A 57,671-nucleotide genomic window follows, 5' to 3' on the forward strand; every position below is an offset into this window, starting at 1 on the left:
GAATAATTTGGATGTATAGATGTCAGCAAGAATTATAGATGGGAAATCGATTGCGCAGACCATCAGAAGCGAAGTTGCAGAAAAAGTAAAACAACGTATTAATGCCGGAAAACGAGCGCCTGGTTTAGCGGTTATTTTAGTGGGAGATAACCCTGCATCACAGATTTATGTTGGAAGTAAACGTCGCGCTTGTGAAGAAGTCGGATTTATTTCTCGCTCTTATGATTTACCAGATACTACCAGTGAAGCTGATTTATTAAATCTGATCGACCAACTTAATAAAGACAGTACCATTGATGGTATCCTCGTCCAACTCCCTTTACCTGCTGGAATTGATAATGTTAAGGTTTTAGAACGCATCCATCCTGATAAAGATGTCGATGGCTTTCACCCTTACAATATCGGCCGCTTATGCCAACGAGCACCTAAATTACGCCCTTGTACACCTCGTGGTATTGTCACACTGCTAGAGCGTTGTAATATTCCAATGAATGGCTTAAATGCCGTTATTATTGGCGCATCAAATATTGTTGGTCGCCCAATGAGTTTAGAACTATTACTTGCAGGTTGTACAACTACAGTTACCCACCGTTTTACTAAAGACCTACGTTTCCATGTTGAGCACGCGGATTTAGTCGTTGTGGCGGTAGGTAAACCTAACTTTATTCCTGGTGAGTGGATTAAACCAGGTGCAATCGTGATTGATGTCGGTATCAACCGTCTTGAAAGTGGTAAAGTTGTTGGGGATGTTGATTTTGAAGCCGCCTCTCAACGTGCGAGCTGGATCTCTCCCGTCCCTGGTGGTGTAGGTCCAATGACAGTCGCCACACTTATTCAAAATACTTTGCAAGCATGCGAAGAATACCACGACCCTGAAACAGGAAATAATTAATCGATGGAAACATTTCAATTAGATGGGCACGACTATGTCGAGCTTTGTGATTTATTAAAACTTCAAGGTTGGACTGAAAGCGGAGCTTCTGCTAAAAGTGTTATTGCTGAAGGTTTAGTGAGTGTTGACGGTGAAGTTGAAACTCGTAAACGCTGTAAAATTATTGCGGGAAAAGTTGTCACCTTTGGTGAGTTTTCCGTTAGCGTCAGCAAATAATCAGCAAATCAATTAATATTGAAAAAGCGTCGCTATCTTAGCCTCGCTTTTTTTCTTTTTAATCCTTTTTTACCTTGAATAGACTTTTTCTTCCTCTTTTTTCTTATTTAATCATGTGAAAAAAAAGAAAATAACATAACCAATTGAATTAAAATAAAATAATAAAATTTAATTTAATATATTTAAATTTAGATCATCATTTTCAAGCTTGTCTATAGTTATAATCTTCTTTCGGTGTTCAGCAAATTGTACATTTTATAAAAAAATAGATAAAAAGAAATGCTATAAGTTATTATTTTATATATAGATAACACTTTTTAACCATTACTGTAAAACTTCAGCAACAAACCTTTTTGTTGATACTTTTATCCGTTTATTCATGTTTAAATGCATTAAAATGTGATTTAGATCTAATTTATTTCTACTTTCATTAGGCAAAAGAACATTGTTTGTACTAAATTATAGATTATAATTTGAAACGATTCAGCTTAATGATACTATTTTAGTTGTTATTTTATAATATTTACATCTTTTTGCCCTTTATCTAACAGGAGATTTTATGCTCGGCTTACCCACTCAAGGTATCTCTGTTTTTGCTAAATTACAGCAAAAATTGATGCCTGTTCTTTTATTTAAGGTAAGGAACTAGCATGAAACGCAGAGTAGCAACCATCACACTTAACCCTGCATATGATCTTGTAGGTTTAAGTGCTCCTATTGAACTTGGTGAAGTTAATCGAGTTAAAACAGCAGGCTTCCATGCTGCGGGTAAAGGCATCAATGTGGCTAAGGTTTTAAAAAGCCTTGGCGTTGATGTTACTGTTGGAGGCTTTTTAGGCAAAGAAAACCAAGATGGATTCCAAAAAGAGTTTAGTGACTCGGGTATCGCTAACCGTTTTCAAATGGTTGAAGGTCGTACTCGTATTAACGTCAAACTCACAGAACCCAATGGTAAAGTGACTGACTTCAATTTTTCTGGTTTTGAAATCACTAAACAAGACTGGACTCGCTTTGTCAACGATACGCTAAGTTGGGCGGGTCAATTTGATATGATTTGTGTCAGTGGTAGTGTTCCTCCTAGCATTGATCTCAATGATTTCACTACATGGATGACTCGCTTACGTAGTGAATGTATGTGTTTGATCTTTGACAGTAGTCGAGATGCCTTTGTCGCTGGGTTAAAAGCTGCCCCTTGGCTTGTTAAACCTAATCATCATGAATTAGAAATTTGGGCGGGTAGATCCTTACCTAAGCTTTCTGATATTGTGCAAGCGGCTGAAGCATTGCGTCAGCAAGGTATTGCCCATGTTGTCATTTCATTAGGCGAGCAAGGTGCGATGTGGGTTAATGCGTCTGGAGCATGGATGGCGAAACCACCTAAATGTGATGTCGTAAGTACCGTCGGAGCTGGAGACTCTATGGTTGGTGGTTTAATTTATGGTTTAATGATGCGACAAACTAGTGAACATACTTTACGTCTTGCGACTGCCGTTTCTGCGCTTGCTGTGAGCCAAACCAATGTTGGTATTCATGATCGCGAACAATTAGCAAAAATGATGACAGAAGTAGAATTAACTCCGCTAAAATTATAAGTAATCATACTCAGTGGTAATTTGAATAATATTAAGTAGAATTACCAACTCTTCTATTAAATAGATTAACGCTCTACTATAAAACATCAAAAATAGAATATCTTTAATTGATTAATTATCTTTTATTATTAAATCAAAGTTTATTTTTTCTATTTATTCGATAAACTTCACTTTAATAAAATTTAATAAAGATATTCTAAAATCAATAAAAACTTATTTCTGTTTTTAGGAGAAGTTATGGAAAGGCCCATAATACTTTTATGGATCCAAGTTATTTCAGTATTATTTTTAGGTATTAGTTTATTTATATTAGTTGCAGGGGCACCGATTTATTTATTAGCAATGGCAATGGGTGGAGGCCAAACAATGCTAGCGGGACTGTTCATCATGCTGTGTCTAATTATAACGATGATCATGCAAGTAACGGCATGGATAAAACTCGCTAAAAATAGTAGAAATGCTTACTCTTTTTTAAAAATATCATGGATATGCTTATCTATTTCGCTCTTTTTTATACTTAGTATTTCGATGTCATTAACGAATATCTCAGAAATTAGCTTTGTTGTTTTTTCTATTATCGTGCTCTTAACACATCGACTCTTTTTCTCTGAAAATGTAATTGCTTATTTTGAATATAAACAAAAAGATAGCAAAAGAAAAACCAGTATTATGAGTCAATGAATTAATCATCAGACAAAAAAATATCGGATATTTAATATCCGATATTTTTATATTAAACGCGAAACTCAATTATCGTATTAATTATTACGACGCCAAACAGTTCCTTGAGGACCATCTTCTAAAACAATCCCCATCGCTGTTAATGCGTCACGAGCAACATCAGCCGCTGCCCAATCTTTATTTTTACGAGCATCGTTACGCTGTTGAATTAATAATTCAATTTTTTCAACTTCACTGGCATCATCTGCTTTAGCACCACTTTGTAAGAAATGCTCAGGCTCTTGCTCTAATAAACCTAATACTTTAGCAAGTTTACGTAATACTGCGGCTAAACCATTCGCTGCATTCATATCAACCGCTTTTAGACGATTGACCTCACGCGCTAAATCAAACAAAACGGAATAAGCTTCAGGTGTATTGAAATCATCGTTCATTGCGTCAATAAATTGTGCTTCAAACGCTTCGCCCCCCACCGGTTGTGCATTTTCATCTGTGCCACGTAATGAAGTATATAGGCGTTCTAATGCAGTACGAGCCTGTTTTAAGTTTTCTTCAGTGTAATTAAGTTGACTACGATAATGGCCTGATAATAAGAAATAACGCACTGTTTCAGCATCGTAATAAGCCAATACATCACGAATAGTAAAAAAGTTATTCAGTGACTTAGACATTTTTTCTTTGTCTACCATCACCATACCAGAGTGCATCCAGTAATTAACGTAAGGGCCATCATGGGCACAAGTTGATTGCGCTATTTCATTTTCATGATGAGGGAACATTAAGTCTGAACCACCGCCATGAATATCAAAATGATGTCCTAACTCTTTACTATTCATCGCAGAACATTCGATATGCCAACCAGGGCGACCTTTTCCCCATGGCGACTCCCAGCTTGGCTCACCCGGTTTAGACATTTTCCATAAGACGAAATCCATTGGATTGCGTTTAACGTTAGCCACCTCAACTCGAGCCCCCGCTTGTAGTTGCTCTAAATCTTGACGAGAAAGTAAGCCATAATCAGGATCGGTATCAATCGCAAACATCACATCACCATTATCGGCAACGTAAGCATGTCCACGTTTAATTAGCGCTTCTGTTAATTCAATAATTTCAGCAATATGGTGTGTTGCTCGTGGCTCTGAATCAGGACGAGCAATATTTAATGCATCAAAATCTTTGTGCATTTCAGCTAACATACGCGTAGTTAATTGCTCACATGTTTCATTATTTTCAATCGCACGTTTGATGATTTTATCATCTACATCCGTTACGTTACGAACATAGTTAACATCATATCCTAAGTAACGTAGATAACGGGTTATGGCATCAAAAGCCACAAATGTACGTCCATGGCCAATATGGCATAAGTCATAAATAGTGATGCCACACACGTACATACCTATTTTTCCTGCATGGATAGGTTTAAATTCTTCTTTTTGGCGAGTGAGAGTATTAAAAATCTTTAGCATCAGTGGACGTTCCCGTTTTCAACTGTACGTGTTTATTACGTTTTTATATAAAAGAAAATAACAACTACTATAGCATGATATTAATTAGGATATTGGATCTTGAAGGCAAAGCAAACTCAAGATTAGGGTTTTTATCTTACTCTGCTTAGCGCTTATTTTCACTGCTCAATCGCCGCTAGTGAATAATCAATCTTCTATTATTTGACTAAATTTTAGCGAAACGTGTTTTTTCCTTTTATTACTGATTTATTTAGCAAGAAAAAACAGCGTAAGAAAAAGATGCATACTGACTAAATTAGGCAACTGTGATATAAAAACGGGACTGTTGTTTATGCCCAAATCTGGGTAAAGCTAAAATTATATTAGGATCTGAATATGGTTACTTTTCATACCAATTACGGCGATATCGTGATTAATACATTTGCAGACAAAGCACCTGCAACCGTAGAAAATTTTTTAGACTACTGTAAAGAAGGATTCTACGATAACACTATTTTCCACCGTGTCATCAATGGTTTTATGATCCAAGGTGGTGGTTTTGAACCAGGTATGAACCAAAAAGCAACCAAAGCACCTGTAAGAAACGAAGCAAATAATGGCCTAGCAAACAACCGCGGCACATTAGCAATGGCTCGTACGAACGATCCACACTCTGCTACTGCTCAATTTTTTATCAACGTTGCAGACAACGATTTCTTAAACTTCCGTGCTGAAAACGCAAATGGTTGGGGATATTGTGTCTTTGCTGAAGTTGTTGAAGGCATGGACGTTGTTGATAAAATTAAAGCAGTTTCCACAGGTCGTAGCGGTTTCCACCAAGATGTTCCTCGTGAAGATATCGTCATTAAAAGTGTAACGGTTAGCGAATAAGCCTCACTCTTTATGTGTACGCTTTTTATTGCAGACCTGCACTTAAGTGAACATGAACCGGCAATCACTGCCGGTTTTCTTCGCTTTTTAAAAGAACAAGCCATTCATGCAAAAGCACTTTATATCTTAGGTGATTTTTTTGATTTTTGGATAGGTGACGATGATCCTAATCCTTTACATCAACAAATTGCTCAAGCTCTGATGACGTTAAAAAATGCAGGAGTGCCTTGCTATTTTATTCATGGAAATCGTGATTTTTTAATTGGCTCTCGTTTTGCCAAAGAAAGCGGTATCACCTTACTTCCACAAGAAAAAGTGCTCGAAATTGAGAAAAATCGCATCTTAATTTTGCATGGTGATACACTTTGTACAGATGATGAAGCGTATCAACGTTACCGTAAAAAAGTACATAATAAATTTATTCAGCGCTTATTCTTACTATTGCCTCTATTTATTCGACTACGTATCGCTGACAAAATGCGCTCGCGTAGCCAACACGAAAATCAGTACAAATCAGATGCCATTATGGATGTTAACCCTCAGGCAGTGATTGATACTTTTAAACATTTCAATACAGAATGGATGATCCACGGTCATACACATCGTCCAGCAATTCATACTGTCAACATTGATGATAAAATACATTATCGTGGTGTATTAGGTGCTTGGCATACTGAAGGCTCTATGTTTAAAGTGACTGCGGATAAAATAGAACTTATTCATTTTCCCTTCTAAATTGCTTTGCTTATTTTCTGCATAAAAAGGCTATTTTTTCTTTACGCAAACGTTTTCCTTGATGTGTTAGCATGATACTATCATCCTCAGTTTATTAGGCTATATCCGTTTATGCTTACAGGAGCAGTTAAGTAATGTCTTCTCAAGTTGGTCTAAATACCTCTTCCGCTCGTATCGCCATTGTAATGGGCTCTAAAAGTGACTGGACAACCATGTCTCATGCCGCTGATGTACTAGACGCACTACAGCTTCCTTATCATGTTGAGATTGTTTCTGCGCATCGAACCCCTGATAAGCTATTTAGCTTTGCAGAACAGGCAAAAAATAATGGCTTTGACGTCATTATTGCAGGTGCTGGCGGCGCAGCCCATTTACCCGGTATGCTCGCAGCAAAAACACTTGTTCCTGTATTAGGTGTTCCAGTTCAAAGTGCAGCATTAAGTGGTGTTGATAGCCTTTACTCTATTGTACAAATGCCGAAAGGTATTCCCGTGGGAACATTAGCGATTGGTAAAGCAGGTGCTGCCAATGCGGCTTTATTAGCAGCTCAAATTTTAGCATTACACTCTCCTACTATTTTTGAAGCACTAACAGCATGGCGCACAGCACAAACTGACGATGTATTAAATAACCCTGATCCAAGGGAGACACTATGAAGCCTGTTTGTGTTCTGGGAAATGGTCAATTAGGGCGAATGCTAAAACAAGCAGGAGAACCTTTAGGCATTGCGGTTTATCCAGTAGGATTAGATGCAGAGCCCGAAGCCGTTCCCTATCAAAAAAGCATAATCACAGCTGAAATTGAGCGCTGGCCTGAAACTTCACTCACTAAAGAGTTAGAACGTCATACTAACTTTGTAAACCGTGATATTTTTCCATTGCTTGCCGATAGATTACCTCAAAAACAGTTACTCGATGAACTGGGCTTAGCAACGGCTCCTTGGCAACCATTAACAGCACCAACACAATGGCCTGATATCTTCTCTCAACTGGGTGATTTTATTATTGTAAAGCGCCGTGTTGGTGGTTATGACGGCCGTGGTCAATGGCGCATTCACCCTGGTGAAGAGCAACAATTACCCGCTGAAATTTATGGTGAATGCATTGTTGAGCAAGGTATTCCCTTTTCTGGTGAAGTGTCCTTAGTTGGAGCCAGAGATAGAAACGGTCATTGTGTATTTTATCCTTTAACACATAATCTTCATCAAGATGGCATTTTGCGTATGAGTGTTGCATTACCAACACCTGCATCAGAACTGCAACAATCAGCAGAAAAAATGCTGACCGCCATCCTTAATAAGCTCAATTATATCGGTGTCATGGCGATGGAGTGCTTTATCGTTGGTAATAAATTACTTATCAACGAATTAGCGCCTCGTGTTCATAACAGTGGCCATTGGACACAAAATGGCGCCTCAATTAGCCAGTTTGAGTTACACCTACGTGCAATTTTAGATTTACCGATGCCAAAACCTGAGGTTTGCCAACCCGCAGTAATGGTTAATTTGATCGGAACTGATGTCAATCCTCAATGGCTTTCATTGCCATTAGTGCATTTACATTGGTATGAAAAAGAAGTTCGCCCTGTGCGCAAAGTGGGGCACCTCAATCTTGTTCATCGCGATAATTACCCACTGAAAGAGGCACTCAAATCATTAAGCTCAATGCTTGATGATGCCTATCAGTTCCCTATCAAATGGGCTTTAGAAAAATTAAGCTAGCAGTCCGACTCATAAAGTTAGAGAATAATAGCCTTTAAACGAACAGACCTTAGATAAAAAGGTCTGTTATTCGCTATTTTCTCCTGATTATTCAGGTTACTGCACCCGTTTGATGGAGTCAGGATGCAAGTCACGCAACAGGTTTTTGGGCCCATTTATCAATGGAGTATGCTGATATTATTGGGCTTTGTGTATTTTTTAGCTACCGCAACCACATTTACCTCTTTAGGTGTTGTTCTTCCTAGTATGATAAACGAGCTAGAGTGGAACTGGACTCAAGCAGGTCTTGGTTTTACGTTATTAGGATTAACCTGCGGTCTTGCGAGTTTTTTACCTACCTTACTGATCCGTAAATTAAGTGTTCGCCTTACACTACTAATTGGGTTGAGCATTTTTGTCAGTGGTTTCTATTTTCTTTACGAAACATACACCATTGCGCGTTATTTTCTTGGTACTGCACTATTAGGTGTTGGTTTTACACTACTGGCTACCGTACCCGGTACTTATGTTATTTCCCGCTTATTTGAAAAACAATCCTTTGCCTTTGGTGTCTATTTTACCATTGGTGGATTAGGTGGTGTTGCCGGGCCTTGGATCTACTTTTTAGCAACCCATTTATGGCATACATGGCGAATGCATTGGCTTATTTCCGCGATCACTCTCACCGTTGTGACTCTTCTCACTATTTTATTTTTACGTGAAGGGAGTAAAGAGCAAGAACATGCAAAAAAAATTAGCCAACTTCAATCCACAAAACGTATCTATCAAACTAAAGAAATTTGGACAGCTCGTCATGCTTTAAGAACATGGCAATTTTATGTTATTGCTGCGACTTACACGGCTTTTTTATGGTGTGGGATCACAGTCAATAGCTTTGCGGTTGCACATATTATTGAAAATGGTTTTGGTGAAACTATTGCTGCAACACTATTAAGTAGTATGGCATTTATCAATGCGTTCTCGCGCTTAGCGGGTGGGGCTATTGGTGAATGGTTAGAACCTAAAAAATTACTTATCGCAAGCTTAAGTATTATTATCATCGGCTTGCTCGCACTAAGTATGGCTAATTCTTGGATTTACCTGATCTTATTTACGGTTTGTGTCGGTATTGGTTATGGCATGACGTTCTTAGCATCAAGTATATTGCTTGCTAACTATTTTGGTCGTACCCCTTATCTTGAGCTATTTTCTGTAATGAATTTAATTTCAACACTAGCTTGTTTAGCACCCTTTTTTGCTGGGGCAATCAAAGATATTTCAGGTAGCTTTACACCGGCATTCTTGATTTTAACCCTACCTGTTTTACTGATTTTAATAGTCACTCTATTTATGAAACCACCGGTTTATCCTAAATTTCAGCATGCGAGTGAGCAAGAAAAGTAACCCTTAAATAAGCAAGATAACGAGTTTCATATTATAAAAACGCATTTTCTAAGGAGACGTTAAGCTGATGAATGATGCATTAATAATAAAATACTCAATAGGTGTTAGCATCGCTTTAGCCTGTTTGGTTGGCTTTATCATCGTATCTCTTTTTCATGATAAAAAGAAAAAACGCCACAGAAATATTATTGTTCATATCAGCCAAGCTATTTTTCTTTGTAGTTTAGTGATTATCTTAAGCCAATATTGTGAAATGGCTGTGGTTGATTTTAATCTCCATTTTATCTCTTTTAGGATGATTAATTTCTTTACCTATATTGGTATTGCATTAATTTTAATGAGAAAATTTTTCTTACTGATTAATCGGCTAGAAAAAGCTCAAATTAAAAAAGGCAGTGATCCTACTTCTGCTCGTATTATTTCTCGCATATTCAAAATCACTCTATTTGTTATTATCATTTTATTGTTCGGTGAGCATTTTGGCATGAGCTTATCCGGCTTAATGACATTTGGAGGGTTAGGTGGCATTGCCATTGGCATGGCAAGTAAAGATGTATTAAGTAATCTTTTCTCTGGTGTCATGCTCTATTTCGATCGTCCTTTTAATATTGGTGATTGGGTACGCTCACCTGATCGTAATATTGAAGGCACTGTAGTCGAAATTGGTTGGCGTATTACCAAAATCATTACTTTTGATCATCGACCGCTTTATATTCCCAACTCTATTTTTTCATCTATTAGTGTAGAAAATCCGGGGCGAATGACTAATCGACGTATTGAAACTGAACTCGGTTTACGTTACGAAGACTCTGATAAAATTGGTGTAATTGTTGAAGATATCCGCACCATGCTAATGCAAAATGACAAAATTGATACGCAACAAACCTTGTTAGTCTATTTTAATCAATTCGCAGACTCTTCACTCAATATCATGGTGTATTGTTTTACCAAAACAACCGTATGGGCACAGTGGCTTGAAGCTCAACAAGAAGTCTATTTAAAGATGATTGAGATTGTGCATAAACATGGTGCTGACTTTGCCTTTCCGTCTCAAACAATTTATATCGAAAAATCGTCTTCTATCCCACAATAATAGAAATGGATAAGTTTAGCCTCTGATAAACTTATCCATTTAACAATCACCAATAACGGTAAAATATGCATTTATTATGCATAAAATAATCAACCTTATTGCTTTAATTTATTTCAATCATATTCACAACCAAGTATATTGATCGCCAATTCTTCTATTGATACAAATGCGAGTATAATGAAAAAAATGAAGTTGGCGTGTCACCCTACTCTTTCACACTATTTTTATTCTGAACGTCCGATTGTTGATATTGTTGATGCAAATTTAACGCAAATATCAGTAGTAGTGTTGTCATTGTCAGATATTGAGTCTGGCCAATTAGATCGCATTCATCAAACAGGGTTTCAACTTCCCGTATTTATTGCAGTTAATATTAATGATGCAATCAATGCTGAATTGTTTAATCAAGTTTCAGGAATTGTGATTACGGATAAAAGTGCACATCAAAAAAATAGTATGTTAATTAATAAAGCGGCACAGCAATATGAAGAGAGTCTAACGACACCATTTTTTTCACGCTTAGTGAATTATGTTGCCGAAAAGAATGTCGCTTTTGATTGCCCCGGTCACCAAGGCGGAGAGTTTTTCCGTCGTCATCCTACTGGTGAACAGTTTTATCAATATTTTGGTGAGAATCTATTTCGATCTGATCTCTGTAATGCTGATGTAGAAATGGGCGATTTACTTATTCATGAAGGTGCACCTTACGATGCACAAGCCTATGCAGCACAAGTGTTTAATGCAGATAAAACCTATTTTGTTTTAAATGGCACATCCTCCTCTAATAAAGTTGCCTTAAATGCTTTATTGGCACCAAATGATTTAGTGCTATTTGATAGAAACAACCATAAATCCAATCATCATGGTGCACTAATTCAAGCAGGAGCAACACCTGTCTATTTAGAAACAGCTCGTAATCCCTTTGGCTTTATTGGTGGTATTGATGCTCATTGCTTTGAAGAACACTATTTACGCCAACAAATTGCAGAAATTGCGCCAGAACGTCAATTCGATAAACGCCCTTTCCGTTTAGCTGTTATTCAACTAGGCACTTATGACGGTACAATTTATAACGCGAGGCAAGTTGTCGATAAAATTGGTCACCTTTGTGATTATATTTTATTTGATTCTGCATGGGTGGGTTATGAACAATTCATTCCAATGATGAAACAGTGTTCACCTTTGTTACTAACGCTTAATGAAAACGATCCTGGTATTCTCGTTACTCAATCTGTTCATAAACAATTAGCGGGATTTTCACAAACCTCACAGATACATAAAAAAGATGCCCATCTTAAAGGGCAATCTCGTTATGTTAATCATAAACGTATGAATAATGCTTTTATGATGCATGCATCCACCAGCCCATTTTATCCCCTTTTTGCCGCTCTTGATGTCAATGCAAAAATGCACTCAGGCAAAAGTGGTGAAGCGATGTGGATGAGTTGCGTAAAGCAAGGCATTGAAGCCCGTAAATCATTACTAAAGCAGTGCCAGTTTATTAAGCCATTTATTCCTGAAGTGGTTGATGGAGTTGCTTGGCAAGACCACGACACAGATGAAATCGCCCACGATCAGCGTTTTTTTAATTTTATTCCTAATGATAATTGGCACTCATTTGAAGGTTACACAACCAATCAATACTTTGTTGATCCTTGCAAATTAATGCTTACAACGCCGGGTATCGATCCTCATACAGGGGAATATGGATCTTTTGGTGTACCAGCCTCTATTTTGGCAAATTATCTACGTGAGCACGGCGTTATCCCTGAAAAAAGCGATCTCAATTCAATCTTATTTTTGCTGACTCCCGCAGAACATCAAGCAAAGTTTGATCGCTTAATCTCTTTGATTGTTCAATTTGAAAAACACTTAGTTGAAGATGTGCCATTAGAACAAATCTTGCCTTCTGTGTGTCGTCGCTATCCATCTCGTTATCAGGGGTATACATTACGACAACTCTGTCAGGAAATGCATGATATTTGTGTCAGATACAATATCAAATTACTGCAAAAACAGATGTTTAGAAAGAGTCACTTTCCTAAACGAGCATTAAGTCCGCAACAAGCTAATATTGAGTTTGTTCGTGGTAATGTTGAATTTTTACCTTTAAATAAATTATCAGGACGCATTGCTGCTGAAGGTGCTTTACCTTATCCGCCAGGTGTTTTATGTGCTGTACCCGGTGAAATTTGGGGAGGTGCTGTTTTACGTTATTTTCAGGCACTTGAAGCCTCGATTAATCAGCTTCCAGGCTTTTCAACTGAACTTCAAGGGGTCTATATTTATGATGAAGAAGATGGCAGTAAGCAAATTTATGCTTATGTTATAAAAGAATAATAGTCTTATCTTTCCCCATAAAAAATGCTGATGTTTAATTGAACTGACATCAGCATTTTTATTTAACTTTGTTTATAAGCCTTATTTTATTTCAACTATTCGCCTTGTATCCGTCGATATTGACCTTTATCTTGCAACAACCTAACGCCTAAGATACTGCCACATAATGAAAGTAATAATGCCGCAACAATAGGTACAGTGATCCACATTCCCCATTGTGGTTGCCACGGGAACTTAAACACGGATATTTGTAATAAGCTTAATGCGACTTCTGCACCAATCGCTGCGGCGAAACCCGCCATTAAACCTAATAATGCAAATTCAGCCCAAAGTGTGCGTCGTAATAATGATTTACCCGCTCCCAGAGTGCGATAAACCACCAGCTCAATGCGTCGTTGTGTCATTCCTACCTGAATTTGAGCAACTAACAATAACGCACCACAGATCATGACCAATCCAACCATAATTTCTAATGCTCGGCTGACTTGCTGTAAAATTTGTTGAACTTGCTGAATTAATGCACCTGTATCTAACACGCTTACCGTTGGAAATTGCCGATTAAGTGCCGTAATTAACCCGCCCTCACCATTGTAGTAAAAGCTACTCATCCATTTTTCTGGCTGATTACTCAACCCTTCTTCAGAGAAAATAAAGAAGAAATTAGGGCGCATATTTTCCCAATCAACATGACGAATACTTGTAACGATGGATTTAAATTCACGAGTATCACCGACAAAGGTTAATTCATCACCCAATTTAATCTCGAGTTGTTCTGCAACACCTTGATCGAGAGAAACCCCATTCCCCTCAGGAGGCCATGTTCCCTCAACAATTACGTTATCTTTTGGCAATTCGCTATGCCACGTTAAGTTAAGCTCTCGACGAACGGTGTTATTACCTGCATCACGTTTATCTACCCACTCTTTAGCATTATGCTCATTAATTTGTGTTAAACGCGCTAACACCACAGGGAATGCATCTGTAGGCTCAACATTATGTTTTGCCAATAAAGCATTAATTTCTTGAACTTGAGGCGCAGACATATTGATGAGAAAATAATTAGGGCTATCTTCTGGTAATTGTTTTTGCCATTTATCGAGTAAATCCCCTTGAATAAGGACTAACAGCGTTAACAACATAAATGAAAGCGCGAAAGCCGCAAGCTGAGTCATCGTTTGAAAAGGTTGTCGTAATAAACGAGTAACTGCTAAGCGCGCACTAAGTTGACGGAATTTAAACTGCTTTAATATCCATAGTCCTAGCCAACCAATTATTCCAAGTAAAAAGGCAATAACAACAACACCAAATAGAATTGACCAGAGTAAAACGCCTGTTCCGGCAAAAAGCGTTAAGGCACCGACAACAATTAAGCCTACTATCGGTAAATAATAACGAAGAGGCCATATAGGTGCCGTAGTATCACTTCTTAATACACGGGAAGGTTGTGTTGCCATCAATTGATAGTAAGGCCTTATCCCCGTTAATAATGCAATTAGCAGTAAAGAGCCTACAGACCATCCCCACGGTAAAAAACTTGCGTCGGGTAAACTTTTCGGTAACACAGGCGCTAAAATTTGTAGCAATATCGTTTCGAAAATAAGTCCTACGAATGAACCAACAATAATAGCGCCAATCAAAATCACGCCCCATTGCCCAATGATCCATTTTCTTAATGCACGCTTATCTGCCCCTAATGTTTTTAATACCGCAATTAAAGTATGACGACTACGACAATAATGAGCCATGGAAACCGCAACGGCCGATATAGCAAGCAATAACGTTAATAGAGCTGAAAGCAAAAGAAAGTTTTTCGCACGCTCCATTGATTGTGAAAGCGCACCACTGTCTTGTTTTAAACTATTCCAACGCTGATCGGGTTTTAATAACGGGTCGAAACGTTGCTGATAGCTATCAATCACGGACTCATTACCAGCAAACATATAGCGATAAGTTAGGCGGCTCCCGGGTTGTACTGCTCCTGTTGCTTCAACATCATCAAGATTAATTAAAATACGGGGGGCTATTTGAAAAGGATTAAACCCACTGTCTGGCTCTTGAATTAATACACCACTAATCGTAAAGGATGCATCACCTACATCAATTTTATCGCCGACTTTTATATCAAGTAATTCTAGTAATCTAGCATCAACAAGCGCAGTTCCTTTTTCCGGTTTTAACCCTGCCGGCTCCGTTTCTAGCTCACCATACAGTGGATATAATTTGTCTGCGGCTTTCACCAACGCAAGTTGTGGTGTATCGCCTTCAGGCGCATAAGACATCGTGGTAAATTGCATTTGGCGACTGAGCGTTAACCCGTCTTTTTTCGCCTCTGTAAGCCAGTTTTCATCAACAGGATAAGACGCACGTAAGACTAAATCGCCCGCAATTAAATCACGACTTTGAGCGTAAATGCTTTTATCTATTCGATCACCTATACGCCCTAAAGCAAGCACACAAGCAACCGCAAGCGCTAAAGAAAGCCAAACAATTAATAGTGCAGGAGAACGCCATTCACGCCAAAACCAACGCCAAATCATGACTCCTCCTTAAGTTGTCCATCTACTAATCGTAATCGTCTTTGGCAACGAGCAGCTAGCTCATTGTCATGAGTCACTAAAATCAATGTTGTTGCATAATCTCGGTTAAGAGAGAACAACAAGTCAGCAATTTTATCGCCGGTTTTGCGGTCAAGATTTCCTGTTGGCTCATCCGCAAAAAGAATAGCAGGCTGAGTACAAAATGCTCTTGCTAATGCAACGCGTTGTTGCTCACCGCCAGAAAGTTGCGCTGGCATATGGTATAAACGTTCGCCTAATCCTAACTGCTTTAGTAAATCAACTGCACGCGCATAACTATGCTTTTCTGACTCGCCTTTTAATAATGCGGGCAACTGCACATTTTCGAGCGCATTCAATGTCGGAATTAACATAAATGATTGAAAAACAAACCCAACATGTTGAGCTCGCAACTTAGCACGTTCTTCTTCATTCATTTTTGTGAGATCTTCTCCCATTAATTTCACACTGCCAGTGCTACCATCATCTAATCCAGCAATGATCCCTAGCAGAGTCGATTTGCCCGATCCTGATTCACCAATTAAAGCAATTGTCTGTGCGGACTCGACAACTAACTCAACACCCTGCAATATAGAGATCTGACTATCACCTTCTCCTACTTGTTTGGTTAACTGATGAACTTCAAGAACCTTTTCCGTCGACATACATTTTTCCTTATCGTTATGATGATGTTTAGCTTTAAGGCAGTTGCTGCTGATACCTTTTTAATCTTTGGTGACAGCTTGAGTGCAGGATATCGTCTTCCGATAGAAAGTGCATGGCCACAACGCCTTGCTGATAAATGGAAAACAACCTACCCTGAAATTAATGTTGTTAATGCAAGCATTAGTGGTGAAACTGCCTTTCAGGGACAAAATAGGCTTCCTGATTTATTAAAACAGCATCAACCACGCTGGGTTTTGATTGAATTAGGTGCAAATGATGGCTTACAGGGATACCCTGTTGCACAAACAAAAGACGCGCTACAAAACATCATTACACAAGTTAAAGCATCGGGTGCAACCCCACTTTTTATGCAAATTATGATTTCACCTAATTACGGGAAACGCTATACACAATCATTTTCAGCAATTTATCCTAAACTTGCAGAAGAGAATGCGATCCCTCTGCTTCCTTTTTATATGGAGCAAATAGCAGATAAGCCTGAGTGGATGCAAAACGACAGTATACATCCCAATGAAGATGCTCAGCCTTTTATTGCGCAATGGATGGATAAAACCTTACCCCCTTACTTAACACGTTAGACTATTCTGACAGTAGTTGACGTAGATTAAACGAGATTAATTGTAAAATTATGCAAAAAACGGTATTGATTACAGGAAGTTCCAGTGGAATAGGACTCTGCGCGGCAAAATCACTAAAGAAAAGAGGTTATCGAGTTCTTGCTGCTTGCCGTAAAGATGAAGATCTTAAACGCATGGAAACACTGGGATTAGAGCCTATTTATCTTGATCTTGATGATCCAAAAAGTGTTGAAAATGCGGCATTAGAAGTTATTCGTCTAACAAACGGTCGTTTATATGGATTATTTAATAATGGTGGATTTGGTGTCTATGGCTCATTAGATGCCATTACCCGCCAACAAATGGAAAAACAGTTTTCTACTAACTTTTTTGGTTTACATCAGCTTACTACATTACTTCTGCCAGCAATGTTGCCTCATGGTGAAGGAAGAATTATTCAAACCAGCTCTGTTATGGGGATTATCTCAACAGCTGGTCGAGGTGCTTACGCAGCCAGTAAATATGCAGTAGAAGCATGGTCTGATGCGCTAAGAATGGAAATTGCGCATACAGGTATTAAAGTAAGTTTAATAGAGCCAGGTCCAATAAGAACATGTTTCACTGAAAATGTCGCTCAAGTCGAAAAAGATAAACCTGTAAAAAATCCGGGGATTGCGAGTCGTTTCACATTAACGCCTGAAGATGTTGTGAAAAAGCTTATTCATGCTTTAGAAAGTCCAAAACCTAAGATACGTTATCCCGTAACCTTATTGACTTACGCAGTCAGAATATTAAAACGTTTTCTACCTGATGCTTTAATGGATGTTATTCTCAGTCGCCAAAGTGGCAAGGCTTGATTTTTCAGGATCTACCCTTACTTATTAATAAAATAGCGTTATAAATCGCATCTATATTTAAAACTCTCAAAAAGGGGCAAGTTAATGTTAGCAACTGCACATATTGTTGATGTAAATGAATCAAATATTCAACAAATTATAGAACAATCTATGACTAAACCAGTCATGATGTATTTCTATTCAGAACGTAGTCCTCATTGTGCAGAGCTTGGCGCAACATTAGATAAACTGGCAGCTGAATTTGCTGATCAATTTATTTTGGCAAAATTGGATTGTGATGTTGAACAAATGATTGCCTCACAATTTGGTTTACGTGCTATTCCAACTGTTTATATTTTGCAAGAAGGTCGCCCAGTTGATGGCTTTCAAGGCCCTCAACCTGAAGAAGCAATTCGCCAAGTGTTAGCCAATGTATTACCCAAACCAGAAGAATTAAAAGCGGCACAAGCCTCGCAATTACTTTCAGAAGGAAAAACCGAAGAAGCTTTACCTCTGTTAAAAGAAGCTCATCAACTCGCTCCTAAAAACAGTGAAATTACGCTCGCGCTAGCAGGCGCATTAATTTCTTTAAATAAAAATGAAGAAGCTCAAACTCTGTTAATTACTATCCCATTACAAGATCAAGATAGTTACTATCATAGTTTGTTAGCGCAAATTGAATTACAAAAACAGGCTGCTGATACGCCTGAAATTCAACAATTACAGAACGATTTTAATCAACAACCTGAAAATACCGATCTTGCTATTCAACTCGCACTGAAATTACATGAAGTTGCTCGTAATGAAGAGGCACTAGAGTTGCTATTTAGCTTTATCAAAAAAGATCTCAATGCTGGTGATGGGCAAGTTAAGAAAACCCTGATGGATATTCTATCAGCCTTAGGTACTAATGATAATTTAGCGTCTAAATATCGTCGTATGGTGTATTCTTTACTTTATTAATTTTATTTTCTTATTAAAGCAGACTTAGGACAGGTATATGGAAATAGTCATTGGTATTATCATCTTATTCGCTATTATTTTAGTTTTATGTGGTGTTAAAACCGTTCCACAAGGTTACCAGTGGACTGTCGAACGTTTTGGTCGTTACACTCGAACCCTCGCGCCAGGGCTTCAAATTCTCGTACCATTTGTTGATCGTATTGGTCGCCGTATCAATATGATGGAACAGGTTCTTGATATTCCGTCTCAGGAAGTTATTTCTCGTGATAACGCCAACGTCAGCATTGATGCGGTCTGCTTTATTCAAGTCATCGACCCTGTAAAAGCCGCGTATGAAGTTAATAATCTTGAACTTGCAATTATCAACTTAACACTGACGAATATCCGTACAGTATTAGGCTCAATGGAACTTGATGAAATTCTTTCTCAGCGTGACCAAATCAACAGTCGCCTTTTACTAATTGTGGATGATGCAACAAACCCTTGGGGTATCAAAATTACCCGTATTGAAATTCGTGATGTTCGCCCACCAAAAGAATTGATTTCTGCAATGAATGCGCAGATGAAAGCTGAACGAACTAAACGTGCCGATATTCTTGAAGCTGAAGGTATTCGTCAAGCGGCAATCTTAAAAGCAGAAGGTGAGAAACAAGGACAAATACTGAAGGCTGAAGGAGAGCGTCAATCTGCATTCTTACAAGCAGAAGCTCGAGAACGTGCAGCAGAAGCAGAAGCTAAGGCAACACAAATGGTATCTGAGGCCATTGCAAAAGGTGATATGCAAGCAATTAACTACTTTGTTGCTCAAAAATATACGGATGCATTGTCTCAAATTGGTTCAGCTAATAACAGTAAAGTTATTATGATGCCATTAGAAGCAAGTAATCTTATGGGTGCGATTGGTGGTATTTCTGAATTACTCAATACCAAAAAAAGTGACTCTGGCAACAAGAGCAATTAATTATGATTGAATGGATTAGTGCTCAACCTGCACTTTTCTGGCTTTGTCTTGGTGGCTTGCTGTTAATTACAGAAATGTTAGGAACAGCGGGATACCTTTTATGGTCAGGAATGGCGGCTCTGTGTGTATCGTTGATCACATGGATATTGCCTATTAGCTGGCCTATTCAAGGTATTTTATTTGCGATATTAACGGTAATTAGTGCTGTACTTTGGCACCTTTGGCTTAAACGCAGAAAACTATCAAAAGAAGCTGAAAACTTAAATCAGAAAACGCATCAACTGATTGGTATTCATGCGGTTTTATTATCAGATACTGAAAATGGTTTTAGTCGCGTAAAATTAGCTGATGGCAGTTGGCGTGTTTATTCAAACACGCCATTACTTGCCGGCGATAAGGTAACAGTAACCGCAATTGATGGTATTACCCTACAAGTGACTGCGCTTAAACAGACTATTTCTGGTGATGACAACACCCTGACAAATGATCGATGATAGGGCAATCGGCTCCTTCATCTCCGGGACACTCGCTGGCTAACAAAAGTAATCGTTGGCGAATGTCATTGAGCTCATTAATTGTTTTCTCAATTTCAGCCACTTTTTTAAGGTGGCTTCTTTCACATCAGAACTATGGCGAGAAGGATTTCTTAATAGCATTAACAACGCGCGACACTCTTCTAAGTTAAAACCAACCTCTCTCGCTTGTCGCAATAATGTTAACTCTTCAATATGTTGAGCTTGATAATAACGATAGCCGTTTTCACCTCTTCCCGGTGGGGTTATCAAGTCTTTTTCTTCATAAAACCGAATAGCTTTAGCCGTTAATCCTGTTTTACTGGCGATTTCACTAATATTCAAAATTCCCCCTTGACCTTCCCCTTGCGGAAAGGTTTAGCCTTTATCTTGATAAGAAAAAACCTTTACAGAAAGCAAGTTACCGAATATTGAGCAATAATAGAGGTAACGCTTTTTATTTCGGAGATAAACTAACATGGCAAAAACTACGCTACTCGCATTACAAGGGCTTTCATGCTCCCACTGTGTTAACAGTGTAAAAAAAGCACTTGATGCTCGCAATGATATAGAACAGTCATATGTGACTATTCAATACGCTAAAATTGACAGTGATGCAACTGCTGAAAGTTTAATCAAAACAATTGAAGACGCAGGTTATGAAGCTAAAATTGCAACACAACCTGATATAAAATTAAGCCTAAGTGGCCTTAACTGCATGAAGTGTGTCGGTAAAACCGAAAAAGCATTATTAGCCATTGAAGGTGTTGTCGCCGTTAATGTAACAAAAGAATCAGCTGAAATTTTTGGTGACGCGGCAGCGGATGCTTTAATTGCAGCGATTACTGCTGAAGGTTTTCAAGCAAACTTGGCACCAACTGACAACATAATTCATCTAACACTATCTGGTTTAAATTGTGGTCATTGTGTCGGCTCAGTCAAAAAAGCACTTGAAGCGACAACAGGCGTTGATAGTGCTGAAGTTGAATTAACACACGCAAAAGTAACGGGTTCTGCAACCGCTGAAACCTTAATTACCGCTGTTACAGAGGCTGGTTACAAGGAATTAAACACAGTATATAAAGGAGTTTTAAATGAAGGATATTAAAAGAAATACAATTACTATTTTATTATTTTCAATAATATATTCACAAGGGTCAATTGCTAATAATTACACTACAAATTCACCTTCAGAAATAACTGGAGATAATAACTCTGAACCTAGTATTATAAAATCAAATAATAAAATAGCCATTCCACAAAAAATGCTAAGAAACAAAGACACTGATGATTTTATTAAATATATTGAGAAGGGGGTTGAACATCAAGAAGAAAATATGATCCGTAAAGTCATTTCTAATAGATATGTTTCATTTGATATTGATAAAAATAATAATCTTACACTCTATCTAACTGAAGAAATAACAAATCGTATAGACAACCATTTAAAATTGACACATCCTGGATATAATGCAGCCTTCTCTAATTTTTATTCACATATAATAGATCACCAAGATGAGGAGATAAAAAAATCTATTATAAAACACTTATCAAGCATATCTGAAAAAAATCAATTAGTATTAGATAATAAGATTACAGAAGCTATAAAAAACAACAATACAAATCAATTATATATTAAAGTAAAAAAGAATGACATGCTTTTATCTGAATCACCTCTATTAAATGAAAAAATAGATAAAATCCATTTAACTCCAGAAGAAAGAATTATTTATGATAAATATTTAAAAAATGAAATTGATAACACCAACCTTATAACCCTAGGTAGTTATATCATGAATAATAATGTCGAAATAAAAACAAATGAAATAATTGACGCCTTAGAATCAGGTAAAGAAAACATAGAAAATAACACACATAGCATTGAGGAAAATCAATCATCCATCTCCATCAACAAATCAAATATTGTAGAAAACACATTAAAAGCAGACCAAGCATTAGGTGAAAATATTATCCAAGATTTAGCAATAGAAGAAAATAAAAAATTAATAAATTCAAACAGTGACGGAATAAAAAGGAATAAAATAGACATTAGTGATAATAATGAAAAAATCAAAACTAATACAGATGAAATAGAAAAGAACAAACATCATATTAGTCATTTAGAATTTGAATATCTAGAAAATCTAAATATAAAAGAATTTGGTGAAAAAAATATTAAAGATCACTTTGGTAAATTATATATAGAAAATTCAATTGCTAGAGATGATATAAATAAACTTGATAGCAAATTTAAACACTTTAAACATGAAACTAATAATCGCTTTTATAAAGTTGAAAAACGTGCCAATCAAGGTATTGCATCTGTTGCAGCAATGAGTAATTTGCCTTTTACTGACACAGCAACATTCAGCACAGCTATTGGTATTGGTAATTATCGTAATGCCACCGCCCTTGCTTGGGGGATGCAATATCGTATCAATGAAAATATTAAAGTAAGAGCCTCTACTGCGTGGAATGACTCAAATAATTTTGTTTCAGCTGGGGGGATTGGGATCAGCTGGTAATATTAACGCAATAAAGTAAACAAAGTGAAAGCTAAGTAAATACTTAGTTTTCACTGTTTCATTACATTAAAAATCCGTTATGCTGAGCTTAGTGATCAACACTTAAAGGAGCATATCAAATGGCGGGTATTTTTCAGAAACTTAAAGAATGGATCAATATAAAACAAGCTTCTCATTATCCTTACCCTGCTGTTGATATTACACTACCTAATAATATCTCTTTACACCTTGTGGGCAGTATCCATATGGGCGTGCCCACAATGTCACCACTTTCTAATGTGCTACTCAACGAAATAAAAAATGCAAATGCTATTATTGTTGAAGCCGATATTTCCACAGACGTACAACCTTTTGATCAAGCATCTCTTTTTAGAAAGTCGCTAGAAACACGCTTAAATAACTCTCTTTTTTCTCAAGTCACATGTCACTGTGAAGATCTCGCTCTCTCACTTTATCAACTTGAGAATAAACCACTTTGGCAAATTGCATTGATTTTACAATCTACCCAAGCAATGCAACTTGGATTACAACCGCAATACGGTATTGATTACCAGGTCATTCAATATGCTAATGAGCACAAAAAAAACATTATAGAACTTGAAGGTATTGAGGATCAGGTCGCATTATTATTGAGTTTCCCTGATGATGGTCAGCAATTACTCGAAGATACACTAAAAAATTGGCACGATAATGCACGTACATTGCAAATCATGATCAATTGGTGGTTAAATTATAATGGTCAAGAGAAACAACCGCCTTTACCGAATACCTTTAGTAAAGCTGTATTTGATATTTTAATGGAAAGCCGTAACCAAAAATGGGTAAGCATATTATCAAAATTACCGGCTGGACGTTATGTGGTAACTGTAGGAGCTCTTCATTTATTTGGTGAAGAGAATCTGATTGATTTACTAACACATCAATCATAAAAACATTATGATTAGGAATAACTATGACTCCCGCTGTCAATTTACTGGAAAAACAAAAAATTAAATTTACTCTTCATCCTTATGAACATGATGCGAATGTGCATAATTTTGGTGATGAAGCCGTTGAAAAATTAGGTTTAGATAATCGCCAAGTATTTAAAACACTGTTAGTTGCTTTAAATGGTGATGCTAAAAATCTTGCTGTTGCAGTAACACCCGTTTCTGGTCAGTTAGATTTAAAACTGGTTGCTAAGTGCTTTAAAGCCAAAAAAGCTGATATGGCAGATCCACAAATTGCACAAAAGGTCACGGGTTATTTAGTGGGTGGAATAAGCCCATTAGGTCAGAAAAAACGCCTACCAACAGTGATTGATGAACAAGCACTTGAATTTGACACTATCTTCGTTTCTGGTGGTAAACGAGGCTTAGATATTGAGTTATCTGCAAAAGATTTAGGTGTTGTGTTAAGTGCACAATTTGCACTTATTCGTAAAGAGTCATAATTATGAATGATTTTTTATTTTAAGGCTTATCCTCAAAATAAGAAATTAACGTGATTAAGGCCAAAGATAAAAGGCGACATAAAATGTCGCCTTTTATCTATATAAGTATTATTGATAAAACTTATTTTTTATAAACAATTTCGCCTTTAGGTTCGAAATCTGCGGCTTTCAATGGAGAGTGCGCTTCGATATAACCTTTTAAGACTTCAGCATCAACAAACCCTGTATTAACATAGCCCGGATGAGTATCAATCTTAGGATAACCATCACCACCAATGCCGTTAAAGTTTAGTGTTGCCATACGGTAAGATTTTGTTTTATCCAATGGCTTGCCTGCAATTTTAACATCGCTAACTTTACAGTCTGTATCTACTGTTAAGCTAACATTGTAGAATTGAGCATAAGCGCCAGAGTCAACTTTCATACATGCAACTGCTGACAAATAAGGCTCGACTTCTTCACCTTTAAAATCAACATAAACCAGTTCGTTAGCAAAAGGTTGAACTTTTAATACGTCTTTATAAGTGATATCACCAGATTCAATTGAATCACGCACACCACCACCACTCATAATGGCAAAGTCTGCGTTCGCACGTTCAGCTTGAGCGGATAATAATAGACGCGCCATATTGGTCTGAACAAAGCGAACTTTACTACGATCACCTTCTAATTTACCAACAACTTCACCCACTTTAATATTCAGTTGCTCACCCCCTTTTTCTTGGTAAGGTGTCAGCAATTTCATCATTTCAGGGTTATGAGGAATTTCTTCTGTATAGTAAACAAGCTCGGTTGTACCGTCGTCTTTCTTCACTTTTTGATTTAAGTTGATTGGAATTAATTGGTAATGCTTTAACGTGAATTCACCATTACGGAATTCGAAATCTGCACGACCAACATATTTACCCCATTCATGAGCCTGAACAATCCATGTACCATTTTGATTATCAGGCGCACAAGGCGTTCCTGGTACATAATCAGCTTGTTTGTAGTTTTTGTTCTCTTGAGACATACAAACAGGATCTTGTGAGTGACCGCCCACAATCATATCAAGGTAGCCTTTTGGTAAGGCACGCGCCATTTCCACATCACCCGGTGCGTTAGAACCGTGATTACCATTATCATAGTGACCCATATGGGTTGCAGCGATAATAATGTCTGGCTTTTCTGTTGTACGCAGTTCTTCTACAACTTTTTTAGCCTCATCAGAAGGTTTGCGGAATTCTGTATCAGGGAAATTTGCTGGGTTACCAATACGCACAGTATCATCAGTCGTTAAGCCTAATACGGCAATTTTTACACCTTGCTTATCAAAAATAGTGTAAGGCTTGAATAAACGTTCACCCGTACTTTTTTGATAAATATTCGCAGATAAAAATGGGAATGTTGCCCATTTTTCTTGTTGGCGCAAAACATCTAATGGATTATCGAATTCATGATTACCCAGAGCCATTGCATCATAGCCCACAAGATTCATCCCTTTAAAATCAGGCTCGGCATCTTGTAAATCAGATTCTGGAACACCCGTATTGATATCACCACCCGATAACAACAGTACGCTACCGCCTTTTTTAGCAACTTCATCACGAATGTTATCAACAACCGTTTTTTGTGCAGCTAAACCATATTCTCCACGATCGTTATGCCAAAAATGGCCATGGTGATCATTGGTATGCAAAATGGTAATTTCGTAGGTTTTATCCTTTTCCCATGCCTGAGACAACGCCGGCGCCATAGCTAAAGAAACGGTCAAAGCGCATGCTGATAATTTAAAAGATAAGCTCATGGTATATCCCCATGTATATTATTTATTGAGAAAGTTCTGCCATGTATCTACAGTAGAAAAAGAAGACAGAAGTTAAATACTTTTGCTGTATTTTATGATGTAGGTTATATAATTTTTTTATTATTTCATTGATCCGATAGTTTTTTTGAGACATGAATCAAACTCTATTTCTCACAAAAGCACTCAACTCTAAATAGATGTAAAGTAGACTAATAAAAATAGAAATAATTTACCAAAATGTAATATAAAAAAAGAAAGTAAATCCCCATTGATTCTCTCTTACTAAGTTGCTGGCAATTGTAGTGCTATTACAAATTAGCCGTCGGTATAAAATTCAGCAAGATACTCAGAAAAAACAACCCTATGCACTAAAAAGGAAAGCAATATTTACATGTAAGACTCATTGGTGTAATTTTTGCTTCAGCATTTTCTGCTATCTTAATTTATGCTCAATAGTTAGTTTTAGGTGAGAAGAGTATGATTCCAGAGCGTTTCTTCGGAGTTGCTTTTAGGATGAATGAAATGAGTGCTGAGGCCTTAGGATATATTATGGATCAGAATAGTATTGAATATGTCTATCATATCTTAGCCTACCTCCCACTATTAGGTGTTTTTATCACTCTTCTTACTAATATTGGGTCGATAAAGCTGAATAACTTGTTATCACCTCTGTTACCAAAATGAACTGAAAACAGAGTATTTCTTACTTCAAAAGGTAAGACTAATTAAAATAACATAGAAAAGTGCATTTGCATTAAAAAACTCAATAAACTTGCTATTTTTATAAATAATCGATAATTTTTAGCGAATTTATTGCATGAATACGCTAAACTATCAGCCTGCTATATTACTCGCCCCTCGATACATGTAGTTTTATAAAAAGAAGGAGAATTGATGCCGCATTCAACACCTCTCATTACCACCATTGTTGGTGGATTAGCACTTGCTTATATTTTAGGCATGATCGCTCAACGGCTAAAAATTTCACCTTTAGTAGGATATCTTGCTGCAGGCGTACTCGCTGGCCCATTTACTCCCGGCTTTGTTGCTGATACTTCTCTCGCTCCTGAACTCGCTGAAATTGGCGTTATTCTGCTAATGTTTGGCGTAGGTTTACACTTTTCATTAAAAGATCTAATGGCAGTAAAAGCCATCGCTATTCCGGGTGCTATTGCTCAAATTGCAGTAGCAACACTATTAGGATTGGGATTATCAGCATTTTTTGGCTGGGGTTTATTTAGTGGCATTGTATTCGGTTTATGTCTATCAACAGCAAGTACCGTTGTACTTTTACGCGCACTTGAAGAAAGAGGCCTGATTGATAGCCAACGAGGTCAAATTGCTATTGGTTGGTTGATTGTTGAAGACTTAGCTATGGTGTTAGCTCTTGTACTACTCCCTGCTATTGCCAATATGCTGGAAAGTAGCGATCAAACCAATGTTTCTCAACTGATGATCAATTTAGGCATCACTATCGGTAAAGTCGTTGCCTTTATCTTAATCATGATGATTGTTGGTCGTAAACTTATTCCTTGGATTTTAGCCAAAACCGCAGCAACAGGCTCTCGTGAGTTATTTACATTGAGTGTACTCGCCCTTGCTTTAGGTATCGCTTATGGTGCTGTAACTTTATTTGATGCTTCCTTCGCATTAGGGGCATTCTTTGCCGGTATGGTGCTTAACGAGTCTGAATTAAGCCACAGAGCGGCTCAAGATACTTTACCACTGAGAGATGCTTTCGCAGTTCTGTTCTTTGTGTCTGTCGGTATGTTGTTTGACCCAATGGTATTAATTGAACACCCTCTCGGCATCTTAGCAACGCTGGCTATCATTATTATTGGTAAATCAGTAGCTGCATTACTCCTTGTACGAATGTTTGGACATTCCCGACGTACTGCCTTAACCATTTCAGTCAGCCTTGCGCAAATTGGTGAGTTTGCCTTTATTCTTGCGGGCCTCGGTGTGGCACTAAACGTTTTGGAACCAGATGCTCGTAATCTGGTGTTAGCTGGTGCTTTAGTCTCTATTATGCTAAACCCAGTGCTGTTCTCTTTATTAGACCGTTATCTGGCAAAAACAGAAACCAAAGAAGAAGTAGAACAACTACAACAAGAAGAGCTAGAAGAAGAGATGCCCGTCCCTGTTGATATTTGTGGTCACGCTATTATCGTCGGTTATGGTCGCGCGGGAAGTATGCTTGCTGAAAAATTATTAGCTCAATCTATCCCATTAGTTATTATCGAAAATAGCCGTAACAAATTCGCTGAATTAAAAGAAAAAAGTTTAAACACAGTGCTGGGTAATGCATCAACCAAAGAGTCACTTGCTTTAGCCCGTATTGATTGTGCTAAATCTTTATTACTGACGATACCTAATGGTTATGAAGCAGCTGATATCGCCGAAACAGCAAGAAGCATGAACCCTGATTTAAATATCATTGTTCGTGCTCATTTTGACGATATTATCGTGCGTGCTAACTATGATGAAGAAGCTTCTTTTATCCTTGAGAAAGGTGCAAATCACGTCGTTATCGATGAAGATCAAACGGCATCTGCCATGGCGGATATGCTAATTAAAGAAGTCGAATTTGGTTGTGCTATTGATGATACACCTGAAAATGGTCAACAAATCATTGCACCTAGCGCAGCGCAATAACTCAGCATGGTGGCTTAAAGTTCACTAAGTTTACTTGCTAATAACCCCTTAAGTCATTTATTACTTGAGGGGTTATTTTTAATAACGGGAATAAAAGAATAAAGCACATTAATAATACTTATTCTTTATAGGCTGGATAATCTGTATATCCTTTAGCATCACCCCCATAAAGAGAAGTATGATCAACATTATTTAATTGCCAATTATGCGCAATACGTTCGGGTAAATCAGGATTAGCAATAAAAGGACGGCCAAATGCAATCATATCAGCCAAACCCTCTTTAATAAGTTTTATTGCACGTTCTGCTGTATAGCGCCCAGCATAAAAAATAGCACCACTAAAAATTTGACGGATATCTTTACGAAAATCTATCGGCATTTCAGGCGCATTATCCCAATCAGCTTCTGCGATTGACAGATAAGCAACATGACTATCTTCTAAAATTTTTACCGCTTCGATGTACGTTTCACGAGGATCATCCTCAACAATTCCCAGATAAACCCGCTCCTCTTTTGTACTTGAAAACAGAGGAGAAAAACGAACACCTAAATTTTCTGAGCCAATCTCTTTCGATACGGTTTCAACAATTTCTTTTAAAAAACGCAGACGATTTTTGAGTGTTCCACCATATTCATCATCACGATTATTACTTTGTGATGAAATAAATTGGTTCACTAAATAACCATTAGCACTGTGGATTTCAACGCCATCAAAACCCGCATCCATTGCATTACGCGCAGCTTGAGCATAAAGCTGAACCACTTGTTTTACTTCGTCTGTCGTTAGCGCTCTTGGGATTGAAGGATCAACCAAAGCACCTTGGTGTGGCGCTGTTTCGATAAAAACCTTAACACCCGTAGCCGGTATATCAGAAGCACTGATAGGCGCATCACCATGAGGTTGTAACGAAGTGTGTGATACACGTCCTACATGCCAAAGCTGAGCAAAAATGACACTGCCTTTATCATGTACTGCTTGCGTTATTTTTTTCCAGCCTTCAATTTGCTCTGGACTATAAATACCTGGAGTCCAAGCATATCCTTGACCTCTTGGCTCAATTTGTGTTCCTTCTGTGACCATTAGCCCCGCACCTGCTCGTTGAGCATAATAAGTAGCCATCAGTTCATTAGGAATATTGCCAGGCTGAGAGCTTCTTGAGCGCGTTAATGGCGGTAAAACTATTCTATTTCTTAATTGGTGACACCCCAATTTTACGGGCTCAAATAAAAGACTATTTTTCATCTGTAACCACTCCTTTAAAAAGTATGTTTGAATATTAGACCCACCTTTAAATGACCTCAATGACATATATGCAATGATTTAGGACATCGTGGTAAGATGAAAAGAAGAAATTAACAAACGAGCGCCTTGAGGTGACACATGTTAAAAATAGGATTAATTGTTTATCCCCATTTCCAATCCTTTAGCCTTTCAGTGGCGAGTGTTTTTGAATATGCAAATTTACTCTCGCAACAAAAATTATATGATTTCCAAATCTATTCAGATCAAGGCGGGTTGATCCACGCATCCTACGGCATTACCGTTGATAGTGCCCCCTTACTTCCTACATCTGACTATGACACACTAATAATCTCAGGAGATTACCACGCAGGCTTTGGCTCTGATACGTTAATATCAATAATAAAAGATATTAGTGTGAATACACGCCGAATGGCTTCTGTTTGCTCTGGTGCTTTTTTATTAGCAAAAGCAGGTTTACTGAAAAATAAGCGAGTAACTACCCACTGGTTACATGCAAAAAAATTTAGGCAAGATTTTCCTGATGTAATTTTAGAAGAAGATAAAATTTTTATTATTGATGACAACATCTGGACATCTGCGGGTATGTCTGCAGGTATTGATCTCGCCTTAGCAATGGTTGAAAACGACTTTGGACAGGATTTAGCTCGAAATATTGCGAGAAAATTAGTGTTATATCATCGCCGAGGAAGTGCACAATCCCAATTTTCAGCACTACTTGATCTTGATGCAAAAACCGATCGGATACAAAAAACACTCACTTACGCAAAAGAGAATATCAACGGCGATCTCTCTGTTGAAACCCTTGCTCAAATTGCTAATCTCAGCCCAAGGCAATTTAGCCGTATATTTAGAAGTGAAACAGGACAATCCCCCGCAAAAGCCATTGAGCAATTACGCGTTGAAGAAGCGAGAATGAGAATAGAGACCACAATGAATTCATTAGAAATTATCGCGAGAGAGACAGGTTTTGGTGATAGAGAACGTATGCGACAAGCTTTTTTAAGAGCCTTTGATCAATCACCACAAACGATCCAACGTATCTTTCATCAATAATAGCTAGCTATTCCTAAAAAGTGTCAACCTTATTTAGGACGAATTCAGACGTTATAAAAAAGCCACTCCTTGAAATGAACTGACCCCAGTTTATTGGACAGTTTTAATTAAGGTATGGCTTTTATCATTTCTTTCAGTACGGCTATTTATCTTTATTACCAGCGATAACCGACACCAAAGGTATAATTGGTATTACTTGAATCCGCTTTATCACCTTTTGTCTTTTCTTTCACAATATTGGCATTAAGATTAATACTATCAGTGACATTATACATAAGACCAATTCGCGCATTTAAATCAAGGCTAACATCGTTATCAAAACTACGACCAATACGACCTTTGGTATAAGCAGTTACTTTTTTAGCAAAAAGATGTTGGTTATAATCCCAACCTAAAGCACCTTGTAAGTAATTAGCATCCCCATCATAACGGTATTTTAAGTTTTGATAACTTAATAAAGTAGTAAAAGATAATGAGCTTAATTCATCATCCCATACTTGCCAACCTGGGCCCGTACCAACTCCTGCCTTTTCTTTAATATCCTCAACCCAGTCATGTTGGTAACTGACATAACCACGCCAGAAAAATGAAGGTGTTATAAAGCGGTCAAGATCATAACCTAAATTATAGTAATAAGTACTTACATTACTATCATCTTTATTACGTAACATCGCACCAGTAAAATTTTGACGCCATATATCATTAGCAATATTGAGATTCCCATCTACCGAGTATTTCTCATTAGTAGAAGAGCCTTTATTATAAGAAGCTCCTGCATTTAAGCTTCCTGTTATTTTATTATCTATCGATACTGCACTTAATTTATTATCTACTTTATCTTTACTTAAGACTAAAGAGTCATTAATTGGCACTCTTTCTTTATTATTATCGGTTATTAATGTAATTTCCCCCTCAGATGAACTCTCAATTGAATTTATTGATGTCCACTTTGAAAAGGTTGCATTTTTTATTAACGATGGTGTATTTACCGTAAAAGATTTGACATTATCAAGGTTAATCCTTATTTCACCAGCATAATCTGTTTTCACAAGGATTCTATTACTGTCAATAATAGAAATAGTGCCCGATATTTCATCACCATTCTTTAAATATATATTATCAGCACATGCTCCAGCAGAAAATAAAACTAAAAATAAAAAACTTATACTCTTGTGCATCTATATTCCCCTTTATTTAAGTCTTTATAACTGTAGTCAGGGATATAAAAATACACAAGATAACTAACCTATATAATTGATTAATTACTCTTGTGTATTGAAATAGTCTTAATAAGATGAATTATTAAGACAAATTATAAAGTAATGTATTATAGCGTGTTGATAGATGTATTTAACGCTCCCAATAAGCTTCTTCTAAGCTGTCTTCTTTTTCAGGCAAGCCACGTGTTAAGCGCGGAGAATGCTGACTTAGCACTTGATAACTCACTCGGTTAGCATATTTACAGACTTGTGCTAACGATGAATAAGTTAAATAAGTGCGAGGATGCTTACTTGAATTTGGCACATTGATGCGATGATAGCTATTCGCTGTAATATCATGCAGTAATGCTGATAATGCCGCATCACCCGCACCATTCGTATTCATGATTTTTTCAGGGCCACCCATATAAGGTTCAATATGAGAATAGACTTTCTCTGGCTCTTCACAATCTTTACGACGCATTGCACGACTAAATTCATAACGATTAAATTCAGCAATAGCACCGGGTAATAAAGGATGTGAGGTTTGGCGCTTAAAGTTGTGTTCTGTATAACCGCCCATATAAAGCCCAGCAGGCCCTGCAGTACACAACACTAAATCAACCCATTCTAAAGCAGCATCGGAAGCTAACAGAGGATCAGCATGTCCTGTTAATTCAAAAGCTTCATCTTCGTTCATTGCGACAACAGAAACATGCTCTTTTAAGAAATCACGCCACCATTGTGGATCATCTGCAATAACATATTTTGTACCCAGCGTAAGAACCACAGGTACATCATATTTTTTCGCATACTCAATCGCTTTCATGGTTGCTAACGGCATCGGTTCACCCGGTTTACAGCGAACTAAGTAAGCCGTTAATACCAACGCAGAAGCTTCTGCAATCACCTCTTCCGGAATACTTTCTGGTTTAAGTTGGTTCATTTGACCAGGGCTAATCGCAAATGTACGTTCGCCATTTTCCGTGATCAGCGTAAAACAGCGACCAATTGCACCATCAACACCTTGGAGGTAATTAAGATCAGTACGGCTAGATGTGTTACATAAATAACGATAAGCATAGCTACCAATCTGAATGTTATTACACATAGTACCTAATAACACAGAACGATCATCAGCTAATACAGAGTAGTTATGTAGCGTATTACCAATCGTACCGCCAGCAAATTCGTGTGTTATCAGATTATTGTCTGTTAATTCACGATAAAGTGCCTCTGCGACATCATCTTCAATAACAAGAGAGTGTCCCTGACTCAAGTTATAACGGGTAATAAATGCCTCATCAACTTTCGCTTCGATATCCACCAGTGTTTGGTCAATGCCGACAATATAAGCGCGCGAAGATTCACTCTCCGTCATATTGATAATGGGTTGTAATAGAGGATCTCGTAAACTAACGGGAAAATAGTGTTTGGATTTTCGTTTGCCAGGGAATTTCATTGTGAACGATGCTACACAGCTAAAAAAGATGCGCAATGTTAACACAATATTATGGGAGAGACAGTAGGTGTACGTCAGTACACCTACTTATTTAAAGATATTTTTATGCGGTTTTACGACGGCTTCTTGCCATATAGCTCAGTAAAACACCCATAACAGACAGAATGAAACCAACAAAAGCGGCGCCAACTAAAATCAGAGCGCGTTTAGGCGCATCTTTTTTAGTCGGTTCGTAAGGCTTCAACATATATTTGAAGGGTACAAATTGAAGCTCATCTAATTTCACTTTTTCTAACTGCTTCATGTTATATAAACGGTTTTTCAGATCAGAGCTTACTGTGGTTGGATCAGTGATAGCTTCTGTGATCGCCAATTTACTACTTAATGCATCAGAACCCATGGCAATAGAATAATCAGGGTCATCTTTAATTTGTGCACCTTCACTGGAAATTGGTTTTTTAACCCCAGCGGCATTTGCGATTTCTAACGCATATTTTAAGCGTTGCACATTTACATTACGCGCATTAGCGATACGCTCTAAATCCATTTCATAAGCTTTTTTCGCAAAACTTAATTTACGCTCAATTTGATCATCAATTTCGTCTTTTACTTCCATTCGTACTTTGGTAGAAATAAAACGAATATAACCAGAAAGCAAATCGTAAGCTTCTTCAGGCGTTGGGGCGGTAAAGCTTAAATTAATTTCCCCACTAAATTCTTCATCACTATTCTTGCTATCCGATGATTTTAAATTAATATCTTTCGTTACGATATTTTCAATTAATCTACGCTTATCCAATGGCGTTGGTTCTTCCATTTTTGCCAGTAAGCTTTTGTAGTAGTCAGTGCTAACTAAATATTCTTCACGTAAAACACGAGAGTTATAGTTATTAATAAACTTTTGATAAACAGATGAACCATTCACACCAGTATCAACATCCACTAAGCTAAGCTCAGTCAATGTTGCTCTTAATTGCTTCATTTCATCCAGCATTGGCTTGGTAATTGCAGCTTGGCTAGTCCATTTTTGTGGTAAAAAGCTTGCAACAGTAAAGCCAACGATAGCAAATAATAACGTGATACCAATAATGACAAACTTTGATTTATAAATAACAGAAAATAATTCAAAAAGATCGATTTCATCATTCTGTTTTAGATAGAAATCGTCAAAGTGTCCTTTATCAATTTCTGAAGATTGTGGTTTTGAAAGCTTACTATTCATTTTCCTGCCTAAATTTATGTAATGCAGTGTCCGTTTATCAGCACTTTTAGTGATTTCCACTAAAAGACTTAAAAAATGAGAAAAGATAAGTTTATATATAACTGAAATATGATCAAATTAATATATCATCAAATCCGATAATTTTATTTATCGAATTCAGTAATTATTTTTTGCATACCTCTCGGATCATCGCTTCTAGCAAGTCAATATGCTCAGGTTCAGCATTTAACGCCGGAATATATTCGTACTGTTTGCCACCACCATGAATAAAGAACTCTCGGTTCTGTTCATTAATTTCTTCTAATGTTTCCAAACAATCAGATGAAAATCCTGGGCATACAACCTGCACATGTTCAACCCCTTCACTTCCCAGCTTTTCCATCGTTTTATCTGTATAAGGTGATAGCCAAGGTTCACGACCAAAGCGTGATTGAAATGTCAACATAACCTGTTCTTTAGGATAACCTAACTGCTCTTCTAATTGTGCTTTTAGTTTTTCGGTTGTGAGACAACACTCATCATAATAAATATCCCCCGTTTTGATAAAACGCTCCGGAATACCGTGGAAAGAGAGAATTAAACGATCAGGTTTACCATATTGCTGAAAGCTTTTCTCAATAGAGGTGACAAGTGCTTTGATATAAAGCGGATGTGTAGGATAACTACGAATAAAGTGAAGAGAGGGTATTGTACGCATGTCTTTAAAAATTCGGCTGACACCATCAAATACCGCAGCAGAAGTCGAGCAAGAGTATTGAGGATAAAGTGGTAACAAAATAATGTTCTCAACACCTTGTTGTAATAGCTTTTCAACCCCTTCATTTAGGGATGGATTACCGTAACACATCCCTAACTCCACGGGAATATTAGATAATCGCTGCGCAACAGCACGTTGTTGCGCTCGGCTATAAACTAAAAGAGGAGACCCCTCATCCATCCAAATCTGTTGATATAACTTAGCTACTTTAGGTGAACGAAACGGTAATATCACCCCTTGTAATATTGGTTTCCAAATCAAAGGAGAAACATCAACAACACGAGGATCGCTAAGAAATTGTGCTAAATAACGTCGAACAGCCCCCGTTGTCGGCGCATCAGGTGTGCCAAGATTAACCAAAAGAACACCATACTTAGCATCATTCATACTATGACTCCTTAGAGTTATTTTATTAGGATAACCAAAGTGTAGAAGAATAAAGGAAAATAATAGATTGTGCTTGTCAATTTATTGGATCGGACTTTTTACCTTTTCCTAGAGATAAAAAAAATCCCGGCTCAACCGGGATTAATCATCACAATGACAAATTAGCCAAGGATACTTTTCAGTTCAGCGTTAATTTCGCTTACTTTTTGTGTACCATCAACTTTGAAGTATTTCGCATTGCTTGCTTTAGCTTCATTTTGATAATAAGAAACTAACGGTGCTGTTTGAGTATGGTATTCAACTAAACGTTTACGAACGGTTTCTTCTTGGTCATCTTTACGTGTTGTTAATTCTTCACCCGTCACATCATCACGATTTTCCACTTTAGGTGGATTAAATTTCACATGATAAACACGACCTGATGGTGCGTGAACACGACGACCAATGATACGCTCAACAATGATGTCATCAGGTACAGCAAATTCCAGTACGAAATCCACATTGATACCTGCTTCTTTCATTGCATCAGCTTGTGGAATTGTTCTTGGGAACCCATCCAACAAGAAACCATTACGGCAATCGTCTTGTTTGATGCGCTCTTTAACTAACGCAATAACTAATTCATCTGTAACTAACTGGCCATTGTCCATCAGTGCTTTTGCTTTCAGTCCTAGTTCTGAACCTGAACTTACTGCCGCACGTAACATATCACCAGTTGAAATCTGTGGGATACCATAGTTTTCTTTAATGAATTGAGCCTGAGTGCCTTTACCAGCGCCTGGAGCGCCTAGCAGAATGATACGCATCGCGTAAATCCCCTTGCATTTAATTTTTTATATTTAAACTCGAAAACGCATTACCATACCATTTTGTGAGGTCATCGCTCAAGAAATCACGGTAGCGATTGCATTTTATTTTTATCGAAAAAGAAAAAACCACGCTCTCTCTTCAAAGAAACGTGGTTTAAATGTTTGAAAACGAAAACAGTTACGCTTTTTGAACTAAAAGTTGATTCACTAAGCGAATAAACTGGTTTGGATCCTCTAAAGAGCCTCTTTCAGCAAATAAAGCCTGATCCAGTAATAAATTGACCCAATCAGCAAATAAAGCGTCATCCGTTAACTCTGCTGTTTGTTTCACTAATGGATGATTTGGATTTAGCTCAAAGTTATATTTTACTTCTGGCACTTCTTGTCCTGCTGCCGCAAACAATTTCGCCATTTGTGTGGTCATTTCATCCGCACTGGTTGTCACAATCGCTGGGGTATCTGTTAAGCGGTGTGTTAATTTCACCTCTTTAACTCTGTCGCCTAACAAGGTTTTAATGCGTTCAACGAAAGGAGCTAATTGTTTATCTGTTTCTTCTTGCTCTGCATGCTTCTCTTCATCAGCCAGTTTATCTAAAGATTCATCTGCTTTACTAACAGACTGGAATGATTTGCCATCAAACTCAGTCAGGTAGTTCATCATCCACTCATCTATACGATCAGATAACAGCAATACTTCAATGCCTTTTTTGCGGAATAGCTCTAAATGAGGGCTATTTTTCGCAGCAGCATAGCTGTCAGCAGTGATGTAATAGATTTTTTCTTGACCTTCCACCATACGGCTAACGTAATCTTCCAGTGAAACAGTTTGAGCATCACTGTCGTTATGCGTTGACGCAAAACGTAGTAATTTAGCAATTGTTTCAATGTTAGATGAATCTTCTGCTGGGCCTTCTTTTAAGACTAAACCAAACTCTTTCCAGAATGCTTGATATTCTTCCGGCTTGTTTTCTGCCAGTTTTTGTAGCATCTGTAATACACGCTTAGTTAATGCACTGCGTAAATTACGTGTAACAGAACTATCTTGTAAAATTTCACGAGAAACATTTAACGGTAAATCATTAGAATCCACTAACCCACGGATAAAACGTAGGTAATTAGGCATAAACTGCTCAGCTTCATCCATAATAAAGACACGCTGTACATACAGTTTTAAGCCATGACGTTGTTCACGATTCCATAAATCCCAAGGTGCTTTTGAAGGCACATATAATAAGCTTGTGTACTCTTGCTTACCTTCTACACGGTTATGTACCCAGCTTAATGGGTCAGCAAAATCATGAGAGATATGTTTATAAAACTCTTTATACTCTTCATCACTCACTTCGGCTTTATTACGAGTCCACAGTGCTTGCGCTTTATTAATTTTTTCCCACGTTACTGTGCCGTCTTCTTCATTTTTCGTTTCAATTTCAACAGGCAAAGAAATATGGTCGGAATATTTACTAATAATGCTACGCAGACGCCAGTCATCTAAATACTCATCTTCGCCTTCACGTAAGTGCAGTGTGATGTCAGTACCACGATCAGCTTTTTCAATATCAGCAACGGTGTAATCACCTTCACCTTCAGATTCCCAAAAAACACCTTTTATCTGCGCTTTCGCCCGCAGCTCGAGTGCGTACGGTCACTTTATCTGCAACGATAAACGCGGAATAGAACCCAACACCAAACTGACCAATTAGTTGGCTATCTTTAGCTTGATCTTGTCCGATAGATTCTAAAAATGATTTTGTTCCTGATTTTGCGATAGTACCCAGGTTATCAATGACTTCATCACGAGTCATACCAATACCATTATCACTGATAGTCAAAGTACGCGCTTCTTTATCAGTGGAAATACGCACATGCAACTCGCCGTTATTTTCATAAAGCGCTGCATCTGATAATGCACGGAAACGCAATTTATCTGCCGCATCTGATGCGTTAGAAATCAATTCGCGAAGGAAAATTTCTTTATTGGAGTAAAGAGAATGGATCATTAATTGAAGAAGTTGTTTAACTTCAGACTGAAATCCTCTTGTTTCCTGACCTTTCATACTCATTTTTACCTCAATTAATCCTAATTTGGCGAAAAAAACAATATGAGTAAAAAGTGGGGATAGTTAAGCTAGTTTCAAGGGTCGAGTAAAAAATTAAGCTAATAAAAGTGATTAATGGTCTAAGAGAGATAAAAATGTGAAATGACTTTTCTCAATATTTTTAATTACAGAATATTTATACTTCAATGGCTAGAAGCCAGATTTTACCGCTAAGTTAATAGCGTTTACTTAGCGGTAAATAAGAAAATATTTGTGTTACATTGCTATTTTTGAGCGTCATTAACAATAATAGCGTTGGCACCTGCAGTTGCTTCATCTAATGCATGTTTTATTGTATCAGCATGAGCAAGCACAACACCTAAACGGCGAGAGCCGGCAATTTCAGGTTTCGCAAAAAGACGAATTTGACGGTTCGCCTTCAACGCTTTTTCAATACCGGAATAAACGATATTTGAGCTATGTAGCTCTGGCAAAATAACAGCTGAAGCACAGTTACCTAACTGACGAATACCACCAATGGGATAACCTAAAAAAGCGCGAACATGAAGAGCAAACTCTGATAAGTCCTGTGAGATTAGCGTCACCAATCCTGTATCATGAGGACGAGGAGAAACTTCATTAAAAAACACCTCATCACCTTGCACAAATAGCTCTACGCCAAATAATCCATAACCCCCTAAATTTTTTACCACTTTACTCGCAATATGTTCTGCTTTAGCAAGGGCTATATCACTCATTTTTTGAGGTTGCCATGACTCACGATAATCTCCTTTTTCTTGCCGATGACCAATGGGAGCACAAAAATGGATACCATCAACAGCATGAATAGTTAGTAACGTGATCTCAAAATCAAATGGGATCATTTTCTCAACGATGACACGCCCTTTTCCTGCTCGTCCGCCCTCTTGAGAATAGGCCCAAGCATGTGCTAAATCATTTTCACTACGGATAACACTTTGCCCTTTCCCCGACGAGCTCATAACAGGTTTGACAATACAAGGAAAACCGATATCTAAAGCGGCTTTTTTAAAACTCACTTCATCATCGACAAATTGATAATTTGATGTTGGTAAAAGTAATGTTTCTGAAGCTAAACGACGGATCCCCTCTCTATCCATTGTGAGTTTTACGGCACGGGCACAAGGAACAACTTTTTGCCCTTTTTGTTCTAATTCAACCAATAACGAAGTTGCTATCGCCTCAATTTCAGGAACAATAAAATCAGGTTGCTCTTGTTCAATAATGAGCTTTAATGCATTGCTATTAAGCATATTCACCACATGATGGCGATGTGCAATATGCATCGCGGGTGCATTGGGATAGCGATCAACTGCAATCACTTCAATACCTAGGCGCTGGCATTCAATCGCCACCTCTTTACCCAGTTCACCTGCACCTAATAGCATTACTTTTGTTGCATTAGCGGTAAGAGCCGTACCCAACACAGTCATTCTTCATCCTCACTATTTATCAAAAACCCAATGACGCAAACGATTGCATTTGCGTAGCATAACGGATTTTACTTGATAGAAAAATAGGCCGGCAAAAATAATCAATCGAAGAAAGAAAACCATTACGAAATTTGGCTGCGTTTTCCTTTTTGGATTTTTAGATAATTAAGACGTTTTCGGATAAGTGCCAAGATACAGCATAAAAGCCCTAGCCAAATTAGAGAAAAACTGACACCTTTAACTTCATCAAAAGCTTCATGGAATAAGAAAACAGCTAGTAAAAATTGAATAGTAGGTTCTATATATTGCGCTAGTCCAATAACGGTTAACGTCGTTCGTTTCACAGCTGCAGTAAAAAACAATAATGGCAATATGGTAACAGGTGCGGTTAAAACATAATAAAAACGAGTCAGATTATCTGCTGAAGGTAGCGCGCTTTTATCTGTCATAAACAACCAAATGGTCACGCCTATTGCTAATGGCATTAACCAGAGTGTTTCCATAAATAAAGAAGTGATCACATCAAAACGAATAAACTTACGGATCAAACCATATACAGCAAATGCGCCCCCCATCATGATAGCGAGTACAGGTAATTCACCGTACATCCACAATTGATACCCCACTCCGGCACAAATTAAGGTAACAGCCCATTTTTCTGCTAGATTAAGCTGTTCTTTAAGAAAGATGACACCTAATAAAATAGAGAAAAGTGGATTAATAAAATATCCCAAGCTCGCTTCTAATACTTGTTGATGTGTTAATGCATAGGTAAATGTACACCAAGAAACGGCCATGGCCATTGAGCTAAATAGGCACATAAAAATAGAGCGCCTATCCTGCAAAACAACGCGCCATCGTGTCCTATTTTTAATAAAGAGTCGTACGAGTAATAAAAGAGGGATAGACCAGATCAAGCGTTGAGCCAACATTTCTAACGGTTGTGCTCCGGGTAACAGCCGATAAAACAGTGGCGTTATTCCCCAAAGAATATAAGAAAAAATGGCTAATACTGCGCCCGATTGAGCCCACATTTAATGTTCCATCAATAAAAGTCAATAAGGTTTAATATCATACGCTTAAAATAGACAGAACAATATGATCAGCATCGCTGATTGATCAAACATCAGTACGATGACATAGACAAGATAAAAAAAATCTCCACAAATAACGACGCCGAGAAAAGTAGTTATAAATGGAGAGTTGGAAAATACCATTAAGGGAAAACCGTGGTAAAAACCACAACCAGAAAAAATAGGTAAGTTGTTAGAAAATCTCCCTAACATGTAAAGGTGGTTGCTGCTGAACAAAATCACGTAATTTTTTACGACTTGGTGCCGCGGCTATCGCCCCTTTTTGAGTTGTGGCTAAAGCACCACAAGCCGCCGCTTGCGTCACTATTTTCGATAAATATTGCTCATCTTCTGCAAAACCATATTCTGCCACCGCCGCTAATAAACCAGCCATAAAGGCATCACCAGCCCCTGTAGTATCTACACACTCAACGGTAAAAGCGCTCAATGCGATTTGAGTATTTGGCGTTAAAACTAAACAACCTTTAGAGCCTTGGGTGATCACTTTTAAACGCGCGGGATAATCTTCTAATTTTTTAAGGGCATTATTCAATGTCACTTCTTGTGTCATCCACGTAAGCTCATCTTCTGATAATTTTAATATGTCAACTTTATGCGCATAATTATCGATAACTTCGCGCATTTCTTCGTGATCACGCCACATTTGAGGGCGTAAATTAATATCAAAACTCAGCAATGAATCCGTTTCTTTAATACTCTTAATCGCCGTATCCAAAGTTGAGCGACAAATGGAGTTCACTAATGCTAAAGAGCAAAAATGCAAAATATCTTTTTCAAACGCAGGTAAAGATTTTTCCGTTAAAAATTGATCAGCAGACTCAGCAACTAAGAAAGTAAAATCACGCTCACCATTTTCTTGTAAAGAGACAAGAACAGTACTGGTACGGTGAAACTCATCAAATTCCATTGCGCGAGTATCGACCCCCAGGTCAAACAATGTTTTTTGCATAAAATGGCCGAACGCATCTTCACCTACACGTCCAATAAAACCACTTTGTTGACCAAGCTTAGCGACGCCCGCAGCAACATTGACAGGCGCGCCACCAGCGCATGCTTCATATTGCATGTTTTGCAATGGGATCAAGTCAACAACAGCGTCACCTAAAGACCAGACTTTCATAATCTCTCCTGAAGATAAGCAATTATTTTTCTTAACTATATTCTGTTTTTATGACTATTCATAACGAATAAGTAAAGATATTGCTCGTAAATCCACACTGATAACGTTAACATAATAAGATAATATGATAAAGTCAATCTCATGCATCGTATTTTTTTCGCTCTAAATGTTATCGTTAACAACAAGAGTAATAGTGTGATTAGTCTGTTCTTTACCTTTTCTGTGCTCTTAAAAACACACTAATAACTCTAAAATAGAATAAGGATAATGATATGAAACACCGCTTAGAACAATCAACAAACGCCTTAAATACTTTGATTGAAAAACGAGGCAATAAATTTTATCCCCAGTTTCATTTAGCTGCGCCTGCGGGTTGGTTAAATGACCCTAATGGTCTTATTTATCATGATGGTTTATATCATGCCTTTTATCAGCACCATCCTTATTCTCAAGATTGGGGGCCAATGCATTGGGGACATGCCACTAGCTCCGATATGATACACTGGCAACACCAACCCATCGCGTTAGCGCCGGGAGATGAGTACGACAAAAGTGGTTGTTTCTCAGGATCAGCCATTAGCCATGAAGGCAAACTCTATCTTTTCTATACAGGACACAATTGGTTAGCCGCCGAAGGGGATGATAGCCAAATCTATGAAGCACAATGTGTTGCTATCAGTGAAGATGGTATTCATTTTGAGAAAAAAGGCATCGTTTTAGAACCCCCTAAAGGCTATATGCACTTTCGTGATCCTAAAGTCTGGTATCAAGAAGGTAAATGGTGGATGGTTGTTGGTGCGCGTGATGAAAAAGATCAAGGACAAGTCCTACTCTTCTCTAGCGAAAATTTATTTGTCGAAGGCCAGCAGTGGAACAATGATTACACTGTTTTAGGAAAAACAGATGATAAAAATGTCTATATGTGGGAGTGCCCAGATTTCTTTCCTATTAGTCAAGAAAATGAATTTGCAATCGTCTTCTCACCACAAGGAAAACGTGCTGAAGGCTATCAATATAGCAACCTCTTTCAATCAGGTGCATTAATTGGCAAGTGGTCACCAAATCAACCGTTTAAACCACAAGGACACTTTATTGAACTTGATAATGGCCATGACTATTACGCGCCACAATCATTTATGACTCCTGATGGTCGTCGTGTTTCTATGGGCTGGATGGATATGTGGAATTCACCCATGCCATCAAAAGCAGAGTTTTGGGCTGGTTGCTTCACATTGCCTCGCGAAATTACCTTTGATAAGAGCAAAAATCGTTTACGTATGGTGCCAGTCAAAGAAATTGAATCATTACGCCAAGAAAAAAACACCATTAAACCTCTCACATTAAGCCATCAATCTATAGAGTTGATTGATAACACATCAGCTATCGAACTCGATTTAACATGGTCTTTAGACAGCCAAGCCGAGAAATTTGGCTTATGGCTAGGTGAAGGACTCGAGCTTTTTGTAGATAATCAATCAAATCGTTTAGTGCTTAATCGTCATTACCCTCAGCATAATATAAGTGGGGCTAGAAGCATTCCATTACCTGAAGGTTGTGAATTAAATTTACGTATTTTTATTGATCGCTCATCAATTGAAGTCTTTGTAAATAAAGGGGAATTCACCCTTAGTAGTCGATATTATGCTCAACAAGATATCCAAGCTTTACATCTTTTTGCTATGAATGGTGATGCAACACTGATTAATGGTGAATATTGGCAACTAAATAGTATTTACTGATATTGAGAAGATAAGTAAGACGTGAGTCTTTAAATAGACTCACGTTCAACTAATTGACAAGGTACGTGTACGATATCTCTATGGTTTCTTTCTTGAATGATATGCAATGTCGCTTCTTTACCTAATTCATAATGAGGAAGTTGTACTGTTGTTAATGGTGGATAAAACAACTCTCCTGTACCAATCATATTGTCGTATCCCAAAACAGCTACTTGCTCTGGAATACGTAACCCCATAGAAAGTAAAACTTGGTAAGCTAAAAATGCAATACGGTCATTACCACAAATGAGAATATCAAAGTCAGCTTTTTGATGAACACAATGCTTTTTCAATATTTCAATCACATCACGATAGTGCTCATCTCCAAATATCATCGTATATTGTTGCAGATCAGCCAATGGCAACCCAGCTTCTAGCCAAGCATCTTCGACCGCTTTACGACGAATAGGGCCTGCAACTGACTCTTCAGGTATATAAAAACACAAAGGACGGCGATACCCTTTTTCGATGACTTTTTTCATCGCAAAATACTGCCCATGATAATCATCGGGAATATAAGTTGGAAAAGCGTGCGTTTTATCCAAGCAGTTTGCTAGCACTAAATTCTTATCAAACAACTTTTCATGTACAGTGATTTCACGCAACCCCATAGTGGTATAGATGATACCATCTGGACGTTGAGCCAAAAGTTGCCAAATTGCATTTTCATAACAATCTTGTGCAGTCAAATTGACAACAAATGAACTCCAACCAAATTCTCTTGCGGTTTGTTCTATCGATAAAATCATTTCCACCGAAAATGGTGTCGTTGCGGTATCAATTGCTAGAACACCAATTGATGATACTTTTGTTCCTTGTCCACGAATTTTTCGTGCAGAATAATCTGGAACATAGTTAAGTTGATCAATCGCATCTTGGACTTGCTTCAGTGTTTCTGGTTTTAATAACTCAGGGTTATTAATCGCTCTTGAGACTGTCATCAAAGAAACGGATGCAAGTCGAGCTACATCTTTCAGTGACGCCATAGTATTGGCTCGATTGGTTTATTAAAAAGGGTCAATAGAAATAAAGTACTATTTTACAAGAAGTAAAGTCAAAAAGCCACAAAGGGAGTTGTATTGTAACCACCTGCGACTATTAATTAATTCATAAAAAGACACCTAAATATATTATTTTTTTACTTATTAATTGAGTTTAATATAGTTAAAATCACTTACGAGAAAAAACTTAGTTACAATTAATAATAGTTATTTTTCCCTTCATTATAGAAATTAATTATTCTTATCTATAAAATACAAATATTGAAACAAAACAAAGTTCTGATATTTTATCTATAATATAATACAGAAGTATTAATCATTTTTAATTTGATATATTCTGAATATAGCTCCGTTGCATGGATGTTACCCTACACAAAAAACTTATAAATTAGTCAAATTTCGTTACTCATTCACTTTTAGTGTAAGAGCAAAGTAAAATCAGGAGCAACATATGGAATCAATAATCCACTTAATCACTTTTGAAGAGGACAGTACAAAAGTTCAACTTAAAGCTGTTCTTTCTTCTTTAGCGGCTAATGTGAAAACCTATTCAAATGAGCAGGCTTTCTTAAAATACTATTTTTCATCGACAAAAGGAGCTCATAAAGAGTGCATCATAATTAATACAAAAAGCAGTGCAGCCCCCTCAATTGCACTGATTAAAGAACTCAACAAATTGAAAAACATCATCCCTATAATTATTATTTCTGGGGATAGTTCCATTGAAAGTTGTCGTAACGCATTTAAATCAGGAGCTTTTGAATATTTAACTCGTCCTCTAAATGTGAATGAACTTCTTAATATTGTCTCGGAATCTTTTCTACATTATGAAAGTGAAGTTGAGCAATTCCGAACATATATATCTCTAAAAGATAAATTTAGTAAGTTATCTAATAGAGAAAAAGAGGTTATGGAGATGATCCTTGAAGGAAACACGAGTAAAGAAGCAGCAGAAAAACTTTCGCTATCGCCTCGAACAGTTGAAGTACATCGTTCAAATATGTATACAAAATTGAAAATAAGATCACTACCACAATTAGTTCAAGAATATGATTTCTTTAAGAAATATGACTTAAGAACAAACTAATTTACAATGTGACTTCTATTTATCAATAGGTTGTATTATCTAGCGATATAACGATATGACCTGTTTAACTTTCATTATCTTTTATTAATGAGAGAAAGCTGTACTTCTAAAAATATTCTATTTTGGATGAATTACACCTAATATGGGAATAATTAATACGTTAGACACCATTCTACGATATAAAGGGTGGCAACTTATTTTGATGCCCCCTTTCATTAGGGTTCGTTTAATTTCAATTTAAAACACTCGTATATCTCATTTTCATAACCTCTATTATTAATAACTATTATGATTTTCTTTATTAATAATAGAAACACAAGAAAAGATGAAAGCATTAATTTGATATAAATCATTTTTCACGTGTTATAAAGATGATTATTCTTATTTTTTAATTTCTCATTTTATTTATTCTTATTTCACGAAGAAAATTATTAATGATTAAAAAATAATACAAAAGAAATCCTCGTCTCTTTTTTATACCCATTTAAAGACTATTTATGCGTTTTGATTTTAGCTCTAAAAAAGAGTTTCTTTATAAGAAAATTCTAACCAAAACGTTTTAATTGTAATTATTTAAACTGTAAAATAAGAAATAATAATAAGTATTTCCATTTATACTCAATTTTACTTAAGAAATTTATTCTATTTATAGTTTAATTAATGTAATACATCATTTATTATTTCTACTCAATAACAGTCAAATAAAGAATATCATTAAATGATCATCTCATGTAAGTATAATATACTAGCTGTGAACAAGTATTAACACCTATAGAAAAAAATGAATATTAATGACTGTTTTATAATCTTAATAAGAGCATAACAAGAATAAATTAATCCACACAAAAAAACATAAGACAAATTTATACGTTTATTCTTATTCTCACTTTGTCCAAATGCCTTTATGCTATACCCTCCTAACTCGCTTTTTAAAAAGAAAAATGAACGCTCAAGATAAAAACCGCCGTCCTATAAAAGCAAGGCAAACAAACTGGGCCACAAAGTGTAGTCGCTACTTACAACAAAAAGGAGCAACCCCAAACGGTATTTCCGTATTTAGCGTCGTATTTGCATTACTTGCAGCCTTATCACTTTTTTGTGCTCTCTTTTACACATCTGGATTATTACGCTCAATCTTACTGATCCTTGGCGCGCTCATGATCCAAGGTCGCCTCATTTGTAATTTATTAGATGGTATGGTTGCCGTCGAAGGAGGTATGAAAAGCCCAGTAGGTGCTGTTTATAATGAATTACCAGACAGAATTGCCGATACTTTAATTATTTTGGGTGTTGGTTATGGGTTATCTCCTGACTTTTCTATGGCCATTACGTTGAGTTGGGTGGGGGCTTTTTTTGCAGTAATGACCGCTTATGTTCGCGTATTAGGTGGAGCTTGTGGGTTAGAGCAACAATTTACAGGCCCAATGGCAAAACAACACCGAATGGCATTATTAACCTCTGTTGCTGTTATTGCTGCATTTATTCCCAGTCTTTGGGGAATATGGCTCTTTTTTATTTCATTATGGATTATTATTTTAGGTTCAACGCTGACCACAATTTTCAGAACCCGTCGAATTTTACGGGATTTAGCACAAGGTGTCTGATTAATGAAAAATGGAAAACTTGCTTTCGATGCAAAAGTGGTATCATCCGTCTTAGTCTCTATTTGTCGATTTTTAACAGGTATTCGCGCTAAACAAACCTCACCTATTGCAAAAGATACACCTTGCATTTATTACGCTAACCACTCTAGCCATCTTGATGGCTTAGTTATTTGGTCTTGTCTTTCGCCCAATATTCGCCCTTATGTTCATCCAGTTGCCGCTGAAGATTATTGGAATAAAAACCGCTTACGTCGTTATTTATCTCGTCGTATCTTTAGAGCCATTCTTATCCCTCGTCATGCTGCCAAAATGAATTTTCCACAAGAAGAAAATTCTTGCGAAGAGGTTGTAAAACAACCCGCTAATGACTCGACATCATCTGCATCAAATAAAACCAATGCTCTTGCTCTGATGCAAGAAATTTTAGACCGAGGGGATTCTTTAATTATTTTTCCAGAAGGTACTCGAGGTAATGGCGAATCAATTCAAGATTTTAAAGCGGGACTTTGGCATCTCTCTCGTAAAAATCCGAATGTGCAATTAGTCCCTATTTATCTGGAAAACTTAAATCGAGTCCTACCTAAAGGCTCTCGCTTAGTTGTTCCCGTTATTTGTAGTGCAATTTTTGGTGCCCCTATTGGATCAACTCATGAAAATGAAAGTAAACAAGAGTTTCTGGTAAGAGCAAAAAATGCGTTAGAGGAGCTACACAATGGAACGTATTAATAACGAAGTCCTCTGGATATTTATCGGACTCTTCTCTTTCTTAATTATCGCCAGCATTATTGGCGCTATTTTAGTGGCAGTAAAAGGTCCAACATCCACTATCAAAAATCTTAATTCAAGGATCAACGCATGGTGGGTAATGTGTATTATTGCAGGTGTTGCAATAGGGATTGGGGCAATTGGCTCTGTCATCCTATTTGCTATTATCTCATGGCTTGCATTACGCGAACTTATCACCTTAACCCCCACACATCGTGGCGATCATGAAGCGCTCTTCTGGTGTTTCTTCGTTATATTGCCTCTCCAATACATTCTTGTTGGCGTGCAATGGTATAACTTAATGGCGGTATTTATCCCTGTTTACGCCTTCTTATTAATCCCAACACGCATGGCACTTTCAGGTGATACCCGCCATTTCTTAGAGCGTATGGCAAAAGTGCAATGGAGTGTAATGATAGCCATTTATTGCCTGAGTTATGCTCCTGCACTATTAATGTTGCCAATTGAAGGTTTTGAAGGTCGTAATATTAACCTACTGCTCTTTTTAATGATTGTGGTACAAGTTTCTGACGTACTCCAATATGTCTTTGGTAAATTATTTGGCAAACATCCTATCGTGCCTAAATTAAGCCCAAATAAAACAGTCGAAGGTTTTTTCGGCGGCATTATCTCGGCTAGTCTTATTGGTATGATGTTGTGGTGGGCAACGCCTTTCTCATGGTGGGCAGCATTTTTACTCTCTTTAGTTATTACATTGGCGGGTTTTGCTGGTGGTTTATGTATGTCAGCGATAAAAAGAGACAGTGGTGTAAAAGACTTTGGCACAATGATAGAAGGTCATGGTGGCATGATGGATAGAATGGATTCCCTCTGTTTTGCAGCCCCTATTTTCTTCCATGTTATTCGCTATTTTTACGTTTAGTTTTACTTTGTTTAATCAAAAGTAAACTATCCTATATAGACTAAAATGCCGATATTAAAACTATCGGCATTTTTATACTCATCTTTTTTCTCATACTAATTCAATATCACAAATTGACAATCATTATATAAATTAAACATTTGTTTTAATTTTAGATTAAAAATCAACACTAAGTATTTTACATATAAATCAAATAATTAAATAAAAACATTGTGAATAAAGAGGTCTGATTTCTCTACTATTTTATTTATAATGATAGCTTAGAAGGCCGCTATCTTTTACCCTAGCGCTCCTTTTCATTTTAGCTCCTTTAAAATTATGATCACTTGGATACTTCTTGCTTTTTCTTTGTTATTTTTGGGTTTTAATCGCACTATTGCATTTATTACACTCATTTTTACAGCACTTAGCGCGTTTATAACAGATGTTATTACATGGCAAGCTTTGCCGATTATCTTTAGTATTCTGTTATTAACATTTGCTTATTCCCGTTATAAAACACAACCACTGCTTCGGGCAATTATCATTTTTGCTCTTATTATCATTGCTAGTGGCTTAGCCTTTCATCTTATTCCTGGTTTTAACAATTTACGCTACCTTTCACATGCTATTATAGGGATGAAAAGCGCCCCTTTTTCTTTTTATTTCAATGCCGATAAAGCATTATTACCTTTTATTTTTCTGATCTTTATTCCTACGCTTTTTGTTTGCGAACCATTAAAAAAAGCAAATAAATTACAGTGGGCAATACTAATTATTGCTATTCCTGCATTGCTATTAATCGCTGTAAAACTGGGAGGATTAGCAATTGAATTGCATTTACCATCATGGTTACCTGCATTTATTCTCGCAAACCTCTTTTTTGTATCACTTGCTGAAGAAGCATTATTTAGAGGTGTTATTCAGCAAACCTTATCACGTTACCTTCCTCCTTATGTTGCGCTATTAATTGCAGCGATAATCTTTGGCCTTGCGCACATTGCAGGAGGAATACTATTAGTTATTTTCGCTTCGTTGGCAGGTGTTATTTATGGATTAGCTTGGATGTGGAGTGGTCGGCTTTGGGTTTCAACGCTATTTCACTTTGCGCTTAATCTGACTCACCTGCTCTTTTTTACTTACCCATTTAAAATAGCGTGATCTCTATTTTTTATTCTGATCTTCACTGCCTTTTACTGATATCTTAACTTCATCAGTAAAAGGATAAGTGAAACGTGAAAGCTATCACATAAATAGAACACAGATACTCTTATTTGCGCCCATCATCTGGTGAAATTTTTGTTAGTATGCTCTATCGCTTATCTATAAATAATCAAAACTTCATACGGCAAACAACAATAAGTCAAAAATAATAACATCCATTAACACGATAAGAAGTTGTCTTACTTTGCGGTATAGACCTAAGAAAAAATAGGTAAGCTTTGCTCTATTTGCTTTTTTAAATTCAGCATTCTCTGCTGATATTTTGCCTCTCTTATTACCAGGACAAAAGATATGTTAGACCAAGAAATGATCCGTACCTTTATTCAGGTTGCCGATTGCCAAAGTTTTACCAAAGCAGCAGATGTTCTTCACAAGACATCAGCTGCGATTAGTTACCGTATAAAAACATTAGAAGAAAATATCGGCACCCAACTTTTTAATCGCACCACAAGAACCGTGACACTCACGCCTGCGGGTGAATATCTATTAGAGAAATGTCGCCAATGGATTGTATGGTTAGAGTCAATGCCTGTGGAACTTCAGCAAATGAACGCAGGTGTCGAACATCAGGTCAATATTGTCATTAATAATCTTCTCTATGATCGCACTGCTGTTGCCAGTATGTTGGCTTGTCTTCATCAACGTTTTCCGTCTACCCAATTTCATATTACTCGCCAAGTCTATATGGGGGTTTGGGATGCGCTTATTAACGAAGATTATCATTTTGCTATCGGTGTGACGGGTAATGAATCCCTTAAGAATAATATTAACATATGTGCTATGGGCGAAATTCAATGGCAATTTGTTGTCGCGCCTAATCATCCTTTAGCCAATATCAGTGGTGTATTAAGTGATGATCAAATGCGTATGTATTCTGCAGTAAACGTCGAGGATACGTCTCGCCATCTTTCTAAACGTACAGCATGGCGCTTATCGGGTCAGCACGAAATTCGCGTTCCTGATTTACACACCAAATTAGCCTGTCATTTAAAAGGCGTCGGTATCGGATTTTTACCATTAAGTTTGTGCAAACCACTTATTGATAGTGGGCAGCTAATTGCCAAAGAAGTAAGAAATCGTCGTCATAATTCACCACTTTCTTTAGCTTGGTGTGAAGATAAAAAAGGTGCGGTAGTCAGTTATTTAGTGGAATTATTTAAGCAAAATCATCCCAGCGTGCAATCGTTTTACGATCCTTTAAATTAAAAGGGCAAACCGAAGTTTGCCCTTTTGCTGCTAATTCAGTAATTATCTGAATAAAGAATTACGCTTTTGCTTCTTCTTTATTATTGTTGCTTTCTTTAATAAAGAGGCTTGCCACAATACCAATACAAATCAGAATAGCGGCAAAGTAGAAACCTGAGTCCATACTTCCTGTTTTATCTGATAAGAAACCCGTTAGTGTTGGCGCAAAAACCGAACCCAACATACCAATACAGTTATAAACACCAAACGATGTACCTAACGCATGTCGTGGTGAGTTATCAGCAACTACAGCAACTAATACTGGGTTTGTACTGATTTTACCTACAATACCATAAAGGATCAGCGCACCAATTAACACAGGCATTGATTCTGACATTGGCACAGCCAAAATAGCGACTAATGACAACGGTAACATAATCAGTAATACCGGTTTACGACGACCAATTTTATCTGAAACCCAGCTAAAAAGAAGTGAACCAGGAATAGCAAACCACGGCATTAATGATGCGATAGTTGAAATTTGTGTCCCTGTAATTCCACGTTCAGTTTCTAAGTAGTACGGTAACCAAGTGACTAATACAAAGAAACCATAGATTGAACAGAAGATAGTGACATACGCAAGGTTGATATTGCGATTACCAAATAAATCTTTAAATGTCAGTTTAACTTTCTGTTTTGGTGCGCCAGCTTCTGTCGCAGGTTGTGCTTTGGGTTTATCTTTAATGATCCATAACATCACCAAACCAATAATGATAATTGGCACACCGATAATATAGAACGGCGCACGCCAGCTCATTCCCATCTCACCCACAGAAATACTTGAGATGTAATAACCAATAGACAGACCAAATGCCATACCACTATTAATAATCGCACTACCTAGCGTAATACGATGTTTCGGTATCGCTTCTGAAGATAAGCCATACTGAGGGCCATAATAGAAGCCTTGGAAGATCCCCACCATGACCCATGCAAACATAAAGGTCACGTAAGTTGGCATCATACCCGCAATAATGGTGAACCCACCAAAGAGCACAACACCTGTTACTAATACTTTTTTCTTACCTAAATAGTCACCAATCATGCCTGATGGAATATTGAGTGCAGTATATCCGATAAAGAAAATACTCATGATAGAACCAAGTTGAGCTTTAGTAAGATCAAACTCAGCACCAATATTTACCATTAATGGGCCGACAATGGCGCGACTACCATAAAGTGCAATCCAACCAAAGAAGAAGATAATGGTCAGTTTGACCCAATAAGGGACTTTGCCTTTCTCATTCACTTGTGCATCGTTCATAATGACGCTCCTGAAAGAATTTTTATTAAGACTTATAAATTAAAGTGCCAGACTGACCTTCAATAACTTGTTGAATATTTTGTAATGCACCAATATGAGCTTGTTGCCCTGTTGCATTAACAAAATCACTCACCGCCATAATTTTTGGTCCCATTGCGCCATCAGCGACAGCCATTGGTGCAAGTTCTTCTGGTGTTGCTTCACGAATTGCAGCTTGTTCTGGTGTACCCCAATTTTTATAAATAGCATCAGCCTCTGTTAAAATAACAAAGTGTTCTGCATTTAATTCACGAGAAATTAAAGCCGCTGTTAAATCTTTATCAATAACCGCTTCACTACCAATAAATTCATTATTTGTGTTGTTAACTGGAATACCGCCACCACCACCACAAATAACAATATGACCTTTATCTAATAAAAGTCTTACTGCTTCGATATCAATAATCTTTTTCGGTGTTGGTGATGGCACAACACGGCGGTAATGTTTACCATCTTGTTTAAATGTCCATTGATACTTCGCAATTAATTCTTCTTTATCAGCTTCATCATAAATAGGGCCAATAAATTTACTTGGATCGTTAAATGCTTCATCATTAATATCAACAGAAACACGTGTCATTACCGTTGTAATAGCTTGATTTGGGTTATTTTGATTAATTTTTTGCATCATCATATAACCAATCATACCTTGGCTTTCAGCCACTAGAATATCCAACGGATAGGCTGGAACAGCTTGATATGCCAGGTTTTGTAGTGCAAGCAATCCAACTTGAGGCCCATTGCCGTGTACTAATACAACACGATACTCTTTAGCTAATTTATTAATTGTCTCTGACATCAATTCAATATTTTTATATTGATTTTCAGCAGACAAAATTTCTCCGCGTTGCAATAATGCATTTCCGCCTAAAGCAATAACAATTGTTTTCATAATTATCCGTATCCGAATGTTTATATAAATTCTTTTATTAAAAAAAATTAATAAATATGCTGTTGTTGTTTTTTAGTTTGGTAACCAATCCATAATCCCAGTAATGTATCTGCACCGGAATGATGACCAATAGAGAGTATTTCCAACATATCCTTAAAAATAATCTCTTTATTCTTTATTTTTTTACCTAGTTGAATGAGATAGGTAGAAAATATTCCCTGGGTGGCATATTCCAAATAATGCTTACTGACAACGGTGGTCAATTCAGATAAAGGCGGTGTGTTATAAAAAAAATTATTAAGTTTATTTTCTGGCTCTGCTAAATAATGCGCAAATAACATACCCACCAGCATATCATCTGAGCTTGGTGTTAACCCGGGGCCTTTCCCTGTAAAAATAGCCCAGTTAACAGCATTACCTAATAACTGATTATGAAATAGCTTAGTTAATAATTTAATTTCATTAAGTTGCGCGATTTGGCGATAATTTTTTAATGGCCCATATAACCCTGTCGCAATCGAGGGTGAGAGCAGAGAAAAAAAACTTTCTAACCAACGCAAATCTAGTTCCGCTTTATCTTGTAAACGTAAATCCTCTCTCTGACCTGCGAGTAGAGTGAGTTTATTTGCAAGTATGGCTTGATGATCTTTTAGACTCATCATGACCGAGGGATGGCACTGTTTAGCAAAATAATCGAAATCATCTTGTTTCAATAACCATCCCATCGGGCTTAATCCTCTTCCTTCGCGATGAAAAGTGATTAAGCGTTGTTGAGGACAAATGAAATTCAAAGCATGATCATAAATGCCCACACATTTAATCTCACCTTCAAAGTCAGTGATATGCTGGCTGGTTTGAAGTGCTTGAATTTGCATAATGCCCCCTTTATTGCTGTGATTTATCGTTACAAAGCACGATTAAGCATCGATGCCTAACTCTTCTGCTAATGCAACAATCGCTTTTTCAAAGCAACCTAAAGGTGCGCGTACAGTACCTGCACCAATCTGGCCAACACCAGGCTCTTTATGTGCAATACCCGTGTTAATCAGTGGTGTAATACCCGTTTCAACAACGCGACGAGCATCTAATCCTAAACATGCACCTTGAAAATCCCAAGTTGGAATTTGCAACATCATGTTACGAGCAAGGTAGATCTCAGCCATTTCTTCAGTCACTTCACGTGCTGCATCCATACCACCTGATGCACCAACAAAGCGTGTTACACCCGGTGCGGCAACCATTGCTGCGCCACCAATACCGAAAGTTTCAGTAATTGCACTGTCACCGATATCTGGATTTGCATCTGCTTGACTAAAACCAGAGAAGAACAGACCTTGTGGTGTATTTACTGGGGCAGTAAACCATTGGTCGCCCATTCCACTGATTTTGATACCAAAGTTGCTACCATTACGGGTCATAACAGTAACGATAGTGCCTTGCTTGATTTGAGCACCTGCATCCATCGCCGCTTTACAGTAAGCCATTGCTAAGTTCAGGAAGAACTGATCGGTAATGCTCAGGAATTTAGTCACTTTTGTGATTTCAGCATCTTCAAAATCTAATGTACTTAATACTGGTGCCAATTGACGCAGTAACAGGGCTGAAGCTGCGATATTACGTTGGTGGAATTCATCACCCATAGTAATTGCTTGACCCATAATTGCAGTCAGGTCAATACCATTTTCGAAAGTGGCAATCGCTGCTTTTAATACTGGCGCTAAGCTTTTTTGCATCCAATGTAGACGCTCTTGCACATCAGGGCCATAAGCTCCAAAGCGCATCACTTTACCGATACCTTCATTCATGTTGCAGTAAGCGTAGTTACCATGAATGTGATTTTTGATAACCAGCATTGGCATATGAGCAGAAGTAATACCACCCATTGGGCCTACTGCATTCACGTTATGGCAAGGAATAAACTCGATTTCCCCTGCTTCTAACATCGCTAATGCTTGTTCTTCCGTTTCTGCCCAGCCTTCAAATAAAGAAGCACCGATACATGCACCACGAACAGGACCACTCATTTCACCCCAAGTTACTGGTGGACCTGCGTGAAGTAATTTTTTACCCGTTTCTAAAACAGGAACAACTTCTTTTGCTAAGCTAACATCACACCAGTGAGGACGGGCTTCACGGATACGTTCGATAACTGCTTCATTCGCTTGTTCGATAGTTGAGTACATATCTGCAATTCCTTATTTCAATTTCTTTAATATTTCAGCCAGTTTTTTATTGCCACCTGCGACAGGTGCCCACTGATAATGCACAACAGGGGTGCCACTTGATTGCAGATCGTCTGCAAAGCTACGTAATCCTGCGTTGATCACAGAGATCCCGTTAAGCAGTGGTGGCACTTCAGCATGTGCTTCTGCTGGATGTGGCTGGATTAATTCTTTTGCTAATAAAACCGCTTCTGGCAACGTATCCATGACAATAATGCCCGCTTCTTTTAGCTGTTTTTGCTGTTCGCTGCGGTTTTGTGGATCGTCTTCAGTACCAGTGATCGTTGCGATGGTGATTAATGGATTAGCTTCGCCACGTTTTTCATTCAGTTTTTTGATTTCTTGAATTAACGCGCCGGCAGGATCTTGAGTTGCACCATAACCAATAACAAAATCAACCAGTAACACGCCAGCTTCTGTTTTATTACTTAGCTCACTGATAAATTTGTTACGAGTAGATGGGTCAATCATTGGGTGTGGTTTACCCTGTGTATAAAAATCATCACCCATATCGATGATTTTGTGACCATCAGCATCTAGCATCGTGCCTTGTTTATGCTCGTTATCGACTTCAACATTAAGTTTTTCAGATAACAACATGGCGCATTCAGCCGCTAACGTACCACCGGCATAAAGACCAATGATTTTCTTACCTGTAACTTTTGGTAATTCCGCTGCGATATCTTCAACACGTGCTAATTCAGCCGCAATGCGCGCCGTTTCATCTAACGTGCGAGTAAAATAGATATTGTCGTCTTGGAATTTCTCAGGTGTTGTACCTAAGAATTGCGCCACAATCGGTTTATTATGGCGTTTCATTTCGGCAATAATTTTTTGGCGAACAGCAGGCGCTGGTGGCTTAGAAACAAAAGCAATAACACGCGTATTAGGATCTGCCGCCAACATATTGATAGCAGTGATCGCACTGATACCACCAATTTGCTCTGTTAAATCACGACCACCTAGGCCAATTGAATGAGAAATACCTTGGCGCTGTAAAACGATTTGAGAGGTAATTTCTTGAATACCTGTCCCTGATGCGCCAACAATACCAATTGAGCCTTTCGGTGCAATGTTAGCGAAAGCAAGAGGAGCTCCTGCAATATTTGCCGTACCACAGTCAGGTCCCATCACAATCAGACCTTTTGCAGCTGCTTTTTCTTTTAATGCTTTTTCATCTGCGATAGAAACGTTGTCAGAGAACAGCATAACGTTACAACCATCTTCTAAGCCCATGTCAGCCAATTCCGCGGCATATTCACCAGCAATAGAGATAAGTAACATATTGGCATTAGTGCTTTTTTGTTTAGCAGTACGCCAGCTACGTACTGTCGTTAATTTGTTACCACC

At 37.5% G+C, this 57,671-nt stretch carries 48 protein-coding genes and 2 pseudogenes (1 of these 50 cut by a window edge); 29 read left to right on the forward strand and 21 right to left on the reverse strand.

From position 1 onward, the window contains the following. Positions 1-19 precede the first annotated feature (19 nt). The 4 genes from folD (at position 20) to CUB63_RS14180 (ending at position 3,381) form a co-directional block, all read left to right on the forward strand. Complete coding sequence (gene folD / locus CUB63_RS14165) at positions 20-892, forward strand: bifunctional methylenetetrahydrofolate dehydrogenase/methenyltetrahydrofolate cyclohydrolase FolD (protein WP_006533966.1); 873 nt, start codon at positions 20-22, stop codon at positions 890-892. Positions 893-895: 3 nt separating this feature from the next. Further along, positions 896-1,108: a ribosome-associated protein YbcJ gene (gene ybcJ, locus CUB63_RS14170; RefSeq protein WP_006533967.1), complete on the forward strand. Its 213-nt coding sequence runs from the start codon at positions 896-898 to the stop codon at positions 1,106-1,108. Between the two features lie 650 nt (positions 1,109-1,758). Next, positions 1,759-2,700: a 1-phosphofructokinase gene (gene fruK, locus CUB63_RS14175; RefSeq protein WP_072065087.1), complete on the forward strand. Its 942-nt coding sequence runs from the start codon at positions 1,759-1,761 to the stop codon at positions 2,698-2,700. Between the two features lie 237 nt (positions 2,701-2,937). Further along, positions 2,938-3,381 (forward strand): hypothetical protein, encoded by a 444-nt coding sequence (locus CUB63_RS14180; protein WP_006533970.1) that lies wholly within the window; start codon positions 2,938-2,940, stop codon positions 3,379-3,381. 77 nt (positions 3,382-3,458) lie between these two features. Here the strand turns inward: CUB63_RS14180 and cysS are convergent, their stop codons facing one another. Next, complete coding sequence (gene cysS / locus CUB63_RS14185; protein WP_072065089.1) at positions 3,459-4,850, reverse strand: cysteine--tRNA ligase; 1,392 nt, start codon at positions 4,848-4,850, stop codon at positions 3,459-3,461. A 375-nt stretch (positions 4,851-5,225) separates the two neighbouring features. Between cysS and ppiB the strand changes: the two genes are divergently transcribed. From ppiB to CUB63_RS14220, 7 genes are all read left to right on the forward strand, one after another. Then, complete coding sequence (gene ppiB, locus CUB63_RS14190) at positions 5,226-5,720, forward strand: peptidylprolyl isomerase B (protein WP_006533972.1); 495 nt, start codon at positions 5,226-5,228, stop codon at positions 5,718-5,720. A 12-nt stretch (positions 5,721-5,732) separates the two neighbouring features. Continuing rightward, positions 5,733-6,455: a UDP-2,3-diacylglucosamine diphosphatase gene (lpxH, locus tag CUB63_RS14195; RefSeq protein WP_109400164.1), complete on the forward strand. Its 723-nt coding sequence runs from the start codon at positions 5,733-5,735 to the stop codon at positions 6,453-6,455. Between the two features lie 134 nt (positions 6,456-6,589). Continuing rightward, positions 6,590-7,111, forward strand: coding sequence for a 5-(carboxyamino)imidazole ribonucleotide mutase (gene purE, locus CUB63_RS14200; RefSeq protein WP_109848333.1), 522 nt, complete (start codon positions 6,590-6,592; stop codon positions 7,109-7,111). Then, entirely contained in the window at positions 7,108-8,175 is a 1,068-nt protein-coding gene (purK, locus tag CUB63_RS14205; protein WP_109848334.1) for a 5-(carboxyamino)imidazole ribonucleotide synthase, read from the forward strand. Before purE ends, purK begins: the two co-directional genes overlap by 4 nt. Positions 8,176-8,298: 123 nt before the next feature. Beyond that, the gene (locus tag CUB63_RS14210; RefSeq protein WP_109848335.1) at positions 8,299-9,558 is read left to right on the forward strand and encodes an MFS transporter; all 1,260 of its coding nucleotides are present in this window, start codon (positions 8,299-8,301) and stop codon (positions 9,556-9,558) included. Between the two features lie 67 nt (positions 9,559-9,625). Further along, positions 9,626-10,651, forward strand: a complete 1,026-nt coding sequence (locus CUB63_RS14215; RefSeq protein WP_109400167.1) for a mechanosensitive ion channel family protein — start codon at positions 9,626-9,628, stop codon at positions 10,649-10,651. Between the two features lie 177 nt (positions 10,652-10,828). Next, complete coding sequence (locus CUB63_RS14220) at positions 10,829-12,991, forward strand: ornithine decarboxylase (RefSeq protein WP_109848336.1); 2,163 nt, start codon at positions 10,829-10,831, stop codon at positions 12,989-12,991. 95 nt (positions 12,992-13,086) lie between these two features. Here CUB63_RS14220 and ybbP read toward each other — a convergent pair whose 3' ends face one another. Together ybbP and ybbA are read right to left on the reverse strand one after the other, a co-directional pair. Beyond that, positions 13,087-15,528 carry a putative ABC transporter permease subunit YbbP gene (gene ybbP / locus CUB63_RS14225; RefSeq protein WP_109848337.1) on the reverse strand — a complete coding sequence of 814 codons (2,442 nt, stop codon included), beginning with the start codon at positions 15,526-15,528 and terminating at the stop codon, positions 13,087-13,089. Continuing rightward, on the reverse strand, positions 15,525-16,211 hold the full coding sequence (gene ybbA, locus CUB63_RS14230) for a putative ABC transporter ATP-binding protein YbbA (RefSeq protein WP_006533992.1): 687 nt from the start codon (positions 16,209-16,211) through the stop codon (positions 15,525-15,527). Before ybbA ends, ybbP begins: the two co-directional genes overlap by 4 nt. Here ybbA and tesA point away from each other — a divergent pair. From tesA to CUB63_RS14255, 5 genes are all read left to right on the forward strand, one after another. Beyond that, positions 16,182-16,811, forward strand: a complete 630-nt coding sequence (gene tesA / locus CUB63_RS14235) for a multifunctional acyl-CoA thioesterase I/protease I/lysophospholipase L1 (RefSeq protein WP_109848338.1) — start codon at positions 16,182-16,184, stop codon at positions 16,809-16,811. The genes ybbA and tesA overlap by 30 nt on opposite strands. Positions 16,812-16,861: 50 nt before the next feature. Next, the gene (locus tag CUB63_RS14240; protein ID WP_109848339.1) at positions 16,862-17,647 is read left to right on the forward strand and encodes an SDR family oxidoreductase; all 786 of its coding nucleotides are present in this window, start codon (positions 16,862-16,864) and stop codon (positions 17,645-17,647) included. 84 nt (positions 17,648-17,731) lie between these two features. Continuing rightward, positions 17,732-18,589: a co-chaperone YbbN gene (locus CUB63_RS14245; protein ID WP_006533995.1), complete on the forward strand. Its 858-nt coding sequence runs from the start codon at positions 17,732-17,734 to the stop codon at positions 18,587-18,589. Between the two features lie 37 nt (positions 18,590-18,626). Then, positions 18,627-19,550 carry an SPFH domain-containing protein gene (locus CUB63_RS14250; protein ID WP_006533996.1) on the forward strand — a complete coding sequence of 308 codons (924 nt, stop codon included), beginning with the start codon at positions 18,627-18,629 and terminating at the stop codon, positions 19,548-19,550. 2 nt (positions 19,551-19,552) lie between these two features. Further along, complete coding sequence (locus tag CUB63_RS14255) at positions 19,553-20,044, forward strand: NfeD family protein (RefSeq protein ID WP_006533997.1); 492 nt, start codon at positions 19,553-19,555, stop codon at positions 20,042-20,044. Here CUB63_RS14255 and cueR read toward each other — a convergent pair. Beyond that, positions 20,004-20,407, reverse strand: a pseudogene (cueR, locus tag CUB63_RS14260) (Cu(I)-responsive transcriptional regulator). The gene CUB63_RS14255 and the pseudogene cueR overlap by 41 nt on opposite strands. A gap of 133 nt (positions 20,408-20,540) precedes the next feature. On the opposite strand from cueR, the gene CUB63_RS14265 reads away from it, so the two are divergent. From CUB63_RS14265 to ybaK, 4 genes are all read left to right on the forward strand, one after another. Next, complete coding sequence (locus tag CUB63_RS14265) at positions 20,541-21,170, forward strand: cation transporter (RefSeq protein WP_232240018.1); 630 nt, start codon at positions 20,541-20,543, stop codon at positions 21,168-21,170. Then, positions 21,157-22,587 (forward strand): YadA C-terminal domain-containing protein, encoded by a 1,431-nt coding sequence (locus CUB63_RS14270; protein WP_109848340.1) that lies wholly within the window; start codon positions 21,157-21,159, stop codon positions 22,585-22,587. Before CUB63_RS14265 ends, CUB63_RS14270 begins: the two co-directional genes overlap by 14 nt. A 119-nt stretch (positions 22,588-22,706) precedes the next feature. Continuing rightward, positions 22,707-23,516, forward strand: coding sequence for a TraB/GumN family protein (locus tag CUB63_RS14275; protein ID WP_109848341.1), 810 nt, complete (start codon positions 22,707-22,709; stop codon positions 23,514-23,516). Between the two features lie 23 nt (positions 23,517-23,539). Then, positions 23,540-24,019, forward strand: coding sequence for a Cys-tRNA(Pro)/Cys-tRNA(Cys) deacylase YbaK (gene ybaK / locus CUB63_RS14280; protein WP_072065104.1), 480 nt, complete (start codon positions 23,540-23,542; stop codon positions 24,017-24,019). Positions 24,020-24,140: 121 nt separating this feature from the next. On the opposite strand, the gene ushA is transcribed toward ybaK, so the two are convergent. Further along, complete coding sequence (ushA, locus tag CUB63_RS14285) at positions 24,141-25,805, reverse strand: bifunctional UDP-sugar hydrolase/5'-nucleotidase UshA (RefSeq protein WP_109848342.1); 1,665 nt, start codon at positions 25,803-25,805, stop codon at positions 24,141-24,143. An 894-nt stretch (positions 25,806-26,699) separates the two neighbouring features. On the opposite strand from ushA, the gene ybaL reads away from it, so the two are divergent. Beyond that, positions 26,700-28,460, forward strand: coding sequence for a YbaL family putative K(+) efflux transporter (gene ybaL, locus CUB63_RS14295; RefSeq protein WP_072065107.1), 1,761 nt, complete (start codon positions 26,700-26,702; stop codon positions 28,458-28,460). Positions 28,461-28,578: 118 nt separating this feature from the next. Here the strand turns inward: ybaL and CUB63_RS14300 are convergent, their stop codons facing one another. Continuing rightward, entirely contained in the window at positions 28,579-29,703 is a 1,125-nt protein-coding gene (locus CUB63_RS14300) for an alkene reductase (RefSeq protein ID WP_109848343.1), read from the reverse strand. A 138-nt stretch (positions 29,704-29,841) separates the two neighbouring features. Here CUB63_RS14300 and CUB63_RS14305 point away from each other — a divergent pair, with 138 nt between their 5' ends. Further along, positions 29,842-30,777: a GlxA family transcriptional regulator gene (locus CUB63_RS14305; protein ID WP_109848344.1), complete on the forward strand. Its 936-nt coding sequence runs from the start codon at positions 29,842-29,844 to the stop codon at positions 30,775-30,777. 155 nt (positions 30,778-30,932) lie between these two features. On the opposite strand, the gene CUB63_RS14310 is transcribed toward CUB63_RS14305, so the two are convergent. The 9 genes and pseudogenes from CUB63_RS14310 to CUB63_RS14350 form a co-directional block, all read right to left on the reverse strand. Continuing rightward, complete coding sequence (locus CUB63_RS14310; protein WP_109848345.1) at positions 30,933-31,955, reverse strand: DUF481 domain-containing protein; 1,023 nt, start codon at positions 31,953-31,955, stop codon at positions 30,933-30,935. 172 nt (positions 31,956-32,127) lie between these two features. Continuing rightward, on the reverse strand, positions 32,128-33,438 hold the full coding sequence (locus CUB63_RS14315) for an inosine/guanosine kinase (protein ID WP_109400182.1): 1,311 nt from the start codon (positions 33,436-33,438) through the stop codon (positions 32,128-32,130). A gap of 103 nt (positions 33,439-33,541) precedes the next feature. Continuing rightward, positions 33,542-34,660, reverse strand: coding sequence for an LPS O-antigen length regulator Wzz(fepE) (wzz(fepE), locus tag CUB63_RS14320; RefSeq protein WP_072065109.1), 1,119 nt, complete (start codon positions 34,658-34,660; stop codon positions 33,542-33,544). 163 nt (positions 34,661-34,823) lie between these two features. Continuing rightward, positions 34,824-35,804, reverse strand: coding sequence for a ferrochelatase (gene hemH, locus CUB63_RS14325; RefSeq protein WP_109848346.1), 981 nt, complete (start codon positions 35,802-35,804; stop codon positions 34,824-34,826). Between the two features lie 161 nt (positions 35,805-35,965). After that, positions 35,966-36,610: an adenylate kinase gene (gene adk / locus CUB63_RS14330; RefSeq protein WP_006534026.1), complete on the reverse strand. Its 645-nt coding sequence runs from the start codon at positions 36,608-36,610 to the stop codon at positions 35,966-35,968. 181 nt (positions 36,611-36,791) lie between these two features. Next, positions 36,792-38,676, reverse strand: a pseudogene (htpG, locus tag CUB63_RS14335) (molecular chaperone HtpG). A 260-nt stretch (positions 38,677-38,936) separates the two neighbouring features. Then, the gene (gene purT, locus CUB63_RS14340; protein WP_109848347.1) at positions 38,937-40,124 is read right to left on the reverse strand and encodes a formate-dependent phosphoribosylglycinamide formyltransferase; all 1,188 of its coding nucleotides are present in this window, start codon (positions 40,122-40,124) and stop codon (positions 38,937-38,939) included. A 122-nt stretch (positions 40,125-40,246) separates the two neighbouring features. After that, positions 40,247-41,158: an EamA family transporter RarD gene (rarD, locus tag CUB63_RS14345; protein WP_109848348.1), complete on the reverse strand. Its 912-nt coding sequence runs from the start codon at positions 41,156-41,158 to the stop codon at positions 40,247-40,249. Positions 41,159-41,390: 232 nt separating this feature from the next. Beyond that, on the reverse strand, positions 41,391-42,338 hold the full coding sequence (locus CUB63_RS14350) for an aminoimidazole riboside kinase (RefSeq protein ID WP_072065114.1): 948 nt from the start codon (positions 42,336-42,338) through the stop codon (positions 41,391-41,393). 272 nt (positions 42,339-42,610) lie between these two features. On the opposite strand from CUB63_RS14350, the gene CUB63_RS14355 reads away from it, so the two are divergent. Beyond that, positions 42,611-44,077, forward strand: coding sequence for a glycoside hydrolase family 32 protein (locus tag CUB63_RS14355; protein WP_109848349.1), 1,467 nt, complete (start codon positions 42,611-42,613; stop codon positions 44,075-44,077). Between the two features lie 29 nt (positions 44,078-44,106). Here the strand turns inward: CUB63_RS14355 and CUB63_RS14360 are convergent, their stop codons facing one another. Further along, positions 44,107-45,102 carry a LacI family DNA-binding transcriptional regulator gene (locus tag CUB63_RS14360; RefSeq protein WP_006534039.1) on the reverse strand — a complete coding sequence of 332 codons (996 nt, stop codon included), beginning with the start codon at positions 45,100-45,102 and terminating at the stop codon, positions 44,107-44,109. Between the two features lie 466 nt (positions 45,103-45,568). Here CUB63_RS14360 and CUB63_RS14365 point away from each other — a divergent pair, with 466 nt between their 5' ends. The 6 genes from CUB63_RS14365 to allS all read left to right on the forward strand — a co-directional run bounded on the left by CUB63_RS14365 (position 45,569) and on the right by allS (position 51,865). Next, positions 45,569-46,204, forward strand: coding sequence for a response regulator transcription factor (locus CUB63_RS14365; RefSeq protein ID WP_006534040.1), 636 nt, complete (start codon positions 45,569-45,571; stop codon positions 46,202-46,204). A 941-nt stretch (positions 46,205-47,145) separates the two neighbouring features. Continuing rightward, complete coding sequence (locus CUB63_RS14370) at positions 47,146-47,808, forward strand: CDP-alcohol phosphatidyltransferase family protein (RefSeq protein WP_109848350.1); 663 nt, start codon at positions 47,146-47,148, stop codon at positions 47,806-47,808. Between the two features lie 3 nt (positions 47,809-47,811). After that, on the forward strand, positions 47,812-48,534 hold the full coding sequence (locus CUB63_RS14375) for a lysophospholipid acyltransferase family protein (protein WP_109848351.1): 723 nt from the start codon (positions 47,812-47,814) through the stop codon (positions 48,532-48,534). Further along, on the forward strand, positions 48,521-49,456 hold the full coding sequence (locus CUB63_RS14380) for a phosphatidate cytidylyltransferase (protein ID WP_006534043.1): 936 nt from the start codon (positions 48,521-48,523) through the stop codon (positions 49,454-49,456). The genes CUB63_RS14375 and CUB63_RS14380 overlap by 14 nt, the downstream gene beginning before the upstream one ends. A 318-nt stretch (positions 49,457-49,774) precedes the next feature. Then, positions 49,775-50,596, forward strand: a complete 822-nt coding sequence (locus CUB63_RS14385) for a CPBP family intramembrane glutamic endopeptidase (protein ID WP_109848352.1) — start codon at positions 49,775-49,777, stop codon at positions 50,594-50,596. A 354-nt stretch (positions 50,597-50,950) separates the two neighbouring features. Beyond that, positions 50,951-51,865, forward strand: a complete 915-nt coding sequence (gene allS / locus CUB63_RS14390; protein ID WP_006534047.1) for an HTH-type transcriptional activator AllS — start codon at positions 50,951-50,953, stop codon at positions 51,863-51,865. A gap of 58 nt (positions 51,866-51,923) precedes the next feature. Here allS and CUB63_RS14395 read toward each other — a convergent pair whose 3' ends face one another. The 5 genes in view from CUB63_RS14395 to CUB63_RS14415 are tightly spaced (at most 47 nt apart) and all read right to left on the reverse strand, a layout consistent with a single transcriptional unit that may run on beyond the window. After that, the gene (locus CUB63_RS14395; RefSeq protein WP_006534048.1) at positions 51,924-53,168 is read right to left on the reverse strand and encodes an MFS transporter; all 1,245 of its coding nucleotides are present in this window, start codon (positions 53,166-53,168) and stop codon (positions 51,924-51,926) included. Between the two features lie 25 nt (positions 53,169-53,193). Continuing rightward, on the reverse strand, positions 53,194-54,099 hold the full coding sequence (locus CUB63_RS14400) for a carbamate kinase (RefSeq protein ID WP_109400195.1): 906 nt from the start codon (positions 54,097-54,099) through the stop codon (positions 53,194-53,196). Between the two features lie 47 nt (positions 54,100-54,146). Further along, the gene (locus CUB63_RS14405; protein ID WP_072065123.1) at positions 54,147-54,974 is read right to left on the reverse strand and encodes an oxamate carbamoyltransferase subunit AllH family protein; all 828 of its coding nucleotides are present in this window, start codon (positions 54,972-54,974) and stop codon (positions 54,147-54,149) included. A 42-nt stretch (positions 54,975-55,016) separates the two neighbouring features. Then, complete coding sequence (locus CUB63_RS14410) at positions 55,017-56,282, reverse strand: YlbE family protein (RefSeq protein WP_006534051.1); 1,266 nt, start codon at positions 56,280-56,282, stop codon at positions 55,017-55,019. Between the two features lie 12 nt (positions 56,283-56,294). Then, a protein-coding gene (locus CUB63_RS14415; protein WP_109848353.1) for an acyl-CoA synthetase FdrA crosses the window boundary here: on the reverse strand, positions 56,295-57,671 show its 3' portion. Its footprint extends 291 nt past the window's final position; 1,377 of the gene's 1,668 nt are visible here — the last part of the coding sequence; its start codon lies off the right edge, out of view — the gene reads right to left on this strand; its stop codon occupies positions 56,295-56,297.

Source organism: Proteus penneri (assembly GCF_003144535.1).
Lineage (GTDB): Bacteria > Pseudomonadota > Gammaproteobacteria > Enterobacterales > Enterobacteriaceae > Proteus > Proteus penneri.

Bases quoted from the DNA above. Each gene is read 5' to 3' on its own strand.
- folD (WP_006533966.1), top strand. From the start codon at position 20: ATGTCAGCAAGAATTATAGATGGGAAATCGATTGCGCAGACCATCAGA.
- ybcJ (WP_006533967.1), top strand. From the start codon at position 896: ATGGAAACATTTCAATTAGATGGGCACGACTATGTCGAGCTTTGTGAT.
- fruK (WP_072065087.1), top strand. From the start codon at position 1,759: ATGAAACGCAGAGTAGCAACCATCACACTTAACCCTGCATATGATCTT.
- CUB63_RS14180 (WP_006533970.1), top strand. From the start codon at position 2,938: ATGGAAAGGCCCATAATACTTTTATGGATCCAAGTTATTTCAGTATTA.
- cysS (WP_072065089.1), bottom strand. From the start codon at position 4,850: ATGCTAAAGATTTTTAATACTCTCACTCGCCAAAAAGAAGAATTTAAA.
- ppiB (WP_006533972.1), top strand. From the start codon at position 5,226: ATGGTTACTTTTCATACCAATTACGGCGATATCGTGATTAATACATTT.
- lpxH (WP_109400164.1), top strand. From the start codon at position 5,733: ATGTGTACGCTTTTTATTGCAGACCTGCACTTAAGTGAACATGAACCG.
- purE (WP_109848333.1), top strand. From the start codon at position 6,590: ATGTCTTCTCAAGTTGGTCTAAATACCTCTTCCGCTCGTATCGCCATT.
- purK (WP_109848334.1), top strand. From the start codon at position 7,108: ATGAAGCCTGTTTGTGTTCTGGGAAATGGTCAATTAGGGCGAATGCTA.
- CUB63_RS14210 (WP_109848335.1), top strand. From the start codon at position 8,299: ATGCAAGTCACGCAACAGGTTTTTGGGCCCATTTATCAATGGAGTATG.
- CUB63_RS14215 (WP_109400167.1), top strand. From the start codon at position 9,626: ATGAATGATGCATTAATAATAAAATACTCAATAGGTGTTAGCATCGCT.
- CUB63_RS14220 (WP_109848336.1), top strand. From the start codon at position 10,829: ATGAAAAAAATGAAGTTGGCGTGTCACCCTACTCTTTCACACTATTTT.
- ybbP (WP_109848337.1), bottom strand. From the start codon at position 15,528: ATGATTTGGCGTTGGTTTTGGCGTGAATGGCGTTCTCCTGCACTATTA.
- tesA (WP_109848338.1), top strand. From the start codon at position 16,182: ATGAACTTCAAGAACCTTTTCCGTCGACATACATTTTTCCTTATCGTT.
- ybbA (WP_006533992.1), bottom strand. From the start codon at position 16,211: ATGTCGACGGAAAAGGTTCTTGAAGTTCATCAGTTAACCAAACAAGTA.
- CUB63_RS14240 (WP_109848339.1), top strand. From the start codon at position 16,862: ATGCAAAAAACGGTATTGATTACAGGAAGTTCCAGTGGAATAGGACTC.
- CUB63_RS14245 (WP_006533995.1), top strand. From the start codon at position 17,732: ATGTTAGCAACTGCACATATTGTTGATGTAAATGAATCAAATATTCAA.
- CUB63_RS14250 (WP_006533996.1), top strand. From the start codon at position 18,627: ATGGAAATAGTCATTGGTATTATCATCTTATTCGCTATTATTTTAGTT.
- CUB63_RS14255 (WP_006533997.1), top strand. From the start codon at position 19,553: ATGATTGAATGGATTAGTGCTCAACCTGCACTTTTCTGGCTTTGTCTT.
- CUB63_RS14265 (WP_232240018.1), top strand. From the start codon at position 20,541: ATGGCAAAAACTACGCTACTCGCATTACAAGGGCTTTCATGCTCCCAC.
- CUB63_RS14270 (WP_109848340.1), top strand. From the start codon at position 21,157: ATGAAGGATATTAAAAGAAATACAATTACTATTTTATTATTTTCAATA.
- CUB63_RS14275 (WP_109848341.1), top strand. From the start codon at position 22,707: ATGGCGGGTATTTTTCAGAAACTTAAAGAATGGATCAATATAAAACAA.
- ybaK (WP_072065104.1), top strand. From the start codon at position 23,540: ATGACTCCCGCTGTCAATTTACTGGAAAAACAAAAAATTAAATTTACT.
- ushA (WP_109848342.1), bottom strand. From the start codon at position 25,805: ATGAGCTTATCTTTTAAATTATCAGCATGCGCTTTGACCGTTTCTTTA.
- ybaL (WP_072065107.1), top strand. From the start codon at position 26,700: ATGCCGCATTCAACACCTCTCATTACCACCATTGTTGGTGGATTAGCA.
- CUB63_RS14300 (WP_109848343.1), bottom strand. From the start codon at position 29,703: ATGAAAAATAGTCTTTTATTTGAGCCCGTAAAATTGGGGTGTCACCAA.
- CUB63_RS14305 (WP_109848344.1), top strand. From the start codon at position 29,842: ATGTTAAAAATAGGATTAATTGTTTATCCCCATTTCCAATCCTTTAGC.
- CUB63_RS14310 (WP_109848345.1), bottom strand. From the start codon at position 31,955: ATGCACAAGAGTATAAGTTTTTTATTTTTAGTTTTATTTTCTGCTGGA.
- CUB63_RS14315 (WP_109400182.1), bottom strand. From the start codon at position 33,438: ATGAAATTCCCTGGCAAACGAAAATCCAAACACTATTTTCCCGTTAGT.
- hemH (WP_109848346.1), bottom strand. From the start codon at position 35,804: ATGAATGATGCTAAGTATGGTGTTCTTTTGGTTAATCTTGGCACACCT.
- adk (WP_006534026.1), bottom strand. From the start codon at position 36,610: ATGCGTATCATTCTGCTAGGCGCTCCAGGCGCTGGTAAAGGCACTCAG.
- purT (WP_109848347.1), bottom strand. From the start codon at position 40,124: ATGACTGTGTTGGGTACGGCTCTTACCGCTAATGCAACAAAAGTAATG.
- rarD (WP_109848348.1), bottom strand. From the start codon at position 41,158: ATGTGGGCTCAATCGGGCGCAGTATTAGCCATTTTTTCTTATATTCTT.
- CUB63_RS14350 (WP_072065114.1), bottom strand. From the start codon at position 42,338: ATGAAAGTCTGGTCTTTAGGTGACGCTGTTGTTGACTTGATCCCATTG.
- CUB63_RS14355 (WP_109848349.1), top strand. From the start codon at position 42,611: ATGAAACACCGCTTAGAACAATCAACAAACGCCTTAAATACTTTGATT.
- CUB63_RS14360 (WP_006534039.1), bottom strand. From the start codon at position 45,102: ATGGCGTCACTGAAAGATGTAGCTCGACTTGCATCCGTTTCTTTGATG.
- CUB63_RS14365 (WP_006534040.1), top strand. From the start codon at position 45,569: ATGGAATCAATAATCCACTTAATCACTTTTGAAGAGGACAGTACAAAA.
- CUB63_RS14370 (WP_109848350.1), top strand. From the start codon at position 47,146: ATGAACGCTCAAGATAAAAACCGCCGTCCTATAAAAGCAAGGCAAACA.
- CUB63_RS14375 (WP_109848351.1), top strand. From the start codon at position 47,812: ATGAAAAATGGAAAACTTGCTTTCGATGCAAAAGTGGTATCATCCGTC.
- CUB63_RS14380 (WP_006534043.1), top strand. From the start codon at position 48,521: ATGGAACGTATTAATAACGAAGTCCTCTGGATATTTATCGGACTCTTC.
- CUB63_RS14385 (WP_109848352.1), top strand. From the start codon at position 49,775: ATGATCACTTGGATACTTCTTGCTTTTTCTTTGTTATTTTTGGGTTTT.
- allS (WP_006534047.1), top strand. From the start codon at position 50,951: ATGTTAGACCAAGAAATGATCCGTACCTTTATTCAGGTTGCCGATTGC.
- CUB63_RS14395 (WP_006534048.1), bottom strand. From the start codon at position 53,168: ATGAACGATGCACAAGTGAATGAGAAAGGCAAAGTCCCTTATTGGGTC.
- CUB63_RS14400 (WP_109400195.1), bottom strand. From the start codon at position 54,099: ATGAAAACAATTGTTATTGCTTTAGGCGGAAATGCATTATTGCAACGC.
- CUB63_RS14405 (WP_072065123.1), bottom strand. From the start codon at position 54,974: ATGCAAATTCAAGCACTTCAAACCAGCCAGCATATCACTGACTTTGAA.
- CUB63_RS14410 (WP_006534051.1), bottom strand. From the start codon at position 56,282: ATGTACTCAACTATCGAACAAGCGAATGAAGCAGTTATCGAACGTATC.